This window comes from Alcanivorax sp. DG881 (genome assembly GCF_000155615.1).
Taxonomy (GTDB): domain Bacteria; phylum Pseudomonadota; class Gammaproteobacteria; order Pseudomonadales; family Alcanivoracaceae; genus Alcanivorax.
This window is the reverse complement of the sequence record NZ_DS989915.1, coordinates 268427-323276: the sequence shown is the minus strand read 5'-3', so window position 1 is coordinate 323276 and position 54850 is coordinate 268427. Positions and strand designations below refer to the sequence as shown.

The window sequence follows — 54850 nt, the reverse complement described above, 5'->3', positions numbered from 1 at the left end:
AATCCGACAGTCTTTCAATCCCTCGCCAGGCTTGCGGTCAACTGCCAGACGGTTTGCCCGCTGGCCAGATACTTTTCCTCGAAATCCGTAGCAGCCTCCCCGTATACCGCTAAGGGCGCCAACAGCGCGTCAATCTCACTGATTGCCAGCGCCGCCTGAACCTCCTCAAGATAAACCGGCCAGTTGCTGCGCAACTCAAGTTCACCGCCCAACGCCAGCACAGAGGGCCACACTGGATGCCCCTGCCAGCGCCGCTTCAGGTGGGCGCTTTTCGGCCAGGGATTCGGGTATAGGATCTGGTGCCGGGCAAGTTGCCAGCCGGCCTGCTGCACCAGGCGCCATAACCCGGTGCAGTCCGCACGCAGGAACAGCAGATTATCCGGCGGCTGCAGCCAACGGCGGCCGCCTCGCTCCAGCCGGTTGGCCGATTGATCGACACCAATCACCAGCGCCTCCGGGCACGTCTGCGCCAGCAGCACGGAGGAGCGCCCCGTGCCACAACCGGAATCCAGCATCAGAGGGCGATCTGCCCCTTGGTCAGCGCGCCAGGCCCGGGCCTGCTCGAAGGCAGTACGGTCGTGGTCGGCGATGGGAGCCCGCCAGGCCGACGCCAGGTGACGGCGCACCACTTTTTCCAGATCGACATGGACACCCGACTGATTCGAGCTGACCGCACGGCTATTGGCAAACATGGCATTCCTGACTGGCGAAGCGACTGACGGGACGCACATTGTAGGCATGGTGGGCGCCAGTGCCAGCCCCTGGCAGAATTTGACCGCCACCACCCTACTGGCGGGCCGTTGCGGGCAGCGCTACTGTAGAGAGAGTCGGAACCCCGAACCACCGACCTCTGCGAGGACACCATGCGCCTGTGCCTGACACTGCTTATCATCATGCTTTCCCTTCCCGGCCTGTCTGCGGCTGACGATATGAGCATTCATGTGCTGGAGCGCCCGGACGCTCCCGCTCTGGTTCCTGTCATAGAGCCATTATTGCCGGCTGGCGGCTCCGTTCGCGCCTATCGCGGCAAGCTGATTGTGCGCACCACCGAGGCCAGCATGCAGGAGCTGCAAAGCGTTCTGGGCGGCCTGGAAGCCACCCCTTCAACCCTGATCGTGCATCTGCGACGCCAACAAGGCAGCAGCAGCCAACAAGGTGGCATCGATACCAATGTCCGGGGCCGAATCGAATCCGGCCAGGCGCCGGTGATTCAGGGCGAGGTGCGCATCGGCCAGCAAAGCCAGCAACAGCAGCGCCAGGATCACTACCAGATTCGTACACTCAGCGGTTACCCCGCCAATGTGAGCCAGGGCACCCTGGTCGCGCTCAGCGGTGGCTATTACGGCACCACCTTCGCGCAGCTGGATCAGGGGATTCAGGTGACGCCACAACTGACCCCGGACGGCAGCGTGGTACTGCAGATCAGCCAGCGCTTTGATCAACCGGCCAGCCACAACACCGCCCGCACCCAGCACAGCGCCACCACCTTGCGCGTCACCCCGGGCCGCTGGCAGCCCATGGGCAGCATCACCGTGACACAGAGTGGCAGCCGTCAGAGCATTGGAGGCTATCAAAACCAGCAACAAAGCATGACTTTGCCGCTGGAGGTGATGGTGGAACAAGAGTAGCTGCAGGCAACAGGCTCGCAGGTGAGGCCCCGATTCCTGCTGTAGGAGCGTCGCTGGCGGCGCGATTTCGGCGTATTGGTTAGAGCCCATCATCAACCCGCTAGACAAACCCGCACCCTCGCTGCGCGAGGTTCGCACCCTGAACGGTGCGCCTACAGCGGCTTCGTAGAAAGCCCGGGGATTAGGGGGCGCCCTTCCTGCCGAGCAAAACCCACCCACAAAAAAGCCCCGGCTAGCGGGGCTTCTTTGTTGTGCTGAACGCCTTACTTGGCTTTCAGCTCACGGCGACGACGGTGCAGAACCGGCTCGGTGTAGCCGCTTGGCTGTGCACAGCCTTCGAATACCAGCTCACAGGCTGCCTGGAAGGCAACGGAGCCGTCGAAGTCCTTGGCCATGGGCACGTAGTCCGGATCGTTGGCGTTCTGACGATCCACCACTTCCGCCATGCGTTTCATGGTTTCCAGTACCTGCTCTTTGCTGCAGATACCGTGGTGCAGCCAGTTGGCCACGTGCTGGCTGGAAATCCGCAGGGTCGCGCGGTCTTCCATCAGGCCCACATCCTTGATGTCCGGCACCTTGGAGCAACCCACACCACTATCAATCCAGCGGACCACGTAACCCAGCATGCCCTGGGCGTTGTTATCCAGCTCCTGCTGGATTTCCTCGGCGGTCAGCTCGCGGGTCAGCAGCGGAATGGTGAGGATGTCGTCCAGGGACGCACGGGTGCGGCTAGCCAGCTTTTCCTGAACCTCAGCCACGTTGATTTCATGGTAGTGGGTCACGTGCAGCGTGGCGGCAGTCGGAGACGGTACCCATGCACAGTTGGCACCGGCTTTCGGGTGACCGGCCTTGTTGGCCATCATCTGCGCCATTTCGTCGGGCATGGCCCACATGCCTTTACCGATCTGGGCGTGACCTTTCAGGCCGCATTCCAGGCCAATGTCCACGTTCCAGTCTTCGTAGGCGCCGATCCACGGCAGGGCTTTCATTTCACCCTTGGGTGCCATGGGGCCCGCTTCCATGGAGGTGTGCATTTCGTCACCGGTGCGATCCAGGAAGCCGGTGTTGATGAAGATGACACGCTCCTTGGCCTGACGGATACACTCCTTCAGGTTCACAGTGGTGCGACGCTCTTCATCCATAATGCCAATTTTCAATGTGTTAGCAGCCAAACCTAATGCTTTTTCTACACGCTCGAACAGCTCAACCGCAAAGGCCACTTCTTCCGGGCCGTGCATTTTCGGCTTCACGATATAGACGGAACCGGTGCGGCTGTTGCTTACCTTGTTGATGTTCTTCAGGTCATGCATGGCGGCCAGCACGGTAACCATGCCATCCATGATGCCTTCCGGGGTTTCTTCCCCGTTATGCAGGATCGCCGGGTTGGTCATCAGGTGGCCCACATTGCGAACCAGCAGCAGTGAACGACCGTGCAGGGTCAGGGAAGAGCCGTCCAGCGCGGTGTACTCACGATCCGCATTCATGGAGCGGGTCATGGTCTTGCCGCCTTTCTGGAAGCTCTCTTCCAGGTCGCCTTTCATCAGACCGGCCCAGTTGCGGTACACCTCAACCTTGTCTTCCGCGTCAACGGCGGCAACGGAGTCTTCGCAATCCTGAATGGTGGTGATGGCGGATTCCAGCAGCACGTCTTTCATGTTGGCCGCGTCGTCAGCTCCGATCGGGTGGCTGGCGTCGAACTGGATTTCCGCGTGCAGGTTGTTGTGCTTCACCAGCACCCCGGTGGGTGCGGCGGCATCGCCCAGGTAACCCTGCAGCTGGAATTCATCTTTCAGGCCGGTTTTTTCTGACCCCAGGGACACAACCAGCTTGCCGTCTTCGATGGCATAACCGGTGCTGTCCTTGTGAGAGCCGCTGGCCAGCGGGAAATAGTTGTCCAGGAAGTCACGGGCCCAGGCAATCACCTTGGCGCCACGCTTCGGGTTGTAGGCGCCGCCTTTTTCGGCACCGCCTTCGTCGGAGATCACGTCGGTGCCGTACAGGGCATCGTACAGGCTGCCCCAGCGGGCGTTTGCGGCATTCAGGGCAAAGCGCGCGTTTTTCACCGGCACCACCAGCTGCGGGCCGGCGATGGTGGCAATTTCGGCATCCACGTTTTCAGTGGTGACGTTGAAGTCTTCGCCTTCGGGCAGCAGATAACCGATATCCGTCAGGAACTGCTTGTACTCAGCCATGTCGATGGCCTGCCCCGCACGGGCCTTGTGCCAGGCGTCGATCTGCTTCTGCAGGTCGTCGCGCTTGGCCAGCAGCGCCTTGTTCTTGGGGGCGAGGTCATTGAGGATGCTTTCCAGCTCGGCCCAGAAGTGTTCCGGGTCGACGCCGGTACCCGGCGCAATCTCATTGACTACCAGATCATGGAGTTCGGCGGCGATTTCCAGGCCACCCTTCTGAATACGATCGGTCATGGTGCTCCTACCCTTCTGGTCGAGAGAATCTTGGTTAATCGGGACGTTCGGGGAAAACCCGGCAACCGGTCGGCGTCAGCGCGCCACCGTGTGGATTATCGCGAAAGCCCGGGGAAACGGTTCAAGGCGCGTAAAGACGGGCGCCCTGAAATAAGGCGACGGCATTTTACCGGAAACGGCGCCGTGAATCATGTTTAGCGGTAAACAAAGTCTGATTTGCCGGTTTTTTGATCAGCCGAACAGATTAACCACATCCAGACGGTGAGCTTGTTCACCGCCCTGCTGCTGGCCCTGCTCCAGGTTTTCAAAGTCGAACAGGCGGGTGTCTGCCAGCTGCGAGGGGGCGATGTTCTGTACCGCAGCAAAGATATTTTCAATGCGCCCCGGCTGTTGCTTGTCCCACTGCTGCAACATGTCCTTGATCACCTGTCGCTGCAGGTTCTTCTGGGAACCGCAGAGGTTGCAGGGAATGATCGGGTACTCTTTCAGGGCAGAGAACTCGATGATGTCCTTCTCACGGCAGTAGGCCAGCGGGCGAATCACCACATTGCGGTTGTCATCGCTGCGCAGCTTGGGAGGCATAGCCTTCATCTTGCCGCCGTAGAACATGTTCAGGAACAGGGTTTCAACGATGTCATCCCGGTGGTGACCGAGGGCAATTTTGTTGGCACCGATTTCCTCGGCAAACCCGTACAGGCTGCCCCGGCGCAGGCGTGAACACAGGCCGCAGGTGGTCTTTCCTTCCGGCACCTTCTCCTTGACGATGGAATAGGTGTCTTTTTCCAGAATGTGGTACGCCACGCCTTCTTTTTCCAGATACTCGGGCAGGATGTGCTCCGGGAACCCGGGTTGTTTCTGGTCCATATTCACCGCCACCAGCTCGAAATTGACCGGCGCGGAGTGCTGAAGATTGCGCAGAATCTCCAGCATGGTGTAGGAATCCTTGCCGCCGGACAGACACACCATCACCTTGTCACCCTCACTGATCATGTTGAAATCAGCAATGGCGCGGCCCGTTTCCCGCCGCAGTTTCTTCTGCAGCTTGTTGAGGCGAGTCCGTTGTTTGGCGTCCAGCGTGTCCATGGGAACCCTTTCTATATCTGTGTAACAGCCATCACGCTTCATGCAACACGAATGACGCGAGAACCGGATTTTGCGTGAAACCGTGTTGCGTGCCGCATGTGTGCGTTTATGTGACCTTCATTTTGCGGATCAATCGACGGTACAGCGAGGGAGCCCAGCGTTTCAGGTAGATGCCCGCCCCTTCGCGGCCGGCGATGATAACCTGATCACGGCCCCGCTGCACGGCCTCTACCAGCCGTTTGGCGCATTCTTTCGGGGCCATGGCGGTCTGCTGGGCGTCGTCCATGGTGCCCTGGCGAGAGCCGTCGGCAGTAAGCGCGTTGATCGACACCTGGGTGCGAATAAAGCCGGGCATCACCAGCGTCACCCGGATGCCCTGATCATATTCTTCCGCCCGCAGGGACTCGAAGAAGCCATGCAAGGCGTGCTTGCTGGCGCTATAGGCGCTACGCAGCGGCGTTGGCAGCTCCCCCACCAGCGATGTGATCACCACAAAACGTCCACCACCCTGCTCTTTCAGCCAGGGAAGCACGGCCTTGGTCAGCGCCACGGTGCCGAAGAAATTCACCTCCATGATCTGGCGATCCACGGACAGGTCCGTGTCGGCCACCAGTGAGCGCTGGGAAATTCCGCCATTGTGCACCACCTGGTCCAGCCGTCCGCAGGCCTGGCTGACACGCTCCACGGCTGGCGCCATGGCCTCACTCTGGCCAAGGTCCAGCGGCAGCACCACGTGCTCTTCGCTGTTCACCAGCCCACCACGCACTCGCTCCAGCTCTTCATGCCGGCGAGCGGACAGCACCAGCCTGGCGCCGCGGCGAGCATATTCCTTCGCCAGGGCTTCACCGATCCCGGAGGATGCCCCGGTAATCCAGACGACCTTGTCAGCCAGCGATTCCGCCATGAGTACTCCCTGAAACAACCACAAAGCCCCAAGCTTAATGCCCCAACCCAAAAACAAAAAGCGCGGTAAACCGCGCTCTTCGCTCTTCGCTCTTCGCTCTTCGCTCTTCGCTCTTAGCTTGTAGCTTGTAGCTTGTAGCTTGTAGCTTGTAGCTTGTAGCTGATTATTTATTTCAGCTCTTTGGACGACAGCCCAAGCAGGTGTCTCGCCACGATCAGCTGCTGGATCTGCTGTGTGCCTTCAAAGATATCGATGATCTTCGAATCCCGAGCCAGTTTTTCCAGCAGAGTGCGCTCTGAGTAACCCAGCTCACCACACAACGCCACACACTTGAGGGTCACATCGTTCCCCATACGCCCCGCCTTGGCTTTACACATGGAGGCTTCACGGGAATTGGGCTGGCCATTGTCGGCCATCCAGGCGGCCTTCAACGTCATCAGACGGGCGGCCTCTAGGTCGGCTTCCAGTCGGTAAAGCTCCAGCTCGCGGGCCGTTGAGTTATAAGGAAGTTTCGAGAAATTGGCCTCAACCCCCTCTTTTTCAAAGACTTCACGGGTTATTTCCAGCGCCGCGCGCGCCACACCCAAGGCCATGGCGGCCACTTGGGGGCGGGTGTTGTCGAACGTCTGCATTACTCCGCCAAAGGCTTTCTTGCGCGCCTCTTCGGTATCACCCACCTCGGCGGAACCGAGGATGTGATCCCTGGGAATCCGGCAATTGTTGAACGCCAGCGCGGCGGTATCCGACACCCGCAAGCCCATTTTGTCTTCCACGCGCACCAGTTGAACGCCGGGATTATCACGGGGGACGATAAAGGACTTGATCGCCGCCTTGCCCAGGGATTTGTCCAGCGTGGCCCAAACAACAATGGCATCGCAACGCTGCCCGGCGGTGCAGTAGATTTTCTCGCCGTTAAGCACCCATTCATCCCCATCGGCCACCGCAGTAGTCGCAACCGCAGCGGAATCGGAACCCGCGCCCGGCTCAGTAATCGCCATCGCGCAATACAGCTTGCCGTACTTTTCCTTCTGCTCCGGGGTGCCCACCGCCATGATCGCAGCATTGCCCAGCCCGCTGGCGCCAGGGATCGACAGCATCAGCCCCACATCGCCCCAGCACATGGCTTCTACGCCCATGATGCCCATCATGTTGCTGCCATTCTTGATTGCGTCGCTGGCCCCGTCTTTATTTCCGCCACTCTTTCCTTCACCGCGAGGCATGGCCGCCATCATCTGCGCCACCGGTTTCAGCTCTTCCGGGGTATCGCAGTGTTCAATGGCGTCGTACTTGCGTGCGATGGGGCGAAAAACGCCGCTAGCCAGCTGCTGAGCCATTTTCTGGGTCTGGGTGAGTTTCTCAGGCAATTCCAGATTAATCATGTTGTTCTCCTACACCATCAGGCTGCCGTGAAGCACGGCAATGCTGCGCAAGTTCCGGTACCACATCTCCAGCGGGTAATCGCGGACGAAGCCCGCTCCGCCAAACAACTGGATACCATTGGTACCAATTTCCATGGCCTTCTCCATGCACAGCAGCTGCGCCAGATAGGCCTCCTTGTGGAAATCGAGCCCCTGTTCGGCCCGGCTGGCGGCGCGCAACATCATCAGCCGCATCCCTTCGATCTCGATGGCCATGTTAGCCACCATGAATGCCACGGACTGGCGCCACGCAATCGGCTCGCCAAACGCCTTGCGTTCATTCACGTAGGGGATCGCGTATTCCATCACCGCCTGGCAGCAGCCCACCGCCAACGCGCACTGTCCGATGCGGGACAGGCCCAGCAGTCGATCCAGATCAAACCCGGGCAGCCGGTCGGCCTCGGGCACGGTCACCGATTCCAGCGTCAGCGTGGCTGGCTCCGCACTGCGCAGCCCCATGTACGCTTCGGACTGAATGGTCAGCCCCGCCGCATCTTTCGGAACGATAAAGGCAGCTACCTCTCCCTTTTCCGCCGCCACCACCACAAACCACTCACACTGCTCAGCCAGGGGCACCAGACTCTTCACCCCATTGAGAACGACTTGTCCATTGCCACTTTGTGCCGTGGTGGCTGGAGACGACGGCTCGAAAGTAGCCCGCGGTTCCGTCAGCGCGATGGCCGCGCCCGTAAAGGTTTCCGTCGCCATGGCAGGCAACCAGCGCTCCTGCTGCTCTTCGCTACCGAAATCCACCAGAGCGTTGACGGCGGCCATGGGCTGCAAGGCTGCCAGCGTATGGGAGATGTCCCCTTCGGCCAGATCTTCTACTGCCAGCGCATTGGAGAGCGGCGATCTCGGCATCCCCACACCACCCAGAGCTTCCGGCATGGGCATCAGCGCCAGGCCAAAGCCGGCGATACTGTTCAACAGTTCAGCACTCGCCTTCGCCGCGTCATCGGCGGCGCGGGATTGCGGGAACAGGGAATCGCGCACCATCTTGCGCATCCCTTCACGGGTCATGCGTTGTTCTTCGGTTAATGTCAGGTCAAAAAGCGGTGTGGACATACAAGGGCCTCATCCCGGCAAGCAAACGGTTGTTTGAACAACAGTTTGTCACTGGCTGTCTACCACCGACAATGACAGGTCTGTGACCTGCCACGATAAAAACGGTAAAGTTGAGCAAAAATACAACAACCCTTCAGTCAGGCGTTTTTTGTCCGTGTTTACACTGATACCGAAAGAGCCCCCGGAGCGCGCGGTCCGGCTAAAACGCCAAATCATGGCGATCTATTCCTATTGTTTATTGTGGGCCGGCACCTTCATTGGTGTGGAACTCACCGCTTTTGAACCCAACACACCACACCTGACCTTCTTCGCAGTGGTCTTTGCCGTTAACGGCCTGTTCTACCTGCTGATTCGCAGCGGCCTCAGCGAGCGCTTCGGGGACCCCAGCCTGACCATTCTGCAAATGGCCGTGGGCATCCTGCTGACCACCATCATTCTGCATTACTCCCGCGAACTGCGCGGCGCCATGCTGAGCATCTATTTCATGGTCATGACCTTTGGTGTGTTCGCACTGGATCGCCGACGCATGCTGCTGATGGCCGCCTTCACCCTGCTTTGCTTCACAGGGCTGCTGATTTACGAGTGGATCAATGCCCCCCAGCAAGCCATTTTCTCCTACCTGATCGGCCACTGGATCATTCTCACGCTCGGCCTGGGCTGGTTTATCTACATGGGCGGCTATATCCACAACCTGCAATTGCGGGTACGCGAACAGCGTGAACGGCTACGCGAAGCCCACGACCGCCTCAGCGCCATTGCCGTGCGCGACGACCTGACCGGCCTGTATAACCGGCGCCACTTTCTGGAACGTCTGGAAGAAGAGATGTCCCGCGCCAACCGGGAGAGCAGCCCGCTGCACCTGGCGATTATCGACCTGGACCACTTCAAACGGGTCAACGACACCTATGGCCATCACGCCGGCGACGAAGTGTTGCATCGCTTTGCGCAGCTCGCGGCCATGGGGTTGCGCAAGTCCGACCTGCTGGCCCGTTACGGCGGCGAAGAGTTCGTGGTGCTGTTCCCTCACACCAGCAGCCAGGCCTGCCTGGCCGCGCTGGAACGGTTGCGACACAGTTTTTCCGAACAGCGCTATGCCTTTGCCGGAGAATTAAGCAGCGCGTTTTCTGCCGGGCTAACGCATTACCAGCCCGGGGAAAGCGCTGAGCAATTCATAAAGCGCGCGGATAACGCCTTGTATGAAGCCAAGCACCTGGGCAGAAACCGTATCCAGCAAGCGGGCTGACCAGACCAGTACAACAGGACGGTGGAGGCGCGGCCCGTCTATCGGTATGCTTGCTCGCCACCGGGAGAAAAGCATGTCTGAGATTACCAACCCAAGTCTGAAAAACACGGTCCGCCAACATTTCGCCAGCCTGGGGGAAGACGCGCCGACCTGGACGGAAATTCACGGCATGCTGTGTGCCCTGGCCGCACGCCCGCAGGGCGATGACGATTCCCGGGTCGACTACGCCCATGAGCTGGAAATGCCGGTCCCGGACGAGGTGGCATCCGCCCTCAACCAACTGCGCCAACGTCTGGTGACCCAGTTACTCAGCGGCGAAACAGTGAACCTGCCCTGCCTGCTCGATCCCTATCAGGAAGAAGATGGCCAGGACCTGGCCAGCTGGTGTGCCGGTTTCATGACCGGCGTTTTCGTGAATGAGTCCCTCTGGTACGAGCACGACGAGGAAACCGTCGTCAATCTGCTGTTGCCCTTCATTCTAATTTCCGGTCTTGATGAAGATGAAGAGCTGGACGCCCTGTGGGAGAACACCCAGGTCGTGCGCCAGATGGCCCTGGGCATTCCGGAGCTGATTGAAGAACTGTTTTTATGTTTTCACGGGCCGGATGAAGGCGGCGAATCCCAGGGAACCTCTGAATAACGCCTTGTCCGCTGACCCGGCCTCTTGCCCCACTGATCACTGTCGTCAGACGTAACGTGACCCAGTTCCACGCCGTACCCGTGCCAAGCCTCTAGGCTTGCAGGGTGAGCTACCGATACAAAAACCATGTAGCCACCAGAACATCATTACTAGGGGGAACGCGTGCGCGTCATTCTTTTGGCAAGTTTACTGACGCCAGTGCTGGCGATGGCTCAAACCGAATCCCAGCCTGCCTGCCCGACACTGGCCCGGGCCAGCTTCACCACTGCGGTCGAAAACCGTGAACCCATCAACACCGTCAGCCAGGTACCTGTAGATACCGCAGAGCTGCTCTTTTATACCGAAGTGCATGACGGCAGCAATCAAACCCTCTACCACCACTGGTCGCTCAATGGTGAACCCTTTGTGGATGTCACCTTGGAGATTGGTTCGGATTTCTGGCGGACCTGGTCGTCGAAAACACTTACCGGCCTGGGCATGAAAGCGGGCGACACCTGGGGCGTTTCCGTCACCGGTGCCCCGGGTTGCGAATTGGGCCACTGGCAGGTAACGCTGACAGAATCCGGCAACGCACCGGCAGCGCCAGATACCTCCACGCAGGCCACGCCCGACCGTGCCGCACCAACGCCACCATCAGCTTCACCGCCACCTTCACAAACAGAAAGCCCCACTAACGCCGACGATGCACAGCAAGCCGCGCCAACCGACAGTGCGCCAGTGGATCTGAGCGCGAATTTCATGGCTATCGAAGAGCTGCTGACACTCGGCGACACTCGAGGGGCGCGTTCTGCCATCAAGCGGGCGCGGGCACTGACCGGTAATGCGCAGCAGCTCACCGACCTTGATCAAATGGACAAGGACAATCAGGCATTTGCTGAACTGAACCAGCTGATCCGTCAGCGCGACATCCCGGCCGCCCGGCAGAAGCTGCAAGCCCTGATGGTCTCTGTTCCGCCGGAAAGCCCGGTGTACCCTGCCCTTCAGGGTCGTCACAAGTTGCTCGATCAGCTCAACGAAATGAACCGGGACAGCGCTGGGCTCCAGGCCGCCTCAGCCCCGTAAAGGAACGCTTCACCGTTAGCGTGAACAGCACATTGTGAACCGCTTGATTGGATCTCAGTAGTGCCTCGCACTTTGCTGGACACGTAACCCGCAGCGGATCATGGCACAAGAGCCGGGATCCGCTCATCACTCCCAGTCCATCACTCAATACCGTGACAAAGCCCAAAAGGAATTATTCAGAGGTTCCTTAGTCGTCTTTAAGGGAAAGGTGGCTGACATCCGGTTGCGCCGGTGGTGGCGCCTGGGTGCGCTGGCCCAGGTCTTCCCCGGGCGCCGCCATGCTCAGGTGGCTTACATCAGGGGCCGGTGGTGCAGGCGCGCGGGTTGCGTTATCCATATCCTCACCCACATCCGCCACGGAAAACGCACCAGAGAAGCCGGTGCCCCCGGTACGAATAGTTCCCACGGTCTCCAGATCACCGCTGTTCTGCTCCCTGGGGCTGGCCGATACGGCTGAGTCGGAAGATTCCGTCGCCGGTGCAGGTGCTGCTGATGGCGCAGCAGCCGGCTGCGCAGGCACCGGCGGTTTCTCGCCACCGGAGACAGGGCGAATTTCACATTCCGCCCCGGCCTGCTTCATCAGCGCCCGAAACTTCATGGCCGTGGCCTGATCAGCATCTTTCTTGATCACCACTGGCTGGCCGGAAAACAGTTTCTCAACCCGGGCGCTGTCCATCTTGAACAAACGCCCCAGATTGCTCTTCACCGTGGCCAGGTCAGCACCACCGACCAGCTTCCCGGAAAACACGATATGGAAACGAGCATCACTCATGCTGTTGCGTTTCTCCCTTCAGGCAATTCAGTTTTCAGGCACAAGATTCAATCCATCTGCGCCGCACAATACTCCGCCAGCGCCGCAATGGTCCGTGACGGGTTCAGGCCCAAAGCCCGAGGCACCATGGCGCCATCCACCACATAGAGACCAGGATAGTTGAACACTTCCCCGGCATGGTTCACCACCCCCTGTTCCACAGAATCCGCCATATTGCAGCCACCCAGTGGATGCGGTGTGACCAGATTCTTGAACCAGGTCCAGGTAGCGGGTGTCATCGGGTTGCCCCCGGTGGCAGCCGTCAGTGACAAATGTCGATCGGCCAGCCCCTGCACTGCCTTTTCTGCCTTGCGATAATCCCACTTGAGCTTCAGGCGATCACGCTTCCATGGCCAGTACCAGCGCCGGCCCAGAGAAAAGGTGCCACCGGGATCATCCATGGCCTGACCAAACCAGGGCATCATTTTGCCAAAGGGGTTACTGCTGTCGCCATATTTCAGCATGGCCGCACCCAGCCGGCTGCCGGCAAACCGGGACTGCTTGCCCAAACGCTCCAGCCAGCTGCCAAGAATATCCGGCAAGCCTCCGTCTTCCACAAAATACCGGGCGCCATTGTCCGAGCCATCCAGGTAATCGATGGCGCTGGTGATGGTCGGGCCCCGCGTAGGTGAAATCTGACGATCTTCATAGAAAGCCGCCGTGGCAAAATCGCCATTACTGCTCCAGTTGTGCCCGAGCTTACGGCTGAGTTTGGGCAGCGTCTTGAACTGATCCCGGCAGCGCAGTAACAGTTCGGTGGAACCCATGGAGCCAGCAGCCACGATCACCTTGTCAGCCCGGAAACCGCGCCAGCCCCGCGCATCCAGATCCATGGCCTGCACTTCATAGCCCCCCGAGGCCAGCGGCCGAATCGTGCGCACGTGATGCAACGGACGAATCTGCGCACCAGCACTTTCCGCCGCCGCCAGATAATTGAGATCCAGGGTATTCTTGGCTTTCACCGGGCAACCCAGATCGCAATTGCCGCAATGGGTGCAAGTGCCCTGCTCTTTGCCCTGGGCGTTGACCCAGCTTTTACTATGGCGGTAATCGAACGAATCGTCGTTTTCCGCGCGCCACTCTGGATCAAACGTAATCGCCTGGGGTACCACGGTGAAACGGTCCCCGGCGCCGACCGCCTCCGCCGCTTCTTTCATCAGGTGGGTGCGTGGCGTCCACTGGCTCGCAGGCAATGTCTGCACATTGAGCATCACGCCAGTGATGTCGTAATAAGGTTTCAGGGTGGCGTAATCAATCGCCTCAGGCCAACCCTGCTCGAAGGCCTCGGGTTTGGCTTCAATACTGACGTTGGCATAAATCAGCGAGCCACCGCCAACCCCGGCCCCCATGGCAATACTCATGTCACCGAAATTGCGAAAATCAATCCAGCCGTTTTGTTTTTCCGGCTCATCTTCATCCCAAAGCCAGTCTGTCTGGGACACGGACGGGTAATCACCAGGCAACCAGCGCCTGCCCCGCTCCAGCACCACCACCTTGCTTCCCTTCTCGGCCAGTCGGCATGCCATCACAGCGCCCCCGAAGCCACTGCCGATGACCAGCACATCCACCTTTTCCATGTCGTCCCCAGTGTTTTTCTGCTTTTTGTTGTCGGCTCCCCGAGCGTCCAACTCTCTTCTTACACTATTTTTTGCACTATAAATTTAAGCGCCAATCCTGTCCATTTACACCGCTTTCCAGTAACCTGACCACCATCTTTGCCGGCCCACAGCAGCATCCATGGAACAGATCGATTTCGTTACTATTGAAGAGAAAAAGCGCCCTCGCAAGCGGGCTGCTGCCCCGAAAAAGGTGGCCAGCGCGTCGCGGCAGGCAACCGCGCGGCAAGGTGCTGTTCGTGAAGGCTACCGGCGTCTCACCGCGGACATTCCCGCCGATTTACACAAGCGCCTGAAAATGCAGGCACTGATGGAAGACCGTTCTGTCACCGAGTTGATCGTGCAAGCGGCAGAGAGCTTTCTGCGTAACCGCGACTGATTTCCCCCACCGTTTCCTTTGTCCCCATCCATCCTTTTCACGCATAGCACTTACGCTGTCACTGAAGCGTCACCGCGCTGTCATTCATTCGCACCCTTGTGGCGACACCCTTGGCGGAAACCGTCTAAGGAGCTAGCTCATGGCTGCAGATCTGTTTCTGCTCGTCTGTGCCCTGCTGTTCGGGCTTGGATTTCGTCAATTGTTCCGCCACCTTCCCGAGGAACGCTGGCAATTTGTCGCGTCACTGCCCTTGAAGAAAAACGGTGACGGTTCCTGGCAGGGCCTGAATCTGACCTTCTATGGTTTATTTACCGGCCTGGCCGGCGGGTTCGGCGTTGCCACTTTTATTCTTCTCACTGCCGCCGTCGGCGTTTCACTGATGACCACCGTACTCCTGACCCTCGGGGTACTCGCCATTTGCCTGCCGGCAGCCAAGATTATCGCCACAGTGGTAGAGAAAAATCGCCACGGCTTTACCGTCGGCGGCGCCAGTTTCGTGGGTATTATCATTGCACCCATATTCCTGTGGCTGGCGGACAAGGCCAGCCAGCACTGGTGGGACACGCCGCTGCCCACTCTGCCCATGCTGGCAGCCATGTCCATCGCCTATGTGATGGGGGAAGGGATCGGTCGACTGGCCTGTATCAGTTTCGGCTGCTGCTACGGCAAGGCCCTCAAAGATGCTCCCACCTGGGCCCGGCGCATGTTTGCCACGCTCAACCATGTCTTTATCGGCAAAACCAAAAAAATCGCCTTTGCCGGGGAAATGGAAGCCGTAAAGGTCATTCCCATTCAGGCGGTGACCTGCGTGCTCTACACGGCGCTGGCATTGTTATGCAGCGCCCTGTTCTTCCACCAGTTATTTGCTCTGGCCTTTGCCTTGAGCCTGGTAGGTAGCCAGCTTTGGCGGGTGTATTCGGAAACACTGCGGGCGGATTACCGTGGGGGCAGCAAGCTGTTCTCGGTCTATCAGCTGATGGCATTGCTCGCCGCGTTGTACGGTGTGGCTATCAGCATCGCCCTGCCCGCACATAGTGATTTACAGCCGTTACTCCACGCAGGGCTAGGCGCACTGTGGACGCCGGGAGTTATCCTGTGCCTGCAGTTGATTACGGTTGTCATGTTTTTCTTCTCGGGCACCAGCACCATCACCACCGGTGAGCTACGATTCGGGTTGGCCGCCGACTGGCGTAGCCAGGCCGGCTGCGACGGCAAGCATCACCAACATGACAAGAAAGACACGGGGCAGCCATCAGACACCGCGCCCCTCGGCGCCACCCTGCGCAGTTCTACACCAGCGCCACGGCCTTGATCTGGGCATAGACGTCGGCACCGGGAAACAGGGAAAGCTGACGAGCAGAACGCCCGGAAATCCGGGCCAGAATGCACTGGCCGGCCAGGGCAAGTTGAACCAGGCATTGCCCGGGCCCCACCTCACGCAAGCCGATCACCCGGGCCGGCAGAATATTGAGAATACTGCTGTCGCCCGGCGCACTCAGGCAAAGGCTCACATCCCGGGCGGCAATGCGCAGCCGCACAGATTCACCGGCAACCAGCGGCTGCTCAACAGGCAGCCACAGCGTGGCATCCCCCACCGTAATGCCCTGCAAATGATCCTCGCGGGCATAGTCCGCCACCAGGCCAGCCAACAGCGCGGTGGCGTCCGCACGTTGAGCCAGGGAGCCATCCAGCCGCGACAGCTCCTGGCTGGCTGGCCCCTGGGCAATAATGCGGCCGCGTTCCATCAGCCAGACCTGATCTGACAGGCGCAGCAGCTCATCCATGTTGTGGGTCACGTACAGCACCGGCACGCTACGCGCGGCCATGGCAATCAGGTCCAACAGCTCACCCTTGTGCGCCTCATCCAGGGCCGACAACGGCTCATCAAGCAGCAGCAGCTGCGGCGCCCCCAGCAAGGCCCGCGCCAGCGCCACCCGCTGGCTTTCCCCGCCAGACAACCCCTCCACCCGCCGGGCCAGCAGCGGGCCAATGCCCGTTTGTTCAATCACCTGCGCTTGCTGGCCCGCCGGGCTCTGGCGACGTCGGGCCACATAATCCAGATTGCCCTGCACGGTGAGGTGGCGAAACAGGGTGGGCTGCTGAAACAGCATGCCGATGGGCCGCTGCCACGGCGCCAGCTCCACGTCTGCCGACAGCCACGTCTGGTCGGCAAAGCTGATCACGCCATCGCAATGGTCCAGCCCGGCCACCATGCGAAGCAACGAACTCTTGCCAGCCCCGGAAGGCCCAAACAACACCGTCACCCCCTGAGGTTTCAATGTCGCCTCCACTTGCAATCGAAAACTGCCCCGCTGGCCCTGTACTGACAGCTCCAGACTCATGGCATGGCCCCCAGATTTGGCCGGCGACGCTGCCAGCGGAACAGTCCCCACAGCAGCAACAGCGACAGGCCCAACAACACTGCCGCAAGCCGATGGGCGCTGACATAATCGCCGGCTTCCACATGCTCATACAGGGCCACAGAGGCCACCCGGGTTTCCCCGGACAGGCTGCCGCCGATCATCAACACCACGCCGAACTCGCCCAGTGTATGCGCAAAGCCCAAAATGGCTGCGCTGGCATACCCCTCCCGGCACTGGGGAAGCACCAGGGAGAAAAACCGGTCGCGGGGCCGTGCGCCGGCAACCGCGGCCATATCCAGTTGCTGTGAATCAATGGCGGAGAACGCGTTTTTCAACGGTTGCAGAACGAACGGCAGCGAATAGAGCACAGAGCCGATCACCAGCCCGGTGAAGGTAAACGCCAGTGAACGCTGCTCGAATACCTCTGCCACCCAACCCCCCGGCCCGCTCGGACCCAGCCCGATCAACAGGTAAAAACCCAGCACCGAAGGGGGCAGCACCAGTGGCAATGCCAGCACCGCCTCCAGCAGGGCCTGGCCGGGCAGGCGCCGGCGGGCCAGCCACCAGGCCAGTGGCGTGCAAAGCGCCATGAGCAGCACAGTGGTTAACAGCGCCAGCTGAATACTGACGCCCAGAGCAAGCCAGTCCCCCTCAGAAAGCATCGTCAGGCACCCGGTAACCCGCCTGGTCGATCAACGTCTGCGCCTGGGGGCTGAACAGGAAGTCGTAAAAACGCTGCGCGGTGGCATTCGCGCCAAGCAGTCCACCCTGCTGAACAATGGGGGCATACCAGTCCGCCGGCACACGCCACTGGCTTCCGCCCTGCTGCTGTACCTGGCTCAGGGCCACGAAGGCCGCCGCGGCTGCCCCGCTATGGGCAAAGTGATAGCTCTGCCCCACATTCTCTGCGGTTACCTGTTTGACGGCCACGGGCAGATTCACCCGCGCCAGGACCGCTTCCGCCGCCACGCCATAGGGAGCGGTACGCGCATTCGCCAGCGCCAATGGCTGCACATTACCCTGACGCAAACTCTCGGGCCCCAACGGAACGCCACGGGTCGGCGTCCACAGCACCAGAATGCCCTGGGCATAGGTGCGGATCGACGCCGGGAGTAACAAGCCTTCTTGCGCCAGTTCAGCGGGGCGGCGCTGGTCGGCCGCGAGGAAGATATCGTAAGGGGCGCCCTGGCGAATTTGTGCCGCCAGCTTGCCGGTGGAGGCCACGGTCACGCCGATCCGGTCATCCGGGTGGCCCTTTGTGTACAGCGGGATCAGTTGTTTGAGCGTTTGCGCAAAGTTGGCGGCCACCGCCACCTGGGCGTTGCCGGCCAGCACCGGGGCGCTAAGCACGCTCATCAAAAGAAAAACCAGAATCCGCATCAAGCACTCCGCCAACACACCGGGAATCGCCCAGTCTAAGTCAGCCGTGAAGCACTGTCAGGAAGATTTACGCGGGTTCTGCCCACGATGCTGGCGGCCACGGGCCCGGGCCAGTTCAATCTGTTTCTGCCGTTCCGCAAAGCGCTGCTTCTGTTCGGGGGAGGATTCGTCGTAGCACTTCGGGCAGGACACCCCAAGCTGGAATTGTTCGCTGCGTTTGTCTTCATCACTGATTGGCCGACGGCAGGCGTGACACTGATCAAATTCACCGGGGTTCAGATCGTGGTCTACGGTCACCCGCTCATCAAACACAAAACACTCCCCTTCCCACAGAGAGTCTTCCTTGGGCATTTCTTCCAGGTATTTGAGAATACCGCCTTTCAGGTGGTACACCTCTTCAAAGCCCTGCTCTTTCAGATACGCCGTGGACTTCTCGCAGCGAATGCCACCGGTGCAGAACATGGCGACTTTCTTGTGCCTTGCCGGATCCAGGGTTTCCTTCACGTACTCCGGAAATTCCCGAAAAGTACGCGTTTCCGGGTTAATGGCCCCCTTGAACGTGCCCACTTCCACTTCATAGTCGTTGCGGGTATCAATCAACACGGTATCAGGATCGGAAATTACCGTATTCCACTCTTCCGGCGACAGGTAGGTGCCCACGGTGCGGGTTGGGTCGATGCCTTCCACGCCCATGGTGACAATCTCTTTCTTCAGCTTCACCTTGGTGCGCAGAAACGGGTGTTCGTCGTGAAAGGATTCCTTGTGCTCCAGTGCCGCCAGCCGCTCGTCCTGTTTCAGCCAGCCCAGCACCGTATCCACGCCCGCCCGCGGGCCGGAGATGGTGCCGTTAATGCCTTCATCCGCGAGCAACAAGGTGCCACGCACATCATTGTCATGCATCAGGTCCAGCAAGGGCTGCTGCAGTTGTTCAAACCCGTGCAGGCGAACAAACTTGTACAGGGCTGCAACGACAATGCTGTCCGGGGTTTCCACCCGATGCTGGGTACTCACTGTTTCTCTCCCGCTGTGTTCTTTCCCGCCGTCATCTGCGGATCGTGTTTACTGCCACCCAGGCAATCCGGTGACGCCAGTATCTCGCCCCCTTTTGCCTGCCATTCCGCCGGAGTGTGGGTATGCAATGCCAGTGCATGCACCGGGCCATTCAGCTCTTCAGCCAGAATCTTGTACAGCATCTGGTGGCGACGTACCGGCATCATGCCGTCAAAAACATCGCTGACCAGTACCAGCTTGAAATGCGTTTCCGAGTTTGGCGGCACGCTGTGCTTGTGGCTTTCATTTTCCAGCGCGAAATGTGCCACAGGCACGGCCTCGAAAACCTTGCGCTCGATCAATGTCGCTACACTCATGGTCCACCTCACACCTAAAACCGGGCCGGGGCCGTTCGAAAAACACGGCTAATGGGCTGATTATACCAGCTGCATCAGGGCGTAACGCCCCGTGCGGGGCGCGTATTCTACGGGGTTTGCGAGCACAGAGAAAATAAGCGGCCAGCGCCGGTATTAAACCGCAGGGATAATCTCCTGCCAGAGCCGCTCACCGGCCTCATCCAGCAAGGCCGCCCGGGGCTCTCCCGGACCCAGCTGACAAACCTGACGGTCGCTCTGCCAGCCATCCCAACCGGGCGAATCCCCACGGGCAAAGGCGCCCCAGGCATCCTGCACCTGCCGGGACAGCGCCCGCGCTTCGTCTGTGCCACCGGTAAAATACATGCCCGCCGGCGTATCGGTAACGCCGAACACGAAAGGCACATCCACCACATGGCAGGCCCCCAGAGGAATGCCGAAGGGCGCGCTTTGCCAGGTGAACTGGAAGCCCCAGCACTGGGCGTTGTGCCGACTCTGTGCATCAAGCAGCCGAACCGTGGGCACCCGGAACAGGCGATCCGACTCCATGGCCGACAGAAAGTCCAGCCGGCTGCGGCGGCTATCCGGCGTCACCGTCGTCTGATAATAATCCAGTGCCCGGGCACCATTGCCCGGCAGCGCCCGTTCAAAGCGCCGCAGGATTTCGTCGTCGTCGATCTGCTGCAGCGTATCCATGGTGGTCGTGCCCGCAAGCACCCCGGCATACTGAAAGAAGTGGAATTCATCACGGCAGACACCGGCCAGCAGGCGCTTGTCCGCGGCGGCACCAGCGGCAATCGCCTCGATCGGCAGTGCCGGCAGCAAATCACCGTCGACCATGGGCAGAAAGTTCATGGCAAACTGCGGCGTGGTTGTGCGTAGCCCGCGATCGACCAGCACCTTGACGGCGGCGTTCTGGGCCTTGATCCAGCTCTTGTCATCGGCACTGGCCAGTTTCTCGGCTGCGCTGCCAGCCCCCGGCAGTGCCTCCACAAAGGCGTCGGTCACCTTGCGCACCTGATCCGGGGCGAGCACAAAATCGGCAGCACCAGACTGGGTGATCGCGCTGTGGAACAGGTCTTTCGCCTGGGGACAGGCCAACAGCGCGCCGACACTGAAGCCCCCGGCAGACTCACCGAAAAGCGTCACTTGCCCGCAATCACCGGCAAAGGCGCTAATGTTTTCCTGTACCCATTGCAGCGCGGCCAGTTGGTCGCGCATGCCCAGGTTGGTGTCTGCATCCAGCTCCGGTGCCACCGCGGAGAAATCCGCAAACCCCATGGCGCCCAGCCGGTAGGCGGCGTTCACCACCACCACATTCTGGCTACGCGCCAGTTCGGCACCGTTATAGAGAACCTGGGATATCGAACCCGCCAGGTAGCCGCCACCGTGGAACCACACCATCACCGGGAAAGGGCCTTCTCCGTCCGGCACCCAGATATTCAGGTACAGGCAATCCTCACTGGATTCCTGAATCCCCATCACCGGGTTTTTCATTTGCAGCGAGGGCATCGGGTAATGATCTGCCGTTTGCTCTGCTCCGCTGTCAGGCAGAGGTTGCGGCGCCTTGAAGCGCAACTCGCCCAGCGGCGCCCGCGCAAACGGCACACCGCGGTATTCGGTTGCGCCTTTGTTGCCAAGCCCCTGATAGCGCCCCTGTCGAGTTACTGCTGTCATCCACTGCACTCCTGTTTTGCCAGGCTGAAATTAACCTGCATTAACCATAATGAACGCCACCGTGCCCACTTTATCCGCACTACCGATTCCTGACAGACAACACCATTTGCCAGGCGCTCAATACCCGCGCTCTACCCTAGCAAAATACATACTAATGAGTAGGCCAAACCACCTGTTTAATTGTTAGACAACATTAACAATCTTGCCTTATTAGTGACTTACACTTGTCCGCGCCCTCATAGAGGCACGTTGAGGGCTTTGAAAATCCATTGCCTTTTCTAAGGAGGGAAGCCCCCATGAGCAAGACCGCAACCATCGAGCAACGCTTTAACGAACGTTATGAGCAAGTGGCCACCGAAGCCAAAGCAACGCTGGAAAAAGTGAACAACGCCGTTCGAGGTGCCTACACCCGCCTCGAAGACAACGGTAACGAACTGTTCCAGAACCTGGTCAAAGCCGGCGAAAAACGCCAGAAAGCCCAGAGCAAACCCCAGAAAAAAACCACTAAAGCCCAGCCTTCCCAGCTGGACGAAGTGCGCAGCAAAGTTGCCGCCGCACTGGGCTTGCCGACCCGCGACGAAGTCGAAGCACTGAACAAGAAGCTGGCTTCGCTGACCCGCAAGGTCAACAAACTGGCCAAAGAGTCCAAGTAAGCCCCAATCTGCCGGAGCGGCCCTGCCGCTCCCGGCACAATACTTTCCCCGCCCCCTTTTCCTGTTTCCACTCAAACCTTGAGCCCATTCGGGCCATAAACTCGCCAACACGGTCAATAAACCAGCAATACGCACTTAACCCCACACCAAGTGTTGACTTGCCGTGCTGCGTCTCGTTATCTAAGGGATTCTGTACTGGATAACAACAACTGCGAGCTCATGCCGTCCGCTAATCTGTCAGCCTCTCTGAAGCATAAAACCGTCGCGCCTTTCTGGCTGGAATACCTGCTGGATGCCGCTTTGCGCGCCGGCGTGGACCTGAGCTATGCGCTGGTGGAGTCCGGTATCAGCAACGACGACCTGGAAGATCCCCAGTCGCGGATTTCCATGGCCATCGAAAACCCGTTACTGAAACAGGCCATCGCTGGCAGTGCAGATCCGCTATTTGGGCTGCATATGGGGGAAGGCATCCGTCCGCGCTTCATGGGCGAACTGGGTTACGCCAGCATGTCCAGCGCCACGCTGGGGGATGCCATCGAGCTGATGATTCCCTTTATGAAAGTCACCACCGAATACGCCCAACTGCGTTTCGAGTGGCGCGAACAGGATGGCGATAAAACGCTGTGGCTCATCTGGGAAAGTGATCTGGAAGACCTGCCCACCTACCCGGCCCGGGTCGACGCCAATTTCGCCGCAGCCATCGTTTACGGCCGCTGGTTAATTGGCCAGGAACTGAACCCGGCACGCATTCTCTTCAAACACCCGCCACAGGGCGACGAAGCCGAGTACCAGCGCATTTTCCGTTGCGACGTTACCTTCGGCCAGCCGGAAAATGCCATCGTATTACCCGGCCACCTGCTGGACCTGCCCCTGCGCGATGCCGACCCGGAAGTGCACAAGGTCGCCCGCTCACGCATGCAACGGGCGGTTACCCAGTACCACGCCCGCGACAACCTGCTGGAACAGGTGCGCCTGGAAATCCAGAAACGCCTGCAACAAGGCGTCCCGCAGCTGGAGCCCATCGCCGATCAGCTGGGCGTCAAACCCTGGACCCTGCGCCGACAGCTACGGGCCGAGAACACGGATTTTTCCAGCCTGCTGGAAGATGAGCGCCGCCGCCTGGCCTGCGACTGGCTGCTGCACAGCGAACGCTCCGTGAACCAGATCGCCCTGGATTTGGGGTACTCCGAACAAAGCGCGTTCAACCGCGCCTTTAAACGCTGGTTTGATATGACGCCGGTGCAATACCGTGACAGCCAGGGCAATCACACCTTCAATGATTGAGCCCCCCGCCACTGACGCTTGCACTGACCTAACGTCAGCCCCTGTGCAAAGCCGTTGACCAGGGTGCCGCCCAGCCGGCCCTGCAGCAGCCGTGAGGACACCGGGAGCACCCCGTAAAAGAGTGCCCCAAGCCGGCAAACCTGTTGCAGCTCCTCCCGCCAACCCGCCAAAGCACGGGGATAGAAGACATCCGGCCTTTCGCCCAATATCGCTTGCGCAGCGAGCTGACCACTAAGCACGGCTCCGTAAATCCCCTCCCCCAGCAACACTTCCGTGCAACCCGCCGCATCGCCCACAAACAACACGCGCCCATTGGCCAGCCGGGTATGTGGTAGCCAGGTCCCCAGCGGGTAGCCCGCCACATGCTTCGCCTCAGCCCCCAGGCGCGCCTGGCAATAGCGCTGAAGCGTAGAGCGCTGCGGGGCAGCCGCCCCGTGTCGCCAGACATAAAGCCCCACATTCACATGATCGCCCTTGGGAAACAGCCAGCCGTAACCACCACGGATAACACCAAAATCCAGTGTCATGGGCGGGTAGTTACGTACGCTTTCCCGAGGCACGCAGCCTTCGATGGCCATGGCACCAGCCGGGTGACGCTCCCCCAGCAGCCGGGCCACAGCACTATTGGCACCATCCGCTGCGATCAACCAGGGCGCTGAAAAGACTGCTCCCTCACGGGTCTCAATGCGCACGCAGTCTGCCCACTGCTCCAAGCCTGTCAGGCCTGCCGTCTCATGGAATACGGCGCCCTGGTACTCCGCCTGGCCACGGCAAAACGCATCCAGCTCGGCCCGCTCCGTCATCACACAGAACGGCGTGGCGCTGCTGAGGTGACGCACCGGCGAGGACGAATGACTCACCGCCAGGGAAGTAACCGCTTCGCGCACCACCGGCGCAATGCTGAATCGGTAGCGCGCCACGGCTTTCTCGGTAACCCCGCCCGCACAGGGTTTTCCCCGTGACGGGGGGCGGGAAATCACGGCCACTCGCAACCCGGCCGCAGCCAGATCCCAGGCCGCTGCACAGCCCGCCTGACCGGCGCCGACAATCAACACATCCCAGTTCGTCATATATCTCCCCCCGATTCCGTGCGATTAGCCGCCGGGTCCTTTATAATGCGCGCCGTCCGGGACCCTGACCCACGGACCTTGTTCAGCGGTCCCCTCGGTTTCAGCCACATAAGTTCTCCCGAATTAAAGCTAGGAGATTGTTCATGAAAGCACCCGTACGCGTAGCCGTCACCGGCGCCGCTGGCCAAATCAGCTATTCCCTGCTGTTCCGCATCGCTTCCGGCGATATGCTCGGCAAAGACCAGCCCGTTATTCTGCAGCTGCTCGAAATCACCCCTGCTCTGGAAGCCCTGAACGGGGTCATCATGGAGCTGGAAGATTGCGCATTCCCGCTGGTTGCCGGCATCACCGGTACCGACGATGCCAACGTGGCCTTCAAAGACGCCGATTACGCGCTGCTGGTTGGTGCTCGTCCGCGTGGTCCAGGCATGGAGCGTAAAGACCTGCTGGAAGCTAACGCAGCCATCTTCTCCGCCCAGGGTAAAGCCATCAACGACAATGCCAGCAAAGGCATCAAGGTTCTCGTTGTCGGTAACCCGGCCAACACCAACGCCCTGATTGCCCAGCGCAACGCGCCGGACATCGATCCCCGTCAGTTTACTGCCATGACCCGCCTGGACCACAACCGTGCCATGGCGCAGCTGGCCAATAAGCTGGGCAAAACCGTCAATGACGTGAAGAAAATGCTCATCTGGGGCAACCACTCTTCCACCCAGTACCCGGATCTGCACCACTGCGAAGTGGACGGCAAGGTAGCCATCGACCAGGTCGAGCAGGACTGGTACGAAAGCGACTACATCCCGACTGTTCAACAGCGTGGTGCGGCCATCATCAAGGCCCGTGGCGCTTCCTCTGCCGCCTCTGCTGCCAACGCCGCTGTGGACCACATGCGTTCCTGGGCACTGGGCACCGACGAAGGTGACTGGGTTTCCATGGGTATCTACAGCGATGGTTCCTACGGCATCCAGGAAGGCCTGATCTACTCCTTCCCCTGCACCTGCAAAGACGGCGACTGGACTATTGTTCAGGACCTGGAAGTCAACGACTTCTCCCGTGGCAAGATGCAAGCCACCGAGCAGGAACTGGCGGAAGAACGTGACGCCGTTTCTCACCTGCTGCCGTAAGGCTCAGGTCGGGCAATAAAAAAAGGGGCTCTCAGGAGCCCCTTTTTTTGTGCCGCTACGCGGCTGCTACACAGTTTACGCAACAGGCAACACGCGATCAGTATTCGGAATAATCCATCTGCTGCATCTGGGCCTGTTGTGAATACTGCGCATAGTTGGCCATGGTGATCGGGAACAGCACACCGAAATAGCCCACCATCAACAACAGCACAATCACGAAAGCGGCTTTTACGCCACCGGAATTGCCGACCGGAGCGGCGCCGTACTGGTTGCTGCCTTCACTACCGCGTTTGAACAACATCACCAGACCCAGCACCAGGTTGGCAATCGGCACCAACATGAGCAGGCTCAACCAGCCACTGGCGTTGATGTCATTGAGACGACGCACCATGTAGCCCCAGCTCATCACCATCACACCAATGAACGCCACGGTGGCGATCAGCCCCATGATCATTGCCCCTGCGCCAATGGCACTGTCACCGGCACTCATGATGCCCGGGATCACAACAGCAGCTGCGACACCCAGCACCAGATAGAACAATAAGGTCAGACCAGCGGCATAGACGAAATAACGCATACGGCCGATGCGCCCTGACAGAGACAGGAATTTGGGTTGATAGGTGTCCTGGTTACCGGCAACAGCAACATCTGCATTGGGTGCCTGATAGGGTTGGTTCATGGGTACTCCCCCTGGGGTTCAAGGTTTAAGAAAACAATCAAAGATTAATGCGTCGCCTCTACGGCGTATGGCGTTGACCAAAGTCATCCATGGCGCGCAGCAAATCCCGGCGACTGATCTGGCCAATCAGTTTTCCGTTGTCCAGCACCGGTAACCGCCGGCGATGATCCGCGAGAAAAATTTCTGCCACATCGAGAATGGAATCCGAGCCTTCCACGGTCTGCAGATCCACACTCATATACTCTTTTACCGAACCGATTTCGGTGCCGTGGTAGCTTGCTTCCAGCGCTCCCTTGAGGCAATCGGATTCGGAAAAGACCCCCACCACACGGCCCGTATCATCCACCACCGGGCCGCCGGAAATTTGATTTTCCAGCAATACACGAATAGCTTCACTCACGGACATATCGGGGGAAAAGGTGACCAGACGGCGGCTCATGTACTCCGCCACGTGCATGGACTTGAGCATAATTCTTCCCTGTGCGGTGGTAGCCGGCATCATGCCGGCCATGGGGTGTTGTGCTGTTCTTTATAGCAGGATTCGTGACAGGAATCGCTAATGGCTGAGGCTACACCAACGCCTTCGGCGCAGTGATAATACCGTTGTTATCGGCATAAACAAATTCACCCGGGCGGAACGTCACGCCACCAAAGGAGATGTCGATATTCAGCTGCCCTTCGTCACGGCGAACGGATTTAATCGGCACACAGCCTTGAGTGATAACGCCGATGTCCAGTGTCGCCAGCGCATCCACGTCGCGGCAGGCACCGTAAATGATGACCCCTTCCCAGCCGTTTTTCACTGCGTTTTCCGCGATCATGTCACCGATCAACGCATTGCGCAGGCTGCCGCCGCCATCAACCACCAGCACCTTGCCTTTGCCATCGGTACCCAGGTGTTCTTTCACCCGGCTGTTGTCTTCGAAGCATTTCACCGTAACGATTTCACCGCCAAAGGCAGAACGGCCACCGTAACTGAGCCAGTTAAGGCCGGTTACTACGGAAACACTGTCCGCATTATCATCACAAAGATCGCAGGTCACAAAGGTCATACTGACTCCTTCGGTTTTCTTTCAGGTTACGACCAGAGCTCAGTCCGCCCGGGTCACTTTCTCGCGGAATTTACCGGCAAAGACCAAAAAGTCCCGGTAACGCAACCGGTACAACCCTGTATCCGGGCCGACCAATGCCATGCCGACCATGGCATCCGCTACCTTGCGGCTATCCACGGGCAACCAGTGGGCATCAGTCCACCGTGTCAGGGGCTCAACAATGCGGTTGACGATGTTGCCCCAGTCTTCAGCCGGGCGCTTGTCTTCACGTGCGCCGCGCAGCAACGATGGCTGCAAAATGGCCAACAAAGGCAATTCGAGCCTAATGAGCGCACGCTCCATCTGCCCTTTTACTCGCGAATAGAAAAACGGCGAGCGGGCTTTGGCATTCACTGCCGATACCACCAGAAATCGTTGCACGCCAGCACGACGGGCCATGTTGCCCGCCAGTACCACCAGGTCGTGATCCACATGACGAAACGCCTGCCGGGAACCGGCCTTCTTCATGGTGCTGCCTAAACAGCAAAATACATCGTCCACCTGAAACTGTGACTGGCAGGCTTCGATATTATCGAAATCCACCTCATGCACATCCAGCTTGGGGTGCTTCACGGATAATGGTCGGCGTGTCAGAACACATACCCGTTCGTAATCATCACTGGCCAACAGGTTTTCCAGGCAATCACGACCGACCAGCCCGGTTGCCCCCAGCAGCAAGGCTTTTCTTGTCATTGTTCTTCCTCGTCTTTAGCCGGCTGCTCTGGCAGCCAGCGTCGTAACACCGTTTCCAGTGCATCCAGATGCACCGGCTTGGCAAGAAAATCATCCATGCCCGCAGCCAGGCAACGGGCCTGAACCCCTTCCGCCGTATTGGCCGTAACCGCCACAACCGGTGTGCGCAGACTCGCCTTGTCCTGCTCGATTTCACGCAAACGCCGGGTCACTTCAAAACCGTCCATTTCCGGCATCATGCAATCCATCAACACCAGGTCGAACGGTTCCTGTTCCAGCAACGCCAGCGCGGTTTCCCCGTTACTGACGGTTTTCACCTGAAAACCCAGTTTGCTTAGCATGCCCCGGGTTACCAACTGGTTCACTTCGTTGTCTTCCACCAGCATCAGCCGGAAACGTTTGCGTCGCTGGCGCTCTTCCGGTGTCTGCAGTGGCGCATCCCCCACCGGCATTTGCCGTTGCAGGCCCACCAGCCGCGCCAGCCCCTGGCGCAATACAGTACGATGAACCGGACGCACCAGCACCACCAGGTCATGCTTATCGATAAGCTGTTGCACCGCCGCATGGCTGCGCTCTTCAATGGTCGCCAGCAACACCAGGCGCACCGGTCGCAGCGAGGGGTCTTCGAGTACATTGCGACACAGATTCAATGCCAGCTCGGGGCGCGACCAGGTATCGACAAACAACACATCGAAATCGCTTTGCTCGCGATGGCCGGCGCGCAGTGCCTGCAAGGCGTGATCGTAGCCCATGGCAGATGATGCCTGGCAATCCAGCGCTTCCAGTTCTTCCTGAATGCTGGCTACGGTACCCGAAGCGGCCCCGACAACCACCGCCTGGGCACCATCCAGTGCCCGTATCAGGCTCTGCGCTTCACGCATGTCTGGCTGCATCTGCACCGGAACCGTGAACCAGAAGGTGGAGCCTTCTCCAGGGACACTCTCCGCCCCCAGGGCGCCGCCCATGGCGTCAATCAGGCCCTTGCAGACCAGCAGGCCGAAGCCGGTGTGGTGGCTGCTGTACACGTCCTGGCCATCTTCAATGAAGCGATCCTGAAACAGATGACGCAGGGTTTCCGGGTCCATACCGGCCCCCTGGTCACTCACCCGCACGCGCAACACGCCGCCACTTTCCCCTTCCACGGTGAAATCCACGTCCAGGCGGATCTCACCCCGCTCACTGAATTTGATGGCGTTGCTGAACAGATTATTGAGCACCTGCATTAGACGTTCGCGATCGCCGCGGATGCGCTTGGGCAGCATGCGGTCAATCACGCAGCTCAGTTCCAGCCCGGATGACTGGGCCATGGGACCAAAGGCTTCCAGCGATTGTTCAATCGCCGCACGGAAATCAAAATAATCCGAATTGAGGGTAATACGTCGGGAAAGGATGCGGGAATAATCCAGCACGTCATCAATCAAGGTGAGCAGCAGCTTGCCGCTCTGCCCTGCCACCTGCAGATAGTCTTTCTGTTCATCGTTAAGGCGGGTGTCTTCCAGCAACGACATCATCCCCATCAGGGAATTCATCGGTGTACGCAGTTCATGGGCCAGACGATACACCAGGCTGAGCTGGACTTCGGTACTGCTGCGCACCGGCTGTTTGCGATCCAGTGGCCCTCGACGCTCCCGCGTCATTGCGTGCCAGAAGGTTTCGTATTGCCCCCGATAAAGCCGGAACAGATAGAACGCGTAGGAACCAATCAGTACCGCCAGCACCCAGTCATGCAAGCTACCGGCAAACAATAAAACCGCCAGCGTCGGCAGGAACATCAACACGATATAAGCTTGCCGAACGCGCAGCCCGGCCATCCAGGAGCTGCCCAGGGCCGTGGTCACGCCCACGTTATAAAGGATGACGACGAAGAAATTGAAGCCGGTGCCCAGCCGCCAGATTAACCAGGCCGGCAGCAGCCCCCATAACAGGGCGTGCAATGCCAGCCCCACCCCGAACAGGCGCCGCCAGCGCGCCGGGCCAGCCCCATAGAGGGCATCGAAACGCGCCACCAGCCACAGCCGATAGGCGGTAACCAACAGGACGGCGCCACCGCCTATCAGCGCTTCCAGCTCGAAGCTCTGGTAGACCTGTCCCCAGGCAAAGACAAGTGCATAAACCAGAAGGGCCGCCAGGACTCCCATCAAGGAGTTCTTGGCGGCCCCGTAATCTACGCGTTTAAGAACCTTTCGATCTTTCTTGTATGGCACTGTGTTTTGTTCCGCAGAAACTGGAAAAACCGGTTTCGCGCTACGTTAACACCGCCTCACCAGACTGGCTAGAGCCTATTGCCCGCTGCCTCCGGTCCGCTTGCGACGGTCCAGCGCGACCAGTAGTGGCACGAAAAAGAAGAAATCCACAATCAGCGCCATGGCGATGGTGATCGCAGACAACTGCCCCATGCTGGAATTGGGGTAAAAATGGCTGGTCCCGATAACAGCAAAGTTCGCCACCAGCACCACCGATGTAGCCACCAGCGCCACACCGACAGTACGGAATGCGTACGCCACTGCCTGCTCGGTTTTGAGCCCCAATTCACGTTTGGCGCGAACGTATTTGCTGAGGAAGTGCACGGTGTCATCCACCACGATCCCCAGCGTCATGCAGGCCACCACCGATACCGCCAGGCCGATCTCCCCGTTCACCAGCCCCCACAGCCCGAAGGCCATGGCCGCCGGCAACAGATTCGGCAACAGGGACAAGATGCCATAGCGCACCGAACGCAGCGCAATTACCAGCAACACCGACACGCTGATCAGCGCAATCAGCGCGCCGCTGAGCATGCTCTGGATATTGCGCATGGTGACGCGCCCAAACAGGATATCCATGCCCGTGCCTTTCGTTTGCATGATTTGCGGCCAGTTGTCCTGCATCCAGGTTTCTACCCGGTCATTGAATTCCAGCACCGGGCGCGAGCCGATATTCTCCAGCATCACAATCACCCTGGCCTGCTCCTTGTCGATATCCAGCTGGTCTTCCAGCCCCAACCCCTGGGGCAGCGACAGCTCATACAGCAAGGTGTACTGGGAAATCAGCTCGCGGGATTCAGGAATGCGGTACCAGGCCGGGTCACCACCATGCATGTCCCGGTTCAGTCGCTTGATCACATCCGTATAGGCAGTCGCGTACACCACCTCATCCTGCTGTTCCAGCCACACGGTCAAATCATCAATGTGCTGCAGATAGGCAGGCTCCATGGCCCCGCCTGACTCACCGGAATGCACCGCGTAATCGATACGGTGCATGCCGGTAAGATTGTTCATGGCGAAATCATTAACCCGCCGCACTTCAAATGTCTCATCGAAGTATTCGTTGAACACATCATTGATGCGGTTAAGCCCGATACAGGCGGTCAGCACCACGACCACCACCGACATTCCCAGCAGCCAGGGTTTGAAGTGGCGGCTCAGGTGCCCGGCCAGCGCGCCCATCAGGGGCGCAAAATCCCGCTGCTTGCCGGGCTCGATACGGTGCGGCAACAACATCACCAGCGCCGGCAACAAAATCACCGAGAACACAAACGCCAGCAGCACCCCGATCAGCACCACATTCCCCAGCGCACGGAACGGTTGGGATTCGGAGAAGTTGAGGATGGCGAAGCCGATGGCCGTGGTAAAACTGGTCAGCCAGACCGGCTGCATGTTGATACGCAAACTTTCCAGCATGGCCGCCGCCCGCGCCTTGCCTTCCAGGCATTCATGGCGATAACTGGCGAGGATGTGCACCGAATCCGCCACGGCCAGTGTCAGAATCATGGCCGGGGCCATGCCCACGATGGGCGAAAACTCGATCCCCAGCCACATGGCCACCCCCATGGCCGAGGCGATGGAAAAACCGATCACCATCACCGTCACCACCACAAACATACCACTGCGCAGAATCAGCCACAGACACAGCAACATCACCACAAAGGCCAGTGGCAAGGTGGTGGCCATGGATTGCTCGGTGGCGTCAGCGGAAGCCTGGGAAAACACCACGGTGCCCGTGACCATAAACTCGATATCCGGGTAGCGCTCCCGGTAGGCCTGGGCCATCTCGCGGGCGGCGGCGGTAATCACCGGGGCTTCGGTATTCCCCTCATCCATGGTCACCGTGGCCACGACACCGGCCACATGCCCCCGGTCAGAAACCAGCCGCCCGACCAGCGCCGGTTCTTTCAAGGCAATAGCGCGGGCGCGGGCAATGGCGTCCGGTGCCATTTGCTCAGCATCTTCCACCAGCGGCGCCACATACAGCTCGTCGCCTTCCACCTCGGTATGCTGAAAGTTGGTCAGGGAATCCACCCGGGTGGAATTAGGCAGCGTCCAGGCGTCGTCGGTGAGAGACTCGATCGCTTCCAGGGTTTGCGTTTCAAACACCTGATCGCTCTTCGGGTGCACCACAAACAGCACCACCTCATTGGCGGTAAAGCTGTCCTCCAGCGCCACGAACCGTTTGAAATCCGGGTTTTCCTGAGTGAAGAAAATACGCGGATCATTATTGTTGCGGAAACTCTGCAGCCCGGCGGCCATGGCCGCACACAGCGCAATACAGATAAGCAGCACCCACACCGGGTGTGCCACCACCCAACGACTCCACGTCTCTTTCATTGTTATTCCCACCGTCCCCTTACATTGAGCCCGGAGTCTAGGCACCGGTAAACATGGTGTCACGCACCAAAAAGGCCAAAACGCATACTTTACGTTAACGTAAACTTCCCCTAGGATTTCGCCATGAGTAAAAAACAGACCTACAGCATCGGCGAGCTGGCCCGGGAATTCGACGTGACCACCCGTACGATTCGCTTTTATGAAGACCAGAATCTGGTCAACCCGGCCCGCCGCGGGCAGACACGGGTCTACTCCCCCGCCGACCGGGTGACCCTGAAGCTGATCCTGCGCGGTAAACGGCTGGGTTTTTCCCTGGCCGAGTCCCGGGAATTGATTCAGATGTATCAACCCAGCGGCGATAACCGCAACCAGCTACTGGCCCTGCAAGACAAGATTCAGCAACGCCGTGACCAACTGAACCAGCAACTCAGAGATATTCAGGCACTACAGCAGGAGCTGGACGACGCCGACCAGCGCTGCGAAGACGCCCTCACCGCTTTGGAGAAACCTGACCATGTTTGACAGCAGCTTTAACTTTGATCTGGATGAAACCCTGGTGGCCCTGCGCGATAGCGTGCGCCACTTCGCCCAGAAGGAAATCGCGCCGATCGCCGCCGAGGTGGACCAGAGCAACCAGTTCCCGCTGGAGATGTGGAAGAAGCTCGGTGATTTGGGGGTTCTCGGGGTTACTGTCAGCGAAGAATACGGCGGCGCCAACATGGGCTACCTGGCCCACACCCTGGTAATGGAAGAGATCTCCCGGGCCTCTGCGTCCATTGGCCTGTCCTACGGCGCCCACTCCAACCTGTGCGTCAACCAGATCTACCTCAATGGTACCGATGCCCAGCGCGAGAAATACCTGCCCAAACTGGTCAGCGGCGACCATATCGGTGCCCTGGCCATGAGCGAGCCCGGTGCCGGTTCCGACGTGGTCAGCATGGGGCTGCGTGCCGATAAGCAAGGCGACCACTACGTGTTGAACGGCAACAAGATGTGGATCACCAATGGCCCCGACGCGCACACCTATGTGATCTACGCCAAAACCGACACCAGCGCCGGCCCGCGAGGTATCACCGCCTTTATCGTGGAGCGGGGTTTTGCCGGTTTTTCCCAGGCCCAGAAACTCGACAAGCTCGGCATGCGCGGGTCGAACACCTGCGAACTGGTATTCGAAGACTGCCACGTGCCGGAAGAAAACGTACTTGGCACCGTGGGCGAAGGCGTCAAGGTGCTGATGAGTGGCCTGGATTATGAGCGCACCGTACTGTCCGGTGGCGCCACCGGCATCATGCAGGCCTGCATGGATGTGGTGGTGCCCTATGTCCACGAGCGTAAGCAGTTCGGCAAGGCCATCGGTGAATTCCAGCTTATGCAAGGCAAGATCGCCGACATGTACGTGATGCTCAACGCCAGCCGCAGCTACCTCTACAACGTGGCCAAGGCTTGTGACCGCGGCGAGACCAACCGCAAGGATGCCGCCGGCGTGATTCTCTACTGCGCCGAGAACGCCACCAAAATGGCACTGGAAGCAATCCAGACCCTGGGCGGCAATGGCTACATCAACGAATACCCCACCGGCCGCCTACTGCGCGACGCCAAGCTCTATGAAATCGGCGCCGGCACCAGCGAAATCCGCCGCATGCTGATTGGCCGCGAGTTGTTTAACGAGACACGCTAACACGGCGCACGCACCACGCCTGCACGCGCCCACCAGCGTGGTCCGTGCAGGCGTGCAGCGTGTAAGCGAGGAATTCTATGCCCAAGATCAATAGCCAGATCAATCCCAACAGCCCGGACTTCCAGGCCAACCGGGAACACAACCTGCAGCTGCGTCAGCAATTGCAGGACAAGCTCGATCACATTGCCCATGGCGGTGGCGAAGCAGCCGAGCAGCGGCTTCGTGAGCGCGGCAAGCTGCCGGTACGCGAGCGCATCAATCTGTTGCTCGACCCGGGGTCCCCGTTTCTGGAAATCTCCGCCCTGGCCGCCGAAGGCGTCTACGGCGAAGACGTGCCCGCCGCCGGTTGTGTCGGCGGTATCGGCCAGGTGCAGGGTGTGGAATGCATGATCGTCGCCAACGACCCCACCGTGAAAGGCGGCAGCTACTACCCGCTCACCGTGAAAAAACACCTGCGCGCCCAGGCCATTGCTGCGGAAAACCGCCTGCCCTGTATTTACCTGGTGGATTCCGGCGGCGCCAACCTGCCCCGCCAGGACGAGGTATTCCCGGACCGCGAACACTTCGGCCGCATCTTTTTCAACATGGCCAACATGTCCGCCCGTGGCATTCCGCAGATCAGTGTCGTGCTCGGTTCCTGCACCGCCGGCGGCGCTTATGTGCCCGCCATGGCCGACGAAGTGATCATGGTGAAAGAACAAGCCACCATCTTCCTGGCCGGCCCGCCACTGGTAAAAGCGGCCACCGGCGAGGTGGTCACTGCCGAAGATCTGGGGGGTGCCAACCTGCACTGCGAACAATCCGGTGTGGCGGATCACCTGGCTGAAGACGAACCCCATGCGTTCGAGTTGGCGCGCCAATGCATCGCCCACCTGAACTGGCACAAACCGGATCAGGTAAAGCGCCTGCCGGTGCAGGCCCCGGCCTACAACCCGCAGGAGCTGTACGGTGTAATCCCCACCACCACCCGCCAGCCCATGCCTGCCCGTGAGTTGATTGCACGCATGGTCGATGGCTCAGAACTGGACGAATTCAAATCCCGTTACGGCACCACCCTGGTGTGCGGCTTTGCCCGCATCCACGGCTACCCGGTGGGCATTCTCGCTAACGACGGAGTGCTGTACTCGGAGTCGGCTCAAAAAGGGGCGCACTTCATCGAGCTGTGCAACCAGCGCAAGATTCCCCTGCTGTTCCTGCAGAACATCACCGGTTTCATGGTCGGCCAGAAATACGAAGCCGAAGGCATCGCCAAACACGGTGCCAAGATGGTCAACGCGGTGGCCTGTGCCACCGTGCCGAAATTCACCGTAATCACCGGCGGCAGTTTCGGCGCCGGTAACTACGGCATGTGTGGCCGCGCCTATGACCCGCGCTTCATGTTCATGTGGCCCAACGCCCGCATCTCGGTAATGGGCGGCGAACAGGCCGCCAGTGTTCTTACCCAGGTGAAACAGGCCTCACTGAAGAAAAAGGGCCAGGCATGGAGCGATGAAGAGGCGGGACAATTCCAGGCCGAGATGACCGAACGCTATGAGGAAATGGCACAGCCCTGGTATGCCAGCGCCCGCCTTTGGGACGACGGCGTCATCGACCCCGCCGATACCCGCGACGTGCTGGGTCTGGCCATTTCCGCCAGCCTTAACGCACCGATTGAAGAAACACGCTACGGCGTGTTCCGGATGTAATTGAGTGACGCTTGCACGCCTCACGCTTCACGCAACACGACCAAAGAGAGCAAGACATGAGTGTTACGACAGACATTCAAGGACACGTTGCCCGGATTACGCTGAATAACCCGGATAAGCGTAACGCCTTCGATGACATCATTATCGCCTCGCTCACCGAGGCGTTTGAAAAAGTCGGCGGCGATGACAGCGTGCGCGTTGTGGTGTTACAGGCTGCCGGCAAGCACTTTTCCGCCGGCGCGGACCTGAACTGGATGCGTGCCATGGGCAAGCTGGATGCGCAACAGAATCAGCAGGACGCCCTGCGCCTGGCCGCGCTGATGCAGGCCATTGATCAATGCGCCAAGCCGGTCATTGCCCGCGTACAAGGGGCCGCTTTTGGTGGAGCCTTGGGCTTGATCTGCGCGGCGGACATGGCCGTGGCAGCAGACAACGCCCGTTTCTGCCTCAGTGAAGTGAAACTGGGCATCGTACCGGCGGTGATCAGCCCCTACGTGGTTCGCGCCATGGGTCCGCGGCAGGCCAACCGCTATTTCATGACCGCAGAAGTGATCCCCGCTGACCGCGCACAACAGATCGGCATCGTCCACGAGGTCGTCAGCGAAGACGCTCTCGACAGCACCGTTGATGCGTTGGTGCAGTCTCTGCTCAGCGGCGGCCCGCTGGCACAGGTGGAAAGCCGTGCCTTGATTGCCTGCGTCAGTGATGGACCCATCGACGACGCCATGCTCAATCACACCGCCGCCCTTATCGCCCGGTTGCGTACCAGCGATGAAGGCCAGGAAGGGCTCAGCGCCTTTCTGGAAAAACGGAAACCGAATTGGATCTGACCCACTATCCGTAGGAGCGTCGCTGGCGGCGCGATGAAAGGCAGTTGCAAGTTTAAAGTTAAAAGTTGAAACGCGAAGCTGATTCTGTGCCCATTCAGGTTTTAGGTGCTCCGCGCTCAAACCATTTACATCGCGGGCACTGCCTGAAAAAACATAACGGTCCATTCCGCGTTTTTTAACTTTAAACTTTGAACTTTTAACTCATCCCGATCGCGACGCAAACGACGCTACTAAAACGACATTGCCACCGATATAGGCATAGCTATGGCAAAGATAAAAAAACTCCTGATCGCCAACCGCGGCGAAATTGCTCGTCGTATCATGCGTACCTGCCGCCAACAAGGCATAGCCACGGTGGCAGTCTATTCCGAACCTGATGCTACCCTGCCCCACGTAATGGAAGCGGACCAGGCCGTTTGCCTGGGGCCTGCTGCTGCCCGCGACAGCTATCTGGTCATCGACAAGGTGATCGCGGCGGCCCAGGCCACCGGTGCCGATGCCATCCACCCCGGCTACGGCTTTCTGTCCGAGAACACGGCCTTTGCCGCCGCCTGTGACCAGGCCGGCATCATCTTTGTGGGCCCCAATGCCCGCGCCATCGAAGTCATGGGCGACAAGGCCGCCGCTCGCCAGTTGATGGCAGAAAGTGGCGTGCCGGTTCTGCCCGGCTTCGATAAAGAAGGCGCCAGCGACAGCGAGCTGACCGCTGCCGCGGCAAAGGTCGGTTTCCCGCTACTGATCAAGGCCGTGGCCGGCGGCGGTGGCAAGGGCATGCGCGTGGTCAATGGTGCCGAGGAATTCGATGAAGCCCTGGCCGCCGCCCGCCGCGAAGCCAGTAACGCCTTTGGTGACGATCGGGTGCTGCTGGAGCGCTATCTGGCCACCGCCCGCCATGTGGAAGTGCAGGTGTTTGCCGATAACCATGGCAACGCTGTTCATCTGTTTGAACGCGATTGTTCGGTACAGCGCCGCCACCAGAAAATCATTGAAGAAGCGCCGGCACCGGGTCTGGACGAGGCCACCCGCGACGCCTTCGGCCATGCTGCAGTACAAGCCGCCAAAGCCATTGATTATCGTGGCGCCGGCACGGTGGAATTCCTTTATGCGCCTCCAGCGGCCGATAGCGACGTTGACGGCGGCCAGTTCTTTTTCATGGAAATGAATACCCGCCTGCAGGTAGAGCACCCGGTCACCGAGATGATCACCGGCGAAGACCTGGTGGCCTGGCAGCTGTCCGTGGCAGCCGGGGAACCACTGCCCAAACAGCAGGACCAGATTCAACGCCACGGCGCCGCCATGGAAGTCCGTCTCTATGCGGAAAACCCGGAACAGGGCTTCCTGCCCTCCTCCGGCCTGCTCCGTCACCTGCGCTGGCCTCATGCCCAGAGCCGAGTCGATGCGGGCTACGAACAGGGCGATCGCGTGGACGAACACTACGACCCCATGATCGCCAAGCTGATCTGTCACGGCACGGACCGCAACGCCGCCCGCCAACAACTGATTCAGGCACTGGACGCCCTGGAGCTGGAGGGCATCCACCATAACGCCGCCTTCCTGCGCCGGGTGCTCAACGATGCCGCCTTCGCCGAGGCCGATCTGGATACCCGTTTGCTGGAACATCGTCCGCATTTGATGGAGGCCACCGCCGTCGACCCCGCCCTGCTGGCCCTGGCTGCGGCGCGCTTGCAGGCGCACAGGGCCACCGGTGACAGCCCCTGGCAATCCCTCAATGGCTGGCGCCCGCTGAATCAGCACCTGCGCCAAACCCGGGTGGAAGCAAACGGGGAACAACTCACTGTACGCGAAGACGGCCAGCAAGCCGCCATCGACGACCGCCGCGCTGCTGTCAGTTTTACCGTGACCCCCGCCGGCCACCGTTTCAGCCTGCATTGGGGAACGGACAGTCTGGCGGCCCGCTTCGCCTGGCAAAATACCCACACCGTTATGCTCTTTGTGGGCGGCCAGGCCTACCCGGTCACCCTGAACCCCAGCCGTGATACCGCCCAGCATGCGGATGCTGGCGGCTTCAGTGCCCCCATGAGCGGCACCATTGTTGCCCTGCATGCTGCCCCCGGCGATAGCGTTGAAGCCGGCGATGCGGTGATTACACTGGAAGCCATGAAAATGGAGCACACCCTGCGCGCCACCGTATCCGGCACGGTGAACGGCTTTGCCGTCGCCGCTGGCGACAGTGTCAGCGAAGGCACGGTGCTGGTGGAATTCAGTGCCCATGAAACCCACGCGAATACCGACAGCAAGGGAGAGACAGCATGAACGCCCCTCTCTGGCAGCCTGATGACAACAGCCAGCACACCCACCTGGCCGCTTTCTGGCAGCAGGCACGTACCAACAGTGGCCTGCCCTTAACGGATTATCAGGCCCTGCATCGCTGGTCTGTGGAGCAACCCGACGCCTTCTGGCAACAGGTCTGGGAGCACTGCGACGTAGTCGGCCACCCCGGCGACACCGTGCTGACGCCCGGCGAACGCTTTCAGGACACCCGCTGGTTTGCCCACGGCGAACTCAATTACGCGGAAAATTTGCTCAAACGCAACGACACCCACCCTGCCGTGGTCAGCGTACTGGAAGATGGCGGCCGCAGTGTCATCAGCTATGCGCAACTGCGGGTGGCCGCCGGCAAAGTGGCCGCTCAACTCCTGGCCGCCGGCATTCAACCCGGAGACCGGGTAGCGGGCTTTATGCCCAACCGCACCGAGACCCTGATCGCTGCCCTGGGCGCCGCCTGGATCGGCGCAGTCTGGTCTTCCTGCTCCCCGGATTTCGGGGTTTCCGGGGTACTGGACCGTTTCGGCCAGATCGAACCCAAGGTGCTGCTGGCCTGTGATGGCTATCACTACAACGGCAAGTGGATCGACCTGGGCGAACGTATAGACGCACTGCATCACGCCCTGAAACCGGAATTACTGATTGTGGTACCCGGCCGTGGCGATAGCAGCAGCGTTCCCCGGGCACTGATCTGGGGCGCCTGGCTGGAGGCCGCCGGCCCTGCGCCTGACTTTATGCGCCTGCCCTTCGACCATCCGCTTTTTATTCTCTATTCCTCCGGCACCACCGGGCAGCCCAAGTGCATCGTCCATGGGGCTGGCGGCACCCTGCTTCAGCAGACCAAAGAGCTGCACCTGCACGGAGATGTGCGCGACACCGACACCCTGTTCTACTTCACCACCTGCGGCTGGATGATGTGGAACTGGCTGATCTGCGGGCTGCACACCGGCGCTACTCTGGTGCTCTACGACGGCAACCCGGCCTACCCGGATACCGGCAGGTTGTTTGACCTGATCGACGCAGAAAAGATTACTCACTTCGGCACCAGCGCCAAGTTTGTTCAGGCGGTGGAAAAATCCGGCTTGCGCCCGAAAGACAGCCACGATCTCGGCACCCTGCGCACCCTGTTCTCCACCGGCTCGCCGCTACTCCACGAAAGCTACGACTACCTTTACCAGCAGGTAAAGCCGTCGTTACTGGTTAGCTCCATTTCCGGTGGTACCGACATTATTTCCTGCTTCGCACTGGGCAACCCGATGCTGCCGGTGTACCGCGGCGAGCTGCAGTGCCTCGGCCTGGGCATGGATGTGGCCGTATTCGATGATGACGGCGAGGCTCTTGCCGACAGTAAGGGCGAGCTGGTGTGCCGCAGTCCCTTTCCATCCTGCCCGGTGAGCTTCTGGAATGACCCGGACGGCCAGCGTTTTCACGCGGCCTATTTTGCCCGCTTTGAGGGCATCTGGGCCCATGGCGATTACGCCCAGCTGGTGCCCCATGACAGCCATCAGGGGCTGATTATCCATGGCCGCTCCGATGCAGTACTCAACCCCGGTGGGGTACGTATCGGCACGGCAGAGATTTATCGCCAGGTGGAGACCCTGGCGGAAATCCGCGAAGCCATTGTGGTCGGGCAGCAATTCGACGGCGATGTGCGCGTGGTGTTGTTTGTGGTTCCGGCAGACAGCGTCGAACTGGATGACGCGCTTCAGGCCCGTATCCGCAAAGCCATTCGCCAGGGCGCCACACCACGCCACGTGCCCGCAGTCATTCTGCCGGTTCCCGAAATCCCCCGTACGGTCAGCGGAAAAATCGTGGAGCTGGCGGTGCGTGAGGTGATCCACGGGCGCCCGGTTACCAACCACAACGCCCTGGCCAATCCGCAGGCCCTGGCCCATTTTGCCCATCGCATTGAGCTAGAAACCTGACCACCCGGTCGCCGGGCCATTGACGGCCCGGCACAAAGGCGCATCATGGGCGCTGTACCGACAGCCATGACAGACCATAATGATAAAAAATACCGTCATACGAGCGCTGGCCACCGTCTTGCTGCTATGCGCTTCCCCCGCCCTCTGGGCCCAGATCATCACGCTCACCGGTGCCGACTTCAAACCGTTACTCGGCAAGCAAACCGGCCTGTATTCCTTCTTTGCCATGCAGGATGGCCGCCTCTCGCCGGTTCCCCATCAGTGGGTGCAATGGTCGAAAGAGGGCTATCCCTACTTCCAGGAAGACGACAGCACCCACCTGCTTGGTGACCCACTGCGAATCGATAGCGAAGACCGTCTGCTGCTGCGTTTTGAAGACGGCGGCCCGGCACTGAGTGGCCAGGTGTCAGAACAGGTTGTTGCCGATCTGGTGGTCACTCACAACGACCAGGAACATCATTTTTATCTGGTCAAAAACGCTTACCTGCAAAGCACCGAACGCTATGTGCAGTTCGATCCCAAAAGCATGACGATCAAAAGCACAGATTTTGCCTTGAGCATGGCGGACCAGAATTTGTTCAAGTGGAACGATTTCTATTTTCGCGGTTTCGAAGGGGAAAACGGCCAGCGCCAGAGTATCCTTGATACGCTCAAGTTACGTCTCAGCGCTGGCGTATTCGGAGAAAACAATCGCGTCACCCTGAACAACAACAACCTGGATCCGAAAGTAAAACAGATCATCAGCGGCCCATTGGCAGCCATGGTCTATGCCACCACTTCCGTCAAGGTGGCGCGGGTACCAGTACTGCGCATTCACAACTATTTCCTGGTGATGCCGCAACAGGTCGATATCCATAGCCGCTTCACCCTGCCCGGTATCGCCGACACCGTGCTGGAGCGCCCTGCGCTGGACATTTCCCTGGACGGCAACGATCTGTACGACAGCAAACTGGTTACCAGCTGGACTGGCAACCACGTTGCCATTACCGATGGCGTGCTATCCGAATCGGAAAAAGCCATGCTCGCCATGCCACTGAAAGGGAATAACTGGATCTGGTTTGGCACCGGCCGGGGCTTCGACATGCTGGCCCAACTGGCGTTCGTGAAGGGTTTCGATACCCCTGCCCGGCTGCTCTATCAGGACGATGCCAGCCAGGTGAATGAACCCGAAAGATTTGCCGGACAATTACCCAATGTGGGCTTTTCGCTGACCGACATTCCGTTTGGTAAGGAATTTTATTTCATCACCCGAATGTACTACAGCCAGGACAGCAATGGCTTGCCGCCAGGCGTCTATGCAAAAAATCTGCTCACTGAACCAAAAGCTAGACTGTTAATGAAGTAAATGAAAAAAGCCTCTGATCCCAGAGGCTTTTTCTTTCAGTGATGGCTTAACCGGTGGTAGACCTCGTCCTTCAGCCGTATGCGGTCCTGCTTTAGCCGTTCCATCTCAGGATCCGAAATCGGGCTCTCGCGCATCTCCAGCCCCCGTATCTGTTTGTCCAGTTTGTCGTGCTCCAGAATCAGTGCCTTGAACGTGGGATCTGCGTTGGCAAGCTCGTCTATCTTCTGGTGAAAATCGGGAAATTCGTGATGAATGCTGTGATTTTCGCCCAACATGAAGGTCGCTCCTTTAATGGAAATGGCAGGCCAATCAATAGGACCGGCCCTGTTTATGCGACAAGCAGAAACGGATCACCGTTCCCCTCAAGACTCCAAATCACCACATTTTCTGATTAGATTCAATCGCCCGTGGCCGTAAGATAAAAGTAAGCATGGCAGCACGGCCATGTTGGAGTCTGCACTACGTTGTCCCCCTGCAGCCTTGTCCTGCAGTGTTTGGTGGTAGTCGGTAAACCGTATCCATTTGCAGAACGGAGGCATGCACATGGCATTACCGAAATTAATCACCCGAGATCATCTGGAACACGGCCTGCTACGCACCAGCGACCGCTGCCACCACCCGGATGCCGGCCTGTTTGGTCCCGGCTCCGTTTGCTGGCAACTGATGCGTGAAAACCTCATGTGCCTGGCACAAGGCCGCGTATTGCTACTGGCGCTGGCAGACAGCCGCACCGCGCAATTGACCTCATCCGGAAACGACATGATCCAGCGCTTGCAACATACGCAGGTGTTCATGTTGAAACTGGTTTTCGGCAATCTGGACCAGGCGTTACTGACCCTGCAAAGCCAGCGTACCCGGCGCAAGACCCTGTTTGATGTGGAAGACAGCGACACCCTGTTATACATGCTTAGTGCGTGGATGGATTCGTGCCTGCGGGTCTACCAAAGCGTGATTGAGCCGCTTTCCACCGCCCACCAGGAACGGCTGTTTGAAGAAACCATGGTGATGGCCGAGGCACTGGGCATACCTCCACAGCGATTGCCCGCACACTGGCATGCCCATCAGCGTTGGTGGAATAAGCGGCTGGCCCGCAATGGCGCCATTCCCCGCCACCGTCGCCAGTTGGGGCATACCCTGATTCGCGAACAGGGCTACCCCGGGCGGCTCCCTTACGGGAGTTATCTTGGCCTGGCGTCTTTCCAGATTCCCGAGCACCTGCGCGAACAGTTTCGGCTGCCACAAACCGGGCTCGATGCCCATCGCAACTACCAGAAACACCTTCACCGGTTGATGGACCTGACCTGTCGGCTACCCGAGCGTCTGCGCTACCAACCGGCCTACCATGAAGCCCAGCAACGGCTCAGTGGTCGCGCCCGCGCCGATCTGCCAACCCGTTTGCTGAATCGTTGGTGGTCCGGGGAATCCGATCTGGTCAGCAGTGGCTGGTCGATTCCGAAAATCGACCGGCTCCCCAGCGCCAGTTATTGAATCGGGAGGCGCAACAGGCTTCACGCTGCACGTAACACCGCCGGCGTGCTGCTTGTTGCGTGAGGCCTGCAGCGTTTGTTTATTTAAAGCCGCGGTGTTCCTTGATCATTTCGTAGGCCTTGCTGATTTCTGCGGTTTTTTCCGTGGCCACGCGGATCATTTCTTCCGGCACGCCTTTGGCGGCCAGCTTGTCCGGGTGATGTTGGCTCATCAGCTTGCGGTAGGTTTTCTTGATCTCCTGGTTACTGGCGCTATCGGTGATACCCAGCACCTGATACGCCTGCGACAGGGACGGACGCGACGGCCCGGCAGCCTGCTGGCCACCCTGATAGGAGTGCCCGCCCCGGGCGCCGGAAAACTGCGCCTGGGCCAGCAGCATATTGAGAATCTGCTGGAACTGGGCACGCGGCACGCCCAGGCCTTCGGCCACCCGCACCAGAATCGCTTCTTCGGCCGGGTCCAGTTCGCCGTCAGCCAATGCGGTTTGCAGCAGAATTTCCAGCAACACCAGAATCAGTTGCTTGCGATGTTTCACCGTTGTCGCAAACGCGGCCACGGTCTGCTCCAGCGGAAAATCATCCTGCTTACCCTGATTGAACAAGGCAATCGCCTGCTTGCGCTGCTCTTCGGACAGCTGCATGCGATCCATCACCGCTCTGGCCTGGGCAATTTCGTCCTCGCTGACGCGGCCATCGGCCTTGGCCAGATGCCCCATGATCGTAAACGCCGTATCGAATAGCGCGGCCTGGACCTGCGACTGCTCACCGGGACCATAGGGCCGAAACGGGTTGAAGGTCTGTACCCGTTCGGCGCCCTTGTCGAGCATATGCCCAATCAGCACGCCGATACCCATGCCAATGGGCCCGCCCGCCAGCATGCCGAGCAGGCCAAGGATGATCTTTCCACCCCAATTGAATTGCATCACGGTTCCTGTTTGGTTGCGTTAAACCAGCCCAGGCTGGTTATTGTGTCGGCCCGGGGCCGGTACTCCGCACTCACCCAGCCCGCATAATCCAGCGAGTCGATGTGAGCAAACACGGTATCAAAATGAATTTCGCCGCTGCCCGGCTCATGGCGCCCGGGATTATCGGCAAACTGAATATGTCCTATATGGGGACAAAGTTGCGAAAGAGAACGGCACAAATCCCCTTCCATGATCTGCATATGATAAAGATCGTATTGCAGGCGGATATTGTCGCGGCCCGCCGCGTCGATCACCGCCATGGCCATGGCGGAGGTATCCACCAGAAAACCGGGCATATCCACCCGGGAGTTGATCGCTTCCAGTGTCAGGGTCAGCCCCTTGGCGGCGAACAGGTCCGCAGCAAAACGCAGGTTCTCCACCAGGGTTTCAAAGGCTACCTCTGCTGGCAGCGTTGCCGGTTTCAGGCCGGCCAGACAGTTTACCTGGCCGCAACCCAGCACCTCGGCATAGTCCATGGCGGTAAACACGCCTTCGCGGAATGCCTCGACCCGATCCGGCAAACACGCGATGCCGCGCTCTCCGGCATCCCAGTCCCCGGCCGGCAGGTTGAACAACACCTGGGTCAGTCCGTTATCCGCCAGCAAGGATGCCAATTGGTCAGCAGGCCAGTCATACGGGAACAGGTATTCCACCCCCTTGAAGCCGGCAACCGCCGCAGCGGCAAAGCGGTCCGGGAACGGTAACTCGGTGAACAACATGGACAGGTTGGCGGCAAAGCGTGGCATTACCCGTTCTCCTCTTTGGGATCTTCCTCCCCCGTGCCAGAGGACAAGCGAACGCCATTGAGCCTTTCCAGCTCCAGCAACAAGCCACTGTGATCCACATCGCCATGACCACTGGCCTGCAAGGCGCGATATTCCTCGAACACCCGCTGGCTAAGGGGCAGAGTCAGCCCTTCGGCACGGGCCTCATCCAGAATCATGCGCAAGTCCTTTAGCTGGATCCGCGCCGGGGCGCCGGGTTCGAAATCCCGGGCCAGCATGCGCTCGCCATGCTGCTCAAGAATCTTGCTGCCCGCAAACCCGCCCAGCAGTGCTTCACGCACTTTGTCCGGGCGTGCGCCTCCCTTGGCGGCCAGCAACAGGGCTTCTGAAACCGCGCCGATGGTAATGCCGACAATCGCCTGGTTAGCCAGCTTGGCCAGTTGACCGCTGCCCACCGGGCCAATATGCGTTGCCTTGCCCAAGGCCTGAAAAATCGGGGCCGCCCGGTGGAAATCCACCTCACTGCCGCCCGCCATGATCGACAGTGCCCCCGCCTCAGCCCCCCGGGTGCCACCGGACACGGGCGCATCCAGATACCCCCCGCCCTGTTGTGTCACCTGCGCCCCATGCCGACGCGCGGTGGCAGGCTCAATAGAGCTCATGTCGATGACCAGCGTGTCCGGGCGCAACCCGGCAATAGCACCACTCTGGTACAGCACCTGATCCACCACCGCGCCGTCTTCCAGCATGGTGATCACCACATCGGCCCCGGCCACCGCTTGCGCCGGACTGGCCGCAATGAGCGCTCGATCGGCAAACCGCTGCGCCTTGTCAGGGGTACGGTTCCATAAGGTAAGGGAAAAACCGGCATCCAGCAGTCGCGCCACCATGGGCGCACCCATCAGGCCGGTGCCAAGAAAGCTGATATGAGGCATGAAATGTCCTGAACTAACGGAACGAAAAGTCTACGCGATTCACAGCAGTGACTGTAGCCACGGGCTGGCCCGTCAATCAAAAAAGCCGCCCGTAGGCGGCTCTTTCAATCCGGGACACGATACCCGGAGCAACTCAGTGCTCAGGCCGACTGGCCGCGACGCCCACGCAGCCAGAAAACCACGGCCAGGATAATCGCCACTGATTGTGCGACCACACCTTGCACGGTCGGGTAGAGACCCAACCATTCGATGGTGGGCACGCCCAGGTAGAACGCACTGATCAGCCCGGCTTCCTGCAGGGCGGCAATGCCGTTGCCAAGCAGAATCACCGACAGGATCAGCAGGACAATGCTGGTCACGCGGAAGAACAGACTCAGGGGCAAGCGCATGCCAATGCGGAAGACCAGGAAACACACCACCGCCAGCGCCAGAATGGCCGCCCCCATACCGTAAAACAGGTAAGGCTGAGTCGCCGCCGTCACCTGGCTCAACAGGGCCTCGTAGAACAGGATGGTCTCGAAAATTTCGCGGTACACGGAAATGAAGGACACGAAGGCCAAGACCCAGATGGTGCCGCCGCCCAGGGCATTGTCCACCTTGCTCTTGATGTACCCCATCCACTTCTGGCTATTGCTGTTGCTGTGCATCCAGAAGCCCACATAAAACAGAATCAGCGCGGCCACGACACCGGCAAAGCCTTCGGTCATTTCCCGCGATGCCCCACTGAAGGTAATCAGCGTGTTGGCCACGTACCAGGTCAGGCCGCCGGCCACTAACGCCGTGATCCAGCCATAGTGAATATGGCGGGTCGCCTTCACCGCGTTGGCCTTGCGGGTAAACGTCAACAGTGCAGCCACCACCAGCAGGGCCTCCAGACCTTCACGGAACAGGATGAAGAAGCTGGCAGACAAGGTTGCCGCCGGGCTCAGGCCGTCACCGGACAAGGCATCACTGGCCCGGGCCAGGCCCTGTTGGGCTGCCGCCACCTTGTCGCTCACCTCACTGGCCTCACGATCCCGGTCGATGGCTTCGCGTACCGCCATAAAGCGGGATTCCGCACTGCGCATCAGCTCGCTGTCCACCGCAGCCAGCTGCTGCTCAATCATTTCAAAACCATCCAGGTAGGCAGACAGCGCCGCCGCCTTAGCAGCTTTCCTATCGCCGGCCTGATACGCCTTGTCGGCATCGGTCAGCTTGTCATGACTCAAGGCGATGAAACGGTTCTTGTTAAACAACGCACCGGGGGTGCGGCGCAGGTACCCCAGGGCCGCATAGGCTTTCGGGCCTTGCTCCTTGAGCACATCTTCCGGAGCCTGAGCCACCAGAGTGTCCAAGGTGAGAGTGCTTTTCATGCCAGGCACGGTACTGAAAACCTGTTCGCCCTCCTCGGCCACCTGATCGGTGACCGCCTTGGCCCCCACATAAAAAGCCAGTGCCCAGCGGTCTTCCTCACTCAAGGTGTCTGCGTAAGCCGCCATGCCAGTGCCGTCGACCCCTTGGGTGATGGTGGTATGCAGCCCCAGCAGTGAACGGCCGTTGTAGCGTTCCACCTCGGTAAAATCGGTGGGCGCCGGCTCCAGCGCCACGCCAGCCGGCCCATCACCCTTGCCCTCGGCCCCGTGGCAGGCCGCGCACTGACTCTGGTACAGCGCGGCCGCGTGTGCTTGGTCCGGCGCTTTTTTCGGGGACACGGGAATGCCGTACACACTCACCAGGGTCGCGCGGATAGACTGCGCCAGCCCCTTGATCTCACTCTCCGCCGCTTTATCGGCCACCGCTTGCTGCAGGTCACTGGCCTGGGTTTGCAGGGTCTGCTTGCCTTCAGCCTCCGGCAGTTCTGCCACCCCTTCGGCCAGCAGCACGGAGAATTCCGCCATTTCGGCATATTCTGCCGGGCTGACAATCTCGCCATCCACCACGGCATTGATATAGTCCGCCCCCACATACTCGACCAGCTGGACAAGGGCAGTCTGGTTGGCGGCATGGGCAGGCAGGGAAAAACAGAAAAACACGAGCAGGACCCCGAAGAAAGGACGGGCCAGGAAGGTGCGCGGCATAGGCATGAACTCGATTCAGTGCATTAAAGGCGAGTCATTATCATTTATGTTTTCGCCTGCATCAAGCCAGTCACGACTCTTAATAAAGCACGAGAGTTCCAGGATTGGATCAACCCACGGTAAACGCCAGCACCTTGCTGATATGCGCCTGGGGCCGCCCGCTTTCCGCCTGCCAGGTGTTGAAAGCGGCCTGGACGGCTTTCTGGTCCCGCTGGCTCACCGGGGGTTTGTCGATAATGTTCTGCGCTTTCAGCGCGGCCACCACATCGCCAGTGGGATACCAGGTATCGCGCCCCACCATGCGCAAAAACGCGGCACCGGAATTGCCGCCCAGCTGCTTGCCGCGCTTCTTCAGCAACAGCCACATGCCCACGGTATCGTCCGCCGGCCAGTCCGCCAGCCAGTTCCCCACACTGCCGTACTCTTCGGCCAGGTCGAGCACCAGCTGGGCGTTATGGCGGATCGCTTTCATCTTGCCCCAGTGGCGAATCAAACGGGTGTCCTGCATGCGCTCGTCGAGCATGGAGTCCGGCATCAGCACCAGCTTCTCCGGGTCGAAACCGAAAAAGGCCTCCTCGAATGCCGGCCACTTGTTGTCCACCAGGGAATGTTTCAAACCGGCACGAAAAATACGGCGGGTTAACGCTGACATATAAAACGCATCGTCACGGCCACGCAGAGTTTGTGCATCGGCGACGTCAGGCAGCTGTGACTGCACCGCTTTCAGTGAGCCTTTGCGGTTCACCGCCAGGGCCAGTAAATCCTTGAATGGGGTCACGCTCTACTCCGGTTTGTGCCTTTTGTATGCGGGCGTCAGATATACAGTGAAAAGGACGCATTGTAGAATCACTTCCCTGCCCTCTACGAGTCGACCTGCGGGAACTTCATGACAAGCGATCAATACCACGTCAGCAAATCCGACAAACTCAAAGGCGTATGTTACGACATTCGCGGCCCCGTGCTGCGTGAAGCGCACCGCCTGGAAGACGAAGGCCACCGGGTAATCAAGCTGAATATCGGCAACCCGGCCCCGTTCGGTTTCGAAGCCCCCGAAGAACTGCTTCAGGACGTGATCGCCAATCTGCCGGATTCTACCGGGTATTGCCATTCCAAGGGCCTGTTCCCGGCCCGCAAGGCGGTGATGCAATACACCCAGACCAAGGGCATTGAAGGCGTCACCGTGGATGACGTAATCATCGGCAACGGGGTGTCCGAGCTGATTGTCATGGCCATGCAGGCACTGCTCAACAGCGGCGATGAAGTTCTGCTGCCCGCGCCTGACTACCCGCTATGGACTGCCTCCGTGCGGTTATCCGGTGGCACCCCGGTGCATTACCTGTGCGATGAACAGCAGGACTGGCAGCCGTCTCTGGAAGACATTCGCGCCAAGGTGAACAAGAACACCAAGGCACTGGTGATCATCAACCCGAACAACCCCACCGGTGCCAATTACGAGCCGGCCATGTTGCGCGAGCTGTTGCAGATCGCCCGCGAGAACAACCTGATCGTGTTCGCCGATGAAATCTACGACAAGATTCTCTACGACGGCGAAGAACATACCTCCATCGCCTCCATGGCCGATGATCTGCTGTTCATCACCTTTAACGGCCTGTCCAAGAACTACCGTGCTGCCGGTTTCCGTGCCGGCTGGATGGTTATTTCCGGCGCCAAACACCGGGCGGAAAGCTATATCGAAGGGCTGGATATGCTGGCCAGCATGCGTCTGTGTGCCAATGTGCCCAGCCAGCATGCCATCCAAACGGCACTGGGCGGCTACCAGAGCATTGGTGATCTGGTGCTGCCCACCGGCCGCCTGGGGCGCCAGCGTGATCTGGCCTGGGAAATGCTCGACTCGATTCCCGGCGTTAGCTGCGTGAAACCCAAATCCGCGTTGTACCTGTTCCCAAAGCTGGACCCGAAGGTCTTCCCGTTCGAAGACGATGAAGCCTTTGCGCTGGACCTGCTCCGCGAAGAAAAAGTGCTGATCGTTCAGGGCACCGCCTTCAACTGGCCCGACCCGGACCATTTCCGCGTGGTGTTCCTGCCCCGCCCGGATGACCTGGAAGATTCCATCGGCCGGATTGCCCGTTATCTTGACCGGGCACGCAAGAAGTAACGTATGACTGCGTCAGACGCTGAGCGTCTGACGCCCAAAAAGAACAATACAATGACGTCTGTTAGGTAAGCCCATGTCCCACCTGCATATCGATGATTTCACCCACGATGTGGCCCGCATTCTGATGCAGTGCTACATGAGTTTCCCTCGCCCGGGTGCCTTGTACGTGGAAGATATTATCGGCCCCACCGAGGTGGATGATGTGGGCTTGCACAGCACTCGCCACATGAGCTGCCTGGGTGCCATGCTGTGGCTCGCCGAAGAAGGCTACCTGCGTTACCAGGCCACCATTTTTCAGGAAGGTCTGGAACAAGCCGTCTTGAGCAACCGCGCCTTTGTGCTGCTCACCGCCCTCAGCGATCTACGCTTTGAAGAAACCGATCCGCAACTTCCCGCCACAGTGCAGCTGGAAAAAGCCACGGTTGCCGAACAACTGATTCAGGCGATACGTGCCCAGGATTCAGCTCGCACTACGGCGCTGGTGCGCTACCTGCTGTCGCGCAATCCGCAGCCGGTGGACAAGGATGAGTTCGCCCCGATCGGCGCCAAATAAACCGCGCCACCTTTAAATCACCGCGCACCAACGCAAAAGGCCCACACCATGTGGGCCTTTTGCTGTCGGGACATTTAGCGGGCTTCAGTGAAGCGGAGCGTTGGTGCTCATGGTCTCTCAACGAGGGGGTTCAGTCCCTGCCGTCGACGGCGCTAATCATCCCGGCGATCAGAGAGGATCTTGCCGCTCTTGGGATCTACCTTGAGCTCACGCTTGTTGGTGCCTTTGTACGCCTCGACCTCCAGCTGACCCCGATCAAAGGAAATCTCGGTAATCGGGGAATACCCCTGCTCTTCAATCATTTTGGCCAATTCGGAAATGGGTTTGGCACCCTCTGGCGGCCTTTCATCGGCAAGGCTCAATGGAGACAGGCCCAGAGACGCACCCACCATCACCACAAGAAAAATCTGCTTCATGTCGCTCTCCTTCATCCATAAAGTATCACCCGGTTCACAGGCCATTACACAGATAGCATATCCCTACAGGCCTTGCTACGTACTCTGTCCCCCATCCGCAGACACATCCAGTATCGCGGGCCGCTGGTAACGGTAATGGAGCGTTTTCAGCGCGGGCTCTCCCGCTTCGTCAAAACCACTGGCGCCAGGCAAGCAGGCTTGCAGCTCCGCCCCCGGCAAGTTATCCGCCACACATTGCTCCAGCCAGGCGTAATCCAGCCAGGGCGCATTGAGGCAGATCAGCAGATCGGCCTCCGGTGCCAATAACTTATGCAGTTTACGCAGCATTTTCGGGTAGTCCTTCTCCGCCATAAAGCTGCCTTTCTGGGCACTGGGTGGATCCACCACGATAATGTCGTAGCGCCCCAGGCTATGCAGCTTTTTCCAGCTTCTGAAAATGTTGTGGGGCAAGTAGTGGACCCGGGCATCCTGATAGCCATTCAAGGCGTGGTTCTGCTTGCCCAGGGTCAAGGCGGCATCGGACAGATCAATGTTCACCACAGAGCGTGCCCCTCCCGCCAACGCCGCCACGGAAAAACTGCAGGTGAAACTGAACAGGTTGAGTACCTTGCAACCCTCGGCCCGTTCACGCAGCCAGCTACGCCCCTCCGCCATGTCGGCAAAGAAGCCCAGGTTCTGGCCGCGCTGGAAATCCAGTTTGTAATCCAGCCCCTGCTCTGTGGCGACCGGCCTGTCCGGTAGCTCACCACATATCACCTGGTTCTCAGCCTTGGCATCGTACCGATGCTGGAACACCAATGTCTGACATCCCAAACCTGCCAGCGCCTCGGTAAGGCAGGCTTCCAGTTCTGCCAGCACCGCTTGCTCCTGGGGGCGGAATAGCGTGGCGACCAACACCGGGGGGAAGCGGTCTACGGTGAGCCATTCCAGAGAGGGCACGGTTTTGCCACGACCATGAAAAAGGCGATGTTTTGGCTGGGACGGTGGAACCAGATACGGGGCAAGAAGGTCTGATAACGGAGACGAGAGCATAGGGATCAATACAGGCGCAAAGGTGGACACAGCATGCTGCCGGAAAGCACAGGGGGCTTCCATTCAGCGGGTAAAGGCAGATTATAGCCCAAGCCTTGAACCCTCTGCGCCCCGCCCCCAAATAAATAATTACCTACCTGATGGAGAGTCCCCACGATGATGCGCATCGCGCTTTATCTGCTTACCAACCTGGCGGTTATTGTGGTCGCCAGCATTACCCTTAGCCTGCTTGGCGTTAACAGCTATTTCGCCCAGAGCGGCGGTGGCCTGGACCTGACCAGCCTGCTGATTTTCAGTGCGGTGTTCGGCTTTGCCGGCTCACTGATTTCACTGCTGATATCCAAGCCCATGGCCAAATGGTCCGCCAAGGTGCAGATCATCAAGGAGCCCGGCAACCAGGCGGAGCGCTGGCTGCTGGATACGGTGAAAGAGCTGTCCGACAAGGCGGGCATCAAGATGCCTGAAGTGGGTATTTTTCCGGCTCAGCAATCCAATGCCTTCGCCACCGGCTGGAACAAGAATGATGCGCTGGTGGCGGTTTCCCAGGGGCTGCTAAGCCGTTTTCGCCCCGAGGAAGTCCGCGCGGTGCTGGCCCATGAAATTGGCCACGTGGCCAACGGCGACATGGTGACCCTCAGCCTGATCCAGGGCGTGGTGAACACCTTTGTGATTTTTGCCGCCCGCGTGGTGGGCTATGTGATCGACAGCTTCCTGCGTCGTGACGGTGGCGGCGGCCTGGGCTTCGGTTACTACATCGTGGTGATCGTGGCAGAAATTATCTTCGGCATTGCCGCCAGCACCATCGTGATGAAGTTCTCCCGCTTCCGGGAATACCGGGCCGATGTGGCCGGCGCTCAACTGGCTGACCGACGCGACATGATTTCTGCCCTGCAACGGCTGAAAGCGGAGTCGAAGGTCCCCAACCAGATGCCGGATACCCTGGTGGCTTTCGGCATCAACTCTGGCGTGAAGCAAGGTTTGAAAGCCCTATTCTCTTCGCACCCGCCGCTGGATGACCGCATCGCGGCGCTGCAAGAAAAGCGCCATGGGTGAGAGGTAAAATTGGCAGTTGATAGTGGACCGTTGACAACTGCGCGAACCAACGAGGTTATCCACTAAACGCAAAGAGGCCGCACCCATGGCCATGGGTGCGGCCTCTTTAATTTCAGGACCAATCAACGTTCAAGCGCGAGTTATCAACTGTCCACTCTCAAACCACTATCAACTCTCAATTAAAGACGCATTCGTCCCCACGCGGTAAAGAATCTGATCCTCATACCCGGTCGCCACCGGCCATAACCCGCACAACTGCTTGTCCAGCGCCGCATCGCCACTGTCCACCAGCAACGGTCGCCCTTCCAGCGTTTCCAGTTTGGTTCGCGTAGCCAGTATCTGGATATTTTCTTTGCCCAGGCGGCGAATCAGCTCTGGGCTGAATTGCTGGTTGCCACGGCCAAACAGATGCCCCTGTCCGCCAATCACGGTGATTACGGCTTTGGCCGGCGCATCGCCAATGTGCGCCAGTAACTGCCTGGCCCCCAGATCCGCCGCGACCACCTCGCCATTGCGGACCAAATCCACGCCCAGCAGCGTATTCTCCAGCCCCAGCTGCTCCATCACCACAGCCACTGTGGAGCCGGATCCCATCAGGTACCAGGTGTCGTCTTCCAGACTGTCTGCCACCCAGGCCGCCACTTCGGTAATCACCAGGTCTTCCACTTCCCGGCCGCCGCATTTCACCTGCTGCAGATAACGGGCTTCTGCCGGTACTTGCAGCTCTCCATAGTGACGGGCCTTGACCACGCCCTCGCGGAACGCGGCTTCGTCGATGTCCCGCACCTCAGCACTCTCCAGCGCCACCAGCCCCCCACCGGCCAGCTCCGCCAGCAGACTTCCCGCCGCCTCGGGATTCACCGCATACACGGCAGAATGCATCTTGCAGCCCGCCGGCACGCCCAGCACCGGGGTGCCCAGGCCAATGGCATCCACCAGATCCCGGGCGGTGCCATCGCCACCGGCAAACAGAATCAGTTCAGCCCCGGCCGCTTTCAGTGCGGCAGCAGCGGCACGGGTGTCATCCGGGCTGCTCGGCATGGGCGACTCACCAATCACCGTGCAAGGCACCTTGGCTGCCCGGCAACTGTTCTCGCCCATTTCACCGCCCCAGGTCACAACGGACACATTACTGACGGCTGACAGCGCCTTGAGTGCCCGGCTCATCCGGCCTGGCGCCTGGGGCGTGGCACCGCGACGCAGGGCTTCCTCACGGGTTTGCACCCCGTCGCTGCCTTTCAGCGCAACGCTGCCACCCAGGCCGGCATAAGGGTTGACCAGCACACCGAGACAAAGACCTTGATCAGCTTTCATAAAAGGGTCATATCCAGATACAAAAATAGGCGTTGCTGTCACTGACAACCACTAAGTAAATTTAAAGGCCAACTGCACAGGCAGGGATGACACATGAATCTGAACAACAGCCCTTCAGCATCGCATTTCCACGGCGCGGCCATCATCGATGAGGACGGCCGGGAAATCCCCATTACCGAAGACATGATCCAGCGCGCCTGTGAGCACCTGGAAGA

51 protein-coding genes (1 of these 51 only partly in view) are annotated in these 54850 nt (G+C 59.5%); 21 read left to right on the top strand and 30 right to left on the bottom strand.

Features of this window, described 5'->3' with window-relative positions:
* Positions 1 to 14 precede the first annotated feature (14 nt).
* Positions 15 to 692, bottom strand: a complete 678-nt coding sequence (locus ADG881_RS01410; protein WP_007150704.1) for a tRNA (guanosine(46)-N(7))-methyltransferase TrmB — start codon at positions 690 to 692, stop codon at positions 15 to 17.
* Positions 693 to 863: 171 nt separating this feature from the next.
* Between ADG881_RS01410 and ADG881_RS01405 the strand changes: the two genes are divergently transcribed.
* The gene (locus ADG881_RS01405; protein ID WP_007149294.1) at positions 864 to 1628 is read left to right on the top strand and encodes a hypothetical protein; all 765 of its coding nucleotides are present in this window, start codon (positions 864 to 866) and stop codon (positions 1626 to 1628) included.
* Between the two features lie 263 nt (positions 1629 to 1891).
* Here the strand turns inward: ADG881_RS01405 and ADG881_RS01400 are convergent, their stop codons facing one another.
* From ADG881_RS01400 to ADG881_RS01380, 5 genes are all read right to left on the bottom strand, one after another.
* A complete protein-coding gene (locus ADG881_RS01400) occupies positions 1892 to 4051 on the bottom strand; it encodes a malate synthase G (RefSeq protein ID WP_007148639.1) in 2160 nt (719 codons plus the stop codon).
* 231 nt (positions 4052 to 4282) lie between these two features.
* The gene (gene ttcA, locus ADG881_RS01395) at positions 4283 to 5134 is read right to left on the bottom strand and encodes a tRNA 2-thiocytidine(32) synthetase TtcA (RefSeq protein WP_039925904.1); all 852 of its coding nucleotides are present in this window, start codon (positions 5132 to 5134) and stop codon (positions 4283 to 4285) included.
* 106 nt (positions 5135 to 5240) lie between these two features.
* A complete protein-coding gene (locus ADG881_RS01390; RefSeq protein WP_007150641.1) occupies positions 5241 to 6038 on the bottom strand; it encodes an SDR family oxidoreductase in 798 nt (265 codons plus the stop codon).
* Positions 6039 to 6205: 167 nt separating this feature from the next.
* Positions 6206 to 7417, bottom strand: coding sequence for an acyl-CoA dehydrogenase family protein (locus ADG881_RS01385; RefSeq protein ID WP_007148784.1), 1212 nt, complete (start codon positions 7415 to 7417; stop codon positions 6206 to 6208).
* A gap of 9 nt (positions 7418 to 7426) precedes the next feature.
* Positions 7427 to 8521: an acyl-CoA dehydrogenase family protein gene (locus tag ADG881_RS01380; protein WP_007150556.1), complete on the bottom strand. Its 1095-nt coding sequence runs from the start codon at positions 8519 to 8521 to the stop codon at positions 7427 to 7429.
* Between the two features lie 154 nt (positions 8522 to 8675).
* Between ADG881_RS01380 and ADG881_RS01375 the strand changes: the two genes are divergently transcribed.
* The 3 genes from ADG881_RS01375 to ADG881_RS17180 all read left to right on the top strand — a co-directional run bounded on the left by ADG881_RS01375 (position 8676) and on the right by ADG881_RS17180 (position 11466).
* Positions 8676 to 9764 (top strand): GGDEF domain-containing protein, encoded by a 1089-nt coding sequence (locus ADG881_RS01375; protein ID WP_232211665.1) that lies wholly within the window; start codon positions 8676 to 8678, stop codon positions 9762 to 9764.
* Positions 9765 to 9837: 73 nt separating this feature from the next.
* On the top strand, positions 9838 to 10404 hold the full coding sequence (locus ADG881_RS01370) for a YecA family protein (protein WP_232211664.1): 567 nt from the start codon (positions 9838 to 9840) through the stop codon (positions 10402 to 10404).
* Positions 10405 to 10611: 207 nt separating this feature from the next.
* Complete coding sequence (locus ADG881_RS17180) at positions 10612 to 11466, top strand: DUF2914 domain-containing protein (protein WP_050760100.1); 855 nt, start codon at positions 10612 to 10614, stop codon at positions 11464 to 11466.
* Positions 11467 to 11653: 187 nt separating this feature from the next.
* On the opposite strand, the gene ADG881_RS01360 is transcribed toward ADG881_RS17180, so the two are convergent.
* Both ADG881_RS01360 and ADG881_RS01355 read right to left on the bottom strand, forming a co-directional pair.
* The gene (locus tag ADG881_RS01360) at positions 11654 to 12238 is read right to left on the bottom strand and encodes a hypothetical protein (RefSeq protein WP_007150170.1); all 585 of its coding nucleotides are present in this window, start codon (positions 12236 to 12238) and stop codon (positions 11654 to 11656) included.
* A 47-nt stretch (positions 12239 to 12285) separates the two neighbouring features.
* Positions 12286 to 13854 carry a GMC oxidoreductase gene (locus ADG881_RS01355; protein WP_007149381.1) on the bottom strand — a complete coding sequence of 523 codons (1569 nt, stop codon included), beginning with the start codon at positions 13852 to 13854 and terminating at the stop codon, positions 12286 to 12288.
* A gap of 160 nt (positions 13855 to 14014) precedes the next feature.
* Here ADG881_RS01355 and ADG881_RS01350 point away from each other — a divergent pair, with 160 nt between their 5' ends.
* Complete coding sequence (locus ADG881_RS01350) at positions 14015 to 14272, top strand: hypothetical protein (RefSeq protein WP_007148759.1); 258 nt, start codon at positions 14015 to 14017, stop codon at positions 14270 to 14272.
* Positions 14273 to 14411: 139 nt separating this feature from the next.
* Positions 14412 to 15584 (top strand): prolipoprotein diacylglyceryl transferase family protein, encoded by a 1173-nt coding sequence (locus ADG881_RS01345; RefSeq protein WP_007148762.1) that lies wholly within the window; start codon positions 14412 to 14414, stop codon positions 15582 to 15584.
* Here the strand turns inward: ADG881_RS01345 and modC are convergent.
* The 6 genes from modC to ADG881_RS01315 form a co-directional block, all read right to left on the bottom strand.
* Positions 15562 to 16614: a molybdenum ABC transporter ATP-binding protein gene (modC, locus tag ADG881_RS01340; RefSeq protein ID WP_007149199.1), complete on the bottom strand. Its 1053-nt coding sequence runs from the start codon at positions 16612 to 16614 to the stop codon at positions 15562 to 15564. The two genes, ADG881_RS01345 and modC, sit on opposite strands and share 23 nt — an antisense overlap.
* A complete protein-coding gene (modB, locus tag ADG881_RS01335; RefSeq protein ID WP_007150925.1) occupies positions 16611 to 17297 on the bottom strand; it encodes a molybdate ABC transporter permease subunit in 687 nt (228 codons plus the stop codon). Before modB ends, modC begins: the two co-directional genes overlap by 4 nt.
* Entirely contained in the window at positions 17287 to 18015 is a 729-nt protein-coding gene (gene modA, locus ADG881_RS01330; protein WP_007150209.1) for a molybdate ABC transporter substrate-binding protein, read from the bottom strand. The genes modB and modA overlap by 11 nt, the downstream gene beginning before the upstream one ends.
* A 57-nt stretch (positions 18016 to 18072) precedes the next feature.
* Entirely contained in the window at positions 18073 to 19026 is a 954-nt protein-coding gene (locus ADG881_RS01325; RefSeq protein WP_007150203.1) for a rhodanese-related sulfurtransferase, read from the bottom strand.
* Entirely contained in the window at positions 19023 to 19382 is a 360-nt protein-coding gene (locus tag ADG881_RS01320; protein ID WP_007149592.1) for a BolA family transcriptional regulator, read from the bottom strand. The genes ADG881_RS01325 and ADG881_RS01320 overlap by 4 nt, the downstream gene beginning before the upstream one ends.
* A 153-nt stretch (positions 19383 to 19535) precedes the next feature.
* The gene (locus ADG881_RS01315) at positions 19536 to 21056 is read right to left on the bottom strand and encodes a carboxylesterase/lipase family protein (protein ID WP_039925901.1); all 1521 of its coding nucleotides are present in this window, start codon (positions 21054 to 21056) and stop codon (positions 19536 to 19538) included.
* 296 nt (positions 21057 to 21352) lie between these two features.
* On the opposite strand from ADG881_RS01315, the gene ADG881_RS01310 reads away from it, so the two are divergent.
* Positions 21353 to 21709 carry a hypothetical protein gene (locus ADG881_RS01310; protein WP_007148939.1) on the top strand — a complete coding sequence of 119 codons (357 nt, stop codon included), beginning with the start codon at positions 21353 to 21355 and terminating at the stop codon, positions 21707 to 21709.
* A 219-nt stretch (positions 21710 to 21928) separates the two neighbouring features.
* A complete protein-coding gene (locus ADG881_RS01305; RefSeq protein WP_007151398.1) occupies positions 21929 to 22993 on the top strand; it encodes an AraC family transcriptional regulator in 1065 nt (354 codons plus the stop codon).
* On the opposite strand, the gene ADG881_RS01300 is transcribed toward ADG881_RS01305, so the two are convergent.
* Positions 22975 to 24063, bottom strand: coding sequence for an NAD(P)/FAD-dependent oxidoreductase (locus ADG881_RS01300; protein ID WP_007150177.1), 1089 nt, complete (start codon positions 24061 to 24063; stop codon positions 22975 to 22977). The genes ADG881_RS01305 and ADG881_RS01300 overlap by 19 nt on opposite strands.
* 143 nt (positions 24064 to 24206) lie before the next feature.
* Between ADG881_RS01300 and ADG881_RS01295 the strand changes: the two genes are divergently transcribed.
* Positions 24207 to 25187, top strand: coding sequence for a malate dehydrogenase (locus ADG881_RS01295; RefSeq protein WP_007148613.1), 981 nt, complete (start codon positions 24207 to 24209; stop codon positions 25185 to 25187).
* A 97-nt stretch (positions 25188 to 25284) separates the two neighbouring features.
* On the opposite strand, the gene ADG881_RS01290 is transcribed toward ADG881_RS01295, so the two are convergent.
* The 6 genes from ADG881_RS01290 to ADG881_RS01265 all read right to left on the bottom strand — a co-directional run bounded on the left by ADG881_RS01290 (position 25285) and on the right by ADG881_RS01265 (position 32233).
* Positions 25285 to 25866, bottom strand: coding sequence for a DUF805 domain-containing protein (locus ADG881_RS01290; RefSeq protein WP_007150587.1), 582 nt, complete (start codon positions 25864 to 25866; stop codon positions 25285 to 25287).
* A 58-nt stretch (positions 25867 to 25924) separates the two neighbouring features.
* Positions 25925 to 26335, bottom strand: coding sequence for a CBS domain-containing protein (locus tag ADG881_RS01285; protein WP_039925900.1), 411 nt, complete (start codon positions 26333 to 26335; stop codon positions 25925 to 25927).
* 100 nt (positions 26336 to 26435) lie between these two features.
* On the bottom strand, positions 26436 to 26918 hold the full coding sequence (rraA, locus tag ADG881_RS01280; protein ID WP_007151266.1) for a ribonuclease E activity regulator RraA: 483 nt from the start codon (positions 26916 to 26918) through the stop codon (positions 26436 to 26438).
* A 39-nt stretch (positions 26919 to 26957) separates the two neighbouring features.
* On the bottom strand, positions 26958 to 27650 hold the full coding sequence (locus ADG881_RS01275; protein WP_007148758.1) for an NAD(P)H-binding protein: 693 nt from the start codon (positions 27648 to 27650) through the stop codon (positions 26958 to 26960).
* On the bottom strand, positions 27647 to 29788 hold the full coding sequence (locus tag ADG881_RS01270) for a response regulator (RefSeq protein ID WP_007150598.1): 2142 nt from the start codon (positions 29786 to 29788) through the stop codon (positions 27647 to 27649). Before ADG881_RS01270 ends, ADG881_RS01275 begins: the two co-directional genes overlap by 4 nt.
* 141 nt (positions 29789 to 29929) lie before the next feature.
* On the bottom strand, positions 29930 to 32233 hold the full coding sequence (locus tag ADG881_RS01265; protein WP_007151243.1) for an RND family transporter: 2304 nt from the start codon (positions 32231 to 32233) through the stop codon (positions 29930 to 29932).
* A 123-nt stretch (positions 32234 to 32356) separates the two neighbouring features.
* Between ADG881_RS01265 and ADG881_RS01260 the strand changes: the two genes are divergently transcribed.
* The 7 genes from ADG881_RS01260 (at position 32357) to ADG881_RS01230 (ending at position 41982) form a co-directional block, all read left to right on the top strand.
* Complete coding sequence (locus ADG881_RS01260) at positions 32357 to 32755, top strand: MerR family DNA-binding transcriptional regulator (RefSeq protein ID WP_007149116.1); 399 nt, start codon at positions 32357 to 32359, stop codon at positions 32753 to 32755.
* Complete coding sequence (locus ADG881_RS01255; RefSeq protein WP_007149972.1) at positions 32748 to 33911, top strand: isovaleryl-CoA dehydrogenase; 1164 nt, start codon at positions 32748 to 32750, stop codon at positions 33909 to 33911. Before ADG881_RS01260 ends, ADG881_RS01255 begins: the two co-directional genes overlap by 8 nt.
* A gap of 77 nt (positions 33912 to 33988) precedes the next feature.
* On the top strand, positions 33989 to 35596 hold the full coding sequence (locus ADG881_RS01250) for a carboxyl transferase domain-containing protein (protein ID WP_007150306.1): 1608 nt from the start codon (positions 33989 to 33991) through the stop codon (positions 35594 to 35596).
* 56 nt (positions 35597 to 35652) lie between these two features.
* Positions 35653 to 36426: an enoyl-CoA hydratase/isomerase family protein gene (locus ADG881_RS01245; RefSeq protein ID WP_007148950.1), complete on the top strand. Its 774-nt coding sequence runs from the start codon at positions 35653 to 35655 to the stop codon at positions 36424 to 36426.
* A 264-nt stretch (positions 36427 to 36690) separates the two neighbouring features.
* The gene (locus ADG881_RS01240) at positions 36691 to 38700 is read left to right on the top strand and encodes a biotin carboxylase N-terminal domain-containing protein (RefSeq protein ID WP_007148358.1); all 2010 of its coding nucleotides are present in this window, start codon (positions 36691 to 36693) and stop codon (positions 38698 to 38700) included.
* A complete protein-coding gene (locus tag ADG881_RS01235) occupies positions 38697 to 40637 on the top strand; it encodes an acetoacetate--CoA ligase (protein WP_007148637.1) in 1941 nt (646 codons plus the stop codon). Before ADG881_RS01240 ends, ADG881_RS01235 begins: the two co-directional genes overlap by 4 nt.
* Positions 40638 to 40716: 79 nt before the next feature.
* Positions 40717 to 41982 carry a hypothetical protein gene (locus ADG881_RS01230; protein ID WP_007151380.1) on the top strand — a complete coding sequence of 422 codons (1266 nt, stop codon included), beginning with the start codon at positions 40717 to 40719 and terminating at the stop codon, positions 41980 to 41982.
* A 35-nt stretch (positions 41983 to 42017) separates the two neighbouring features.
* On the opposite strand, the gene ADG881_RS01225 is transcribed toward ADG881_RS01230, so the two are convergent.
* Complete coding sequence (locus ADG881_RS01225) at positions 42018 to 42257, bottom strand: YdcH family protein (protein WP_007149535.1); 240 nt, start codon at positions 42255 to 42257, stop codon at positions 42018 to 42020.
* 268 nt (positions 42258 to 42525) lie between these two features.
* On the opposite strand from ADG881_RS01225, the gene ADG881_RS01220 reads away from it, so the two are divergent.
* On the top strand, positions 42526 to 43470 hold the full coding sequence (locus tag ADG881_RS01220; RefSeq protein WP_155135411.1) for an oxygenase MpaB family protein: 945 nt from the start codon (positions 42526 to 42528) through the stop codon (positions 43468 to 43470).
* Positions 43471 to 43549: 79 nt separating this feature from the next.
* Here ADG881_RS01220 and djlA read toward each other — a convergent pair whose 3' ends face one another.
* The 5 genes from djlA to ADG881_RS01195 all read right to left on the bottom strand — a co-directional run bounded on the left by djlA (position 43550) and on the right by ADG881_RS01195 (position 48929).
* A complete protein-coding gene (gene djlA / locus ADG881_RS01215) occupies positions 43550 to 44392 on the bottom strand; it encodes a co-chaperone DjlA (protein WP_007149107.1) in 843 nt (280 codons plus the stop codon).
* Positions 44392 to 45180, bottom strand: a complete 789-nt coding sequence (gene hyi, locus ADG881_RS01210) for a hydroxypyruvate isomerase (protein ID WP_007150558.1) — start codon at positions 45178 to 45180, stop codon at positions 44392 to 44394. The genes djlA and hyi overlap by 1 nt, the downstream gene beginning before the upstream one ends.
* Positions 45180 to 46094, bottom strand: a complete 915-nt coding sequence (locus ADG881_RS01205; RefSeq protein WP_007151057.1) for an NAD(P)-dependent oxidoreductase — start codon at positions 46092 to 46094, stop codon at positions 45180 to 45182. Before ADG881_RS01205 ends, hyi begins: the two co-directional genes overlap by 1 nt.
* Before the next feature lie 140 nt (positions 46095 to 46234).
* Positions 46235 to 48157, bottom strand: coding sequence for an FTR1 family protein (locus tag ADG881_RS01200; protein WP_232211663.1), 1923 nt, complete (start codon positions 48155 to 48157; stop codon positions 46235 to 46237).
* 103 nt (positions 48158 to 48260) lie between these two features.
* Entirely contained in the window at positions 48261 to 48929 is a 669-nt protein-coding gene (locus ADG881_RS01195) for a DNA-3-methyladenine glycosylase I (protein ID WP_007148471.1), read from the bottom strand.
* 108 nt (positions 48930 to 49037) lie between these two features.
* Between ADG881_RS01195 and ADG881_RS01190 the strand changes: the two genes are divergently transcribed.
* Both ADG881_RS01190 and ADG881_RS01185 read left to right on the top strand, forming a co-directional pair.
* Positions 49038 to 50267 (top strand): pyridoxal phosphate-dependent aminotransferase, encoded by a 1230-nt coding sequence (locus ADG881_RS01190; protein ID WP_007150857.1) that lies wholly within the window; start codon positions 49038 to 49040, stop codon positions 50265 to 50267.
* Positions 50268 to 50340: 73 nt separating this feature from the next.
* The gene (locus ADG881_RS01185) at positions 50341 to 50820 is read left to right on the top strand and encodes a hypothetical protein (protein WP_007149298.1); all 480 of its coding nucleotides are present in this window, start codon (positions 50341 to 50343) and stop codon (positions 50818 to 50820) included.
* A gap of 152 nt (positions 50821 to 50972) precedes the next feature.
* On the opposite strand, the gene ADG881_RS01180 is transcribed toward ADG881_RS01185, so the two are convergent.
* Positions 50973 to 51236 (bottom strand): PepSY domain-containing protein, encoded by a 264-nt coding sequence (locus ADG881_RS01180; protein WP_039925896.1) that lies wholly within the window; start codon positions 51234 to 51236, stop codon positions 50973 to 50975.
* Between the two features lie 75 nt (positions 51237 to 51311).
* Entirely contained in the window at positions 51312 to 52268 is a 957-nt protein-coding gene (locus tag ADG881_RS01175; protein ID WP_007149938.1) for a class I SAM-dependent methyltransferase, read from the bottom strand.
* Positions 52269 to 52424: 156 nt separating this feature from the next.
* On the opposite strand from ADG881_RS01175, the gene htpX reads away from it, so the two are divergent.
* The gene (gene htpX / locus ADG881_RS01170) at positions 52425 to 53321 is read left to right on the top strand and encodes a protease HtpX (protein ID WP_007149143.1); all 897 of its coding nucleotides are present in this window, start codon (positions 52425 to 52427) and stop codon (positions 53319 to 53321) included.
* A 168-nt stretch (positions 53322 to 53489) separates the two neighbouring features.
* Here the strand turns inward: htpX and ADG881_RS01165 are convergent, their stop codons facing one another.
* On the bottom strand, positions 53490 to 54635 hold the full coding sequence (locus tag ADG881_RS01165; protein ID WP_039925894.1) for an ATP-NAD kinase family protein: 1146 nt from the start codon (positions 54633 to 54635) through the stop codon (positions 53490 to 53492).
* A 93-nt stretch (positions 54636 to 54728) separates the two neighbouring features.
* On the opposite strand from ADG881_RS01165, the gene ADG881_RS17655 reads away from it, so the two are divergent.
* A protein-coding gene (locus ADG881_RS17655) for a PA1571 family protein (protein WP_196220407.1) crosses the window boundary here: on the top strand, positions 54729 to 54850 show its 5' portion. It continues 52 nt past the right edge of the window; only the first 122 of its 174 coding nucleotides appear in the window; it begins with the start codon at positions 54729 to 54731; the stop codon falls past the right edge of the window.

Excerpts from the sequence above, each read along its gene's own strand:
- ADG881_RS01410 (WP_007150704.1), bottom strand. The coding sequence starts at position 692 with ATGTTTGCCAATAGCCGTGCGGTCAGCTCGAATCAGTCGGGTGTCCAT.
- ADG881_RS01405 (WP_007149294.1), top strand. The coding sequence starts at position 864 with ATGCGCCTGTGCCTGACACTGCTTATCATCATGCTTTCCCTTCCCGGC.
- ADG881_RS01400 (WP_007148639.1), bottom strand. The coding sequence starts at position 4,051 with ATGACCGATCGTATTCAGAAGGGTGGCCTGGAAATCGCCGCCGAACTC.
- ttcA (WP_039925904.1), bottom strand. The coding sequence starts at position 5,134 with ATGGACACGCTGGACGCCAAACAACGGACTCGCCTCAACAAGCTGCAG.
- ADG881_RS01390 (WP_007150641.1), bottom strand. The coding sequence starts at position 6,038 with ATGGCGGAATCGCTGGCTGACAAGGTCGTCTGGATTACCGGGGCATCC.
- ADG881_RS01385 (WP_007148784.1), bottom strand. The coding sequence starts at position 7,417 with ATGATTAATCTGGAATTGCCTGAGAAACTCACCCAGACCCAGAAAATG.
- ADG881_RS01380 (WP_007150556.1), bottom strand. The coding sequence starts at position 8,521 with ATGTCCACACCGCTTTTTGACCTGACATTAACCGAAGAACAACGCATG.
- ADG881_RS01370 (WP_232211664.1), top strand. The coding sequence starts at position 9,838 with ATGTCTGAGATTACCAACCCAAGTCTGAAAAACACGGTCCGCCAACAT.
- ADG881_RS17180 (WP_050760100.1), top strand. The coding sequence starts at position 10,612 with ATGGCTCAAACCGAATCCCAGCCTGCCTGCCCGACACTGGCCCGGGCC.
- ADG881_RS01360 (WP_007150170.1), bottom strand. The coding sequence starts at position 12,238 with ATGAGTGATGCTCGTTTCCATATCGTGTTTTCCGGGAAGCTGGTCGGT.
- ADG881_RS01355 (WP_007149381.1), bottom strand. The coding sequence starts at position 13,854 with ATGGAAAAGGTGGATGTGCTGGTCATCGGCAGTGGCTTCGGGGGCGCT.
- ADG881_RS01350 (WP_007148759.1), top strand. The coding sequence starts at position 14,015 with ATGGAACAGATCGATTTCGTTACTATTGAAGAGAAAAAGCGCCCTCGC.
- ADG881_RS01345 (WP_007148762.1), top strand. The coding sequence starts at position 14,412 with ATGGCTGCAGATCTGTTTCTGCTCGTCTGTGCCCTGCTGTTCGGGCTT.
- modC (WP_007149199.1), bottom strand. The coding sequence starts at position 16,614 with ATGAGTCTGGAGCTGTCAGTACAGGGCCAGCGGGGCAGTTTTCGATTG.
- modB (WP_007150925.1), bottom strand. The coding sequence starts at position 17,297 with ATGCTTTCTGAGGGGGACTGGCTTGCTCTGGGCGTCAGTATTCAGCTG.
- modA (WP_007150209.1), bottom strand. The coding sequence starts at position 18,015 with ATGCGGATTCTGGTTTTTCTTTTGATGAGCGTGCTTAGCGCCCCGGTG.
- ADG881_RS01320 (WP_007149592.1), bottom strand. The coding sequence starts at position 19,382 with ATGAGTGTAGCGACATTGATCGAGCGCAAGGTTTTCGAGGCCGTGCCT.
- ADG881_RS01315 (WP_039925901.1), bottom strand. The coding sequence starts at position 21,056 with ATGACAGCAGTAACTCGACAGGGGCGCTATCAGGGGCTTGGCAACAAA.
- ADG881_RS01310 (WP_007148939.1), top strand. The coding sequence starts at position 21,353 with ATGAGCAAGACCGCAACCATCGAGCAACGCTTTAACGAACGTTATGAG.
- ADG881_RS01305 (WP_007151398.1), top strand. The coding sequence starts at position 21,929 with ATGCCGTCCGCTAATCTGTCAGCCTCTCTGAAGCATAAAACCGTCGCG.
- ADG881_RS01300 (WP_007150177.1), bottom strand. The coding sequence starts at position 24,063 with ATGACGAACTGGGATGTGTTGATTGTCGGCGCCGGTCAGGCGGGCTGT.
- ADG881_RS01295 (WP_007148613.1), top strand. The coding sequence starts at position 24,207 with ATGAAAGCACCCGTACGCGTAGCCGTCACCGGCGCCGCTGGCCAAATC.
- ADG881_RS01290 (WP_007150587.1), bottom strand. The coding sequence starts at position 25,866 with ATGAACCAACCCTATCAGGCACCCAATGCAGATGTTGCTGTTGCCGGT.
- ADG881_RS01285 (WP_039925900.1), bottom strand. The coding sequence starts at position 26,335 with ATGCTCAAGTCCATGCACGTGGCGGAGTACATGAGCCGCCGTCTGGTC.
- rraA (WP_007151266.1), bottom strand. The coding sequence starts at position 26,918 with ATGACCTTTGTGACCTGCGATCTTTGTGATGATAATGCGGACAGTGTT.
- ADG881_RS01275 (WP_007148758.1), bottom strand. The coding sequence starts at position 27,650 with ATGACAAGAAAAGCCTTGCTGCTGGGGGCAACCGGGCTGGTCGGTCGT.
- ADG881_RS01270 (WP_007150598.1), bottom strand. The coding sequence starts at position 29,788 with ATGGGAGTCCTGGCGGCCCTTCTGGTTTATGCACTTGTCTTTGCCTGG.
- ADG881_RS01265 (WP_007151243.1), bottom strand. The coding sequence starts at position 32,233 with ATGAAAGAGACGTGGAGTCGTTGGGTGGTGGCACACCCGGTGTGGGTG.
- ADG881_RS01260 (WP_007149116.1), top strand. The coding sequence starts at position 32,357 with ATGAGTAAAAAACAGACCTACAGCATCGGCGAGCTGGCCCGGGAATTC.
- ADG881_RS01255 (WP_007149972.1), top strand. The coding sequence starts at position 32,748 with ATGTTTGACAGCAGCTTTAACTTTGATCTGGATGAAACCCTGGTGGCC.
- ADG881_RS01250 (WP_007150306.1), top strand. The coding sequence starts at position 33,989 with ATGCCCAAGATCAATAGCCAGATCAATCCCAACAGCCCGGACTTCCAG.
- ADG881_RS01245 (WP_007148950.1), top strand. The coding sequence starts at position 35,653 with ATGAGTGTTACGACAGACATTCAAGGACACGTTGCCCGGATTACGCTG.
- ADG881_RS01240 (WP_007148358.1), top strand. The coding sequence starts at position 36,691 with ATGGCAAAGATAAAAAAACTCCTGATCGCCAACCGCGGCGAAATTGCT.
- ADG881_RS01235 (WP_007148637.1), top strand. The coding sequence starts at position 38,697 with ATGAACGCCCCTCTCTGGCAGCCTGATGACAACAGCCAGCACACCCAC.
- ADG881_RS01230 (WP_007151380.1), top strand. The coding sequence starts at position 40,717 with ATGATAAAAAATACCGTCATACGAGCGCTGGCCACCGTCTTGCTGCTA.
- ADG881_RS01225 (WP_007149535.1), bottom strand. The coding sequence starts at position 42,257 with ATGTTGGGCGAAAATCACAGCATTCATCACGAATTTCCCGATTTTCAC.
- ADG881_RS01220 (WP_155135411.1), top strand. The coding sequence starts at position 42,526 with ATGGCATTACCGAAATTAATCACCCGAGATCATCTGGAACACGGCCTG.
- djlA (WP_007149107.1), bottom strand. The coding sequence starts at position 44,392 with ATGCAATTCAATTGGGGTGGAAAGATCATCCTTGGCCTGCTCGGCATG.
- hyi (WP_007150558.1), bottom strand. The coding sequence starts at position 45,180 with ATGCCACGCTTTGCCGCCAACCTGTCCATGTTGTTCACCGAGTTACCG.
- ADG881_RS01205 (WP_007151057.1), bottom strand. The coding sequence starts at position 46,094 with ATGCCTCATATCAGCTTTCTTGGCACCGGCCTGATGGGTGCGCCCATG.
- ADG881_RS01200 (WP_232211663.1), bottom strand. The coding sequence starts at position 48,157 with ATGCCTATGCCGCGCACCTTCCTGGCCCGTCCTTTCTTCGGGGTCCTG.
- ADG881_RS01190 (WP_007150857.1), top strand. The coding sequence starts at position 49,038 with ATGACAAGCGATCAATACCACGTCAGCAAATCCGACAAACTCAAAGGC.
- ADG881_RS01185 (WP_007149298.1), top strand. The coding sequence starts at position 50,341 with ATGTCCCACCTGCATATCGATGATTTCACCCACGATGTGGCCCGCATT.
- ADG881_RS01180 (WP_039925896.1), bottom strand. The coding sequence starts at position 51,236 with ATGAAGCAGATTTTTCTTGTGGTGATGGTGGGTGCGTCTCTGGGCCTG.
- ADG881_RS01175 (WP_007149938.1), bottom strand. The coding sequence starts at position 52,268 with ATGCTCTCGTCTCCGTTATCAGACCTTCTTGCCCCGTATCTGGTTCCA.
- htpX (WP_007149143.1), top strand. The coding sequence starts at position 52,425 with ATGATGCGCATCGCGCTTTATCTGCTTACCAACCTGGCGGTTATTGTG.
- ADG881_RS01165 (WP_039925894.1), bottom strand. The coding sequence starts at position 54,635 with ATGAAAGCTGATCAAGGTCTTTGTCTCGGTGTGCTGGTCAACCCTTAT.